We start from the raw sequence: 57,671 nt of genomic DNA on the forward strand, positions 1-57,671 counted from the left end.
GATCCATTGTTGCAACAATTCAGATTCATAATACATTTCACAATCAGGCTTGCAACGTAAATATACTTTCGTCCCTGGGGATAATTCTGTCTCTAGTTCACGAATATGATAAGTACCATCTGGATTACCACGCCACTCTAGCGCTTTGCCACCTTTGGCAGATTGAGTCACCATAACGATCTCATCACTCACCATAAAGCAAGATAACAGTCCAATCCCGAATCGTCCGATAAAGGAAGTCTCTTGTGTAAACGCATCTGCTCCACTACGCTTAGACGACTGACCGATCATCGCCAAAAATTCATGTACATCTTCTCTTGTTAAGCCAATGCCATCGTCTTCGATCATCAATGTCGAACCAGCCCCTGAACCTGTTAACTCAAGATGGATACTTCCTTGATAAGTAGCATCTTGTTGCGAACGCGCGGTTACAGCATCGACAGCATTTTGTAAAACTTCACGTAAAAATACTTTAGGATTACTGTATAAATGATTGGATAAAATATTAATCATTCCACTAAGATTGACCTGAAACCGATATGTATCTGACTCACTCATAGAACACAACTCCTTCAATAATTTTAATGATTGTCCATTCTAGCTAACACGTCATCGTATTCCAAAAAAGCATCGTACTCATAATAATAATTAATCGCAATCACCATCATTTCAGGTGTGGGCGTTTTGCCTGTATTGTGCAAAATATCAATAATATCTTCGAACGTAGCTAATTCTAACCACGTTTGTATATGTTGATCATCCACCCAATCAGGAAAAATATCTTTACGAGCGTTGGTAATGGTTCCTCCTTGATACTCCAATTCATTCAGCCAATCTTCATTAAAATAATAAATAGGGGTAGTAAGCGGATTGCTTTCCCACTTTTTCACATTAAGATAGAGCCATTGATTTTCTATCTTATTCATCACAGGCAACAGTTCTACAAAATGATCAAACTTGGCGTGTTGTAATTCTCCTTTTTCATATAAATCAACGATTTGCTGTTGATTTGGATTCATATTATTTCCCTCCTCTTTGGGCAAATACAATTAGACTATACTATGACTATGTTCATACTTATGCTGTACCTTTTGTAATGCTTTGACGATCCCATCTCTATTTTTGGCATCTTTCATATACTTCGGTAAACGATAGGACGCATGACGCTTAATATACAAAGAAGGCTTCATCCGCAGATCAGCCGAAATATAATCAATAAGATAATTCAAATGTTCATGATTCATTGCCCAGATCAATTTGCCTCGATAATGGGTGAGCAAATATAGATTTAATTGAAAAAAAGGGTCTTTCCCATCTTTAATCACAAATCCAGAAGAACATCCATGAGATGTTTTTTTGTTGAGAGGTACTTGATTACTGGTATGGCAGTATGGGCAACGAATATGTACATTTTTATGTTGCTGTTGACCTTTGTCTGTCACTTGCACGTTAAACCAACGCTCGCAAGATGTACACACCCCGCTTGCTCTATAATCATAGTCCATTGGATACTTTTGCATATAAAAACAATGGGAACATCGCATTTCTATTGATTCATTGTCGGTGATAGAAGCAGGGCCAGCACATTTAGGGCATTCTACCAGTACCGGTTTGCCATGATGCAATAAATACCAGATACTATAAGGCTCACCTAATTCATCGAAAAAACGTTTCATGGTGCATCTCTCCTTTGTGTAGTATATCGTATTGTATGGATAAGTATTTCCTTCTATACAATAAGAATAATATCAGTTAGAAGTAGGTGTAATAACGTATAACTACTTAGACAAGCCATACAATCATAGCCACATTTATTCTGTATTACCTTACTTTTAAGTATACATTTCTCCAAAGTACAGAACAAGCGTTTGACCTGAATGCAAAAAAAACTTGCGTAGGGTTATATCTTTTTCCCTACTACAAGTCTTAATGTATTCTTATTCATTTAGATTTCGCCATTCCATTCTTTGTAAAAGCGGTCTACATATTCTTGCATATATTGATGACGTTCTTCCGCGATGATACGTGCAGAAGGCGTATTGATCATATCTTTTAATTTGAGCAATTTTTCATGGAAATGATTAATAGCTGTACTCTTCTCATTGCGATATTGTTCAGAAGTCATTGAAGTACGGACTGGAATATCAGGATCATGAATAGGACGACCGGTATGCCCTGAATAAACAAATACGCGAGCAATAGAGATAGCTCCAATCGCATCCAGACGATCAGCGTCTTGTACAATCTGTCCTTCAAGTGTACGTACAGGAGGATTGTTCCCGCCATTGTAAGACATAGTCGCGATAATCTCTATTATATGTTCCACATCGGCTGGAGGGATCGATTGTGTATCTAACCAATCGGTTACTTTACGCATACCTGCTTCTTTGGAGACATTGAGCTTTTCGTCTGCTACATCATGAAGCAAAGCCGCCATCACTGCAACAAATCGATTGCCTCCTTCAGTCGCTGTAATACGTTCGGTCATTTGTACAACACGGTGAATGTGCCACCAATCATGCCCACTCGTATCCTCAGAAAGAACCGATTTCACAAATTGGGCTGTATCTTGAATCACTTGTTCTTGTATCTGCTCTGTACTATTCGGTGTGGTTGTCATTGTGGTATCGTCCTTTCACTCTAAAGATTATCAAGATTACGTGGTCGGACAAAAAGTATACATGATTTTGGATATACTGTACATCTATCGCTGTATTTTTATCGAAGTTTGTATCAATACATCCATATATATGTAAATTTATAATCGAATATATGGCTCTAACCCTAATTAAACGCTTGAAAATGGTCGATATTATAATCAATATAAACGTGAGACTTCTATCTAAAAATAATCCTTACTTAAATGATCTTACTCGTTTTGAAAAAAAAGAATAGCTGAATTGGATGATTTTATTTGTGAGAGGAAGTTACTTGTGCAGAACTATAATCAACAATCAATGGATGCTTTAGTAGTCAAAGCTTTGGAGAATAACCTTGCTATTATTCGATTTGATACTCATCGACGTGTAGCTTATGTAAACGATATCTTTGCTCGTACTATGGGTTATACACGTGAAGAAATGCAAGGAATGGATCATCGGTCTTTTTGTTTTCCTGAGTTTGTGAACAGTCCTCAATATGAACTATTTTGGAAAAGTCTTTTATCTGGAGAAAGCTTTCAAAATAAAATCGAACGTATGGATGCTAACGGCAACTCAATCTGGTTAGAAGCCACGTATATGCCTATTTTCGAAGACGACAATCATCAAGTTATTGGTATCTCCAAAATCGCAACCAATATTACACAGCGCCAAAACCATATGACTACTGTCGTCACCGAGCTACAAAATATGGCAGATCATATGAGTGAACGTGCCAATAAAGGGATTAACCGCAGTCAAGAATTATTGCAAAGTATAAACAAAATTGCAGATGTCTCTGCTGAAAACAAACATACTTTGATGAACCTTCAGCAACAGGCATTATCGATTCAAGGAGTAGTGCAGACAATTCGGGATATTTCTTCTCAGACGCATTTGCTTGCTTTAAATGCAGCGATAGAAGCCGCTCATGCCGGTGAATTTGGACGTGGATTCGATATCGTTGCCAAAGAAGTACGCAAGCTATCGAAAATGGTAGAACAATCTATTATTGAAGTACGTGATAGTGTAGATGCGATTACACGTGAAATTGAGAAAATCGCTAAAGGCACCAACGAAGCTCAATCCACCGTAGAACAAAGCCAGCAACAGATTCAAGTAGCGATGAGTGATTTCACCCAAATCTCTTCGGCAGCTCAAGAATTAGATATTCAAGCACGCGAAGTATCGGTAATCCTTTAATTTAATAAATAGACGCAAAAAGACCGTTCTATAATAGCAACGGTCTTTTTGTTATAACATAACAGCTAGCACTCCACTTCCCAAAAACACCACACCTAGAAATGCTACAAACCAAACTTTACTCCATCCTCCACTAATCCCATCTGCAATCACAGCAGATTGTGGATCAGCCGGATCGTATAAGATGTTGATCCTTGTTCCTCTAAGATTAAGACTATATTTGGTTCGAGATGGATGCCAGAACGAAACAATATGTCCTGTTGTGGTATAGAACTCTACTTTAAAGCTACGTCTTATATTCACATAATGCCGATCATCATCGTCTCGATCATCAAAATATAGATCGGTATCAATGTCTATATCCGTATGACGATCTATGATTACGCCTACAGTGCGTGTCCAATGACGTAGTCGGTACAAGTGAGTCTTCAGCAAGCGCCAGCTTACATACAATAAAAACAAACCTATGATAAATAAAAGTGGGGTAAACAAACGACCTGTCCAGTGACCCATATGAAAATGAAAATGAATCGAAATAATATTCCTCTCCTCTTATGTAGATAAAGGTATATACGTTCGATTTAATATTTTGTATTCAAAATATTACTAATAAGTATTTTTTATTTTTTTCCTTTAGTGTTGAGAATGATTTGGGTTGGTTACTTCCTCTACGTCTTCTAATGGTTCATCTTTATTTGCACTATTCAGATAACGTTTCTGCTCCGCTTCTGCGTGATATAGATATAGAATCCCTGCGGCTAATGATATCCAACTCAAATATAAAGGTGCTTGACCTACACTATTTGAAAAAGTATCAAACAGTTCACTGTTCCATGTAGTTGTTCCTGATCCCCATATTGCAGCACTCATGTATTTCACACTATACAAAAAGGCGGCTATCGCGATCAGACTGATTCCTGCGGCTCGTTTGTTCATCATGATCTCCATTCTGATTTGCGTATTGGTATGACTTAGAATCTCAAATTGAAGGCATATCAGATGGCATCTGTGGTGCTTGATGATTGGTATATTGCCAGCTCATGATCGTTGCGCTATCTTTGCCCTGTTGAGTATGAATGTGTTGTAAGATGGACTCTATATTTGACGTAAGATCGTGATCATTCACCAATGTTTGATATAGATGTGTAGGACGTTCAAAATAATGATCAGGCGTATCGACTACACCATCTGTCATTAAGACGATAATATTATTCCCTGCTCGTAACTGCCTTTTGCCAATCGTGTAACAAGGAACTTCCAGATCGAACGTATTCACCTGTCCTATCCATTCATAAAACTGTCGCTGATTCAGTCCATATTGACCCCAGTCTGCTAGATCAGAATGAAGTAAATATGCCATACAATCACCTACAGAAAACCACCATAGATAAGCTTCTTTTTGCAAAACGATCAGACAAGACGTTTCTCCGGTTACCTGCTGACACGCTTGACGAAAAGATACACTGGAAAACAAGTCTACAATATACTTTTCAAATACATCGAATAGATCAGGTTGTTCTAACATCGCTTGAAGTCTAGATTCATCTTGTTGTAACGTATCAATAATCAATGCTGCACTGGTCGCTGTCTGATGAGCATCCAAAAGAACAGCTAGCCTGGCAGAACCATCTGCACTTTGCATCACCAATAAGCCATCTTCATTTTTATAAGCGCCTGCTCCTGTATGTCCACCGTACCATCCTATATGTATCCCATGTTGCTCTGTTATCGTTGGCGTATCTAAAAAAGGTTGCTCACTTCCGATCCATCTATAACTGCTAGCACTCATAAGTACCTCCTTTATTTATGTCCCAAAAACCTGATCCATCTTTTCCAAATCATACGGTAAAAGCCAATCATAATATTGCTCATACAAGCGTTGTAATGAACCTTTTTGCATACCTACAATATCGAGTCCACGATCATCGTACATATGGAAGATGATTTGTTGCTTGGGTTCTATAAGATACACGCTTTCAGATAAAGAAACTCCTCGCTCTGGAAAATCTGTATAACTAATCGCTTTGAAAATCCCTGCATAATCAAGATCATGGATCGTACACCATACATATTGGCTTTGAATATATCCGTTTAATTCTGCTGTATCTTCATCATAATCAGGTTGTTGCGAATGGAGCTTAACCTGTGAAAGACATTCTGGTTGTAGATACGTTGATAATACCTGAACTTCATTTCGCTCAATACGTTCAATATCAGATAATACAGCCTGATAAGTACAAGTCATTACACATACTTGTTCACTTTCAGCAAATACAGCTTCAAATAAAGATACAGCACGTTGTTGAAGTTGTTCAAAATAAGTCGGATCATCAATACCACGATAAGGTACTCCTAATTCAAACCGCAATCCTAAAGGAAAGTTATAAAACAAAGGCACTTCTAACTTCATTTGTGGAAAAGTCTGCTCTAACCAATCATTAAAATCATTATTCATAACTGTAGTCACTCTTTACCTCGGTTGGACTGTAATTCTTCCCATTCATGCAAATAGATCATCTGTTCCTGATCGGATGTATCTAATTCAAGCGGACAAATAAATTCTAACAAGTTACCATCAGGATCATCAAAATAAATAGCCGCATGCGCCTGAGGTCTATTTGGTAATACAATCGGGGCAATCGGTTGAAAGCCAAACACTTCGCGGACATCGATTCCTTTTGCTTTTAGCCACTCTTTAGCTTGCTGGATATCTTCATAATCGACGCGAAATGCAATATGACGCAAAGAAGGATGATATGGAGTATTGACCTGTTCCCCTTCCCATAACCCTAGCCAACTGATTCCTTTTTCGATCCACACAAAACTCAGACTTTCTCCGCGGTGGGCAATCTCAAGTCCCAATTTTTCATAAAAAGCGAGTGATCTATTCATATCTTTGACAGGTAGCAATGCTTCGTACAATCCTTTAATCATCATAATCCTCCATTCGTAGATGTAAAATTCAATGTTTCTTTACTATTCTACCTCAATATTAAAACTTGTCTAATTGCACAAAATAGGGTTATATACACATATATCCGTTTACAATCAGGGGGCGTTTTGATGAAATCCAATTCACATACAACTGTACCTTATGGCTATGAACCTGTAATTGAAAAAAGCAAAGGAACGCTTATTTATTACGATTCGTTCGAACACACAACAGATGATGATCTGAACTTGGCGCTACGAACGATGGATCATATGCAATTTACACGCTTGGTGCTCTATCCACTGCATGAGCAGACAGTAAAGCGCATGTCCAAAGAGCCCGTATCTGCTTATTACAAGCGTGAAGACCGTCTACATGCCTGGAAACGAGAAACCGAACGCAAAAGTATCACCGTAGAAGGCTGGGATGGCAAACGCAAAAAATACACACCGATCGAAGCCGCATTACGCCATCTGGTAGATCAATACCAATCTCCTTATTTTCTACTGATGACTCCTGATATGGCGAACTTATTCGCGTCATTTTCTTCTTTTGAAGAATGGATCAGTAAGCTCAAAATCGTTTTGACAGAAGAACCTACTTCTCTTCATCCACGGATGCAAAAGTATAGCAAACGTTGGGTAGTGGCAGGAGTCGAAAAAGAGTAATTCGTCTATGTTTCTGCCTTTTCAAAAATACGTAATTAAGTTATAATGATACAATAAAATATTTATTTACGTGCTATGTATAGGGCTGAAAGGTGTGGAATAGATGGAACATATGCTTCAACAGATTTTGCAGGAGATCAAGTTAGTCCAAACAGATGTGCTATCGCTTCACCAAGATAATCAATCTCTAAAAGATGGCATACAAGAACTTAATCAGAATCAAATTCTTTTAGCAGAAAGACAGTCACAACTAGAAAAAAACCAACTTCAATTTGAACAAAATCAAACGGATTTACAAAAAAATCAATTACGTATGGAAGAAAACCAGGTTCGTCTGGCTCAAAATCAGATCCAACTAACAGAAAGTCAATCCCGCTTGGAGCAAAGTCAATCACGACTAGAAGAAAACCAAGTTCGCTTAGAGCAAAATCAAGTGCAAACTAATATTAAAATCAGTGATATTCATACTGCTGTCGTTCGTCTTGAAAATGATCAACCCAAAGATATTGTCGCTCTGTTAGAAACGTTTGATGATTATTTTTGTGAAAAAGATTCGGAATTAGCTATACTGAATCATCGTATATTTCGAGTAGAATCTAGATTGGAACGTATGAGTATGCGTGCTTAAGCCATCCTGAAGGATGGCTTTTTTTATTATCTATTTATTGTCTGCTTCTTTTTGATCAGGTTGGTACTCAATCAAGTCAGACAATTGACACTGAAATGTATCACATAATTTAAATAATGTTTCTAGCTTAGTGGTTTCTACATTTTCTTCTCGATAAAGCTTATTAATCGAATTGCGACTAAGCCCCGACAATTTCATTAATTCTGTAATATCATCGATTCGATGTTCAGCCATTAATATTCTTAAATTACATTTAAGCACTTCATTCACCCCTTATAGCTATTATCTTATCTTTCACTTTTCTTTTATTCAATATACAACGTATTAATTAACTCTATAAAGTTAAAATTCTACTTCACATTAATATTACAGAGTTATATAATAACCTTATAGAGTTAATTGAAAGAGAGATGATTATATGCTTAATACAGAAAAATCTTTAGAAATAATGCTTGAACCTCTAATACGTAAACGATTAGAAGTATTGTATTCTGATCTACAAGAGGCTGAATCTACATATGTTTCTCTTCGCGATGAATGCGACAAACAATTTTCAGTTATGAGAAATTCTTTACCAGACCATTTGCAACATAATGCATTTATGTATGAAGATGTTCAACTTGAATTACAAGCTATTGTGGAAAGTCGAATTTATTTGCAAGGATTTAAGGATGCTATTGAACTGTTTAGTGAATTGAATATTTATAAATAAAAAAGAGCCTAATGGCTCTTTTTTTATTTATGATCCCTTACTAATTTCTTCATCTAACAGTTTATAGATTTCAATTATATCTTCTTTATAACTATCCTTATATCTTTTGAAATATAAAGAACTATGATCCTTTTCATAATTTCTAGATTTAATTTCTTGATTGTTTTTATCCCAATATTCAATGATTTTTTCTTTGCTTAAAACAGACGTAAAATCTTCTAACTTTAATTGCTGATTTAATATAATACGAGAAGTTTTATTCCCATTTTTTATAAGCAATAGATAATTTAAAAAATACTTGTAATTATCTTTGAGTTCATTTAGACCAAAACATATATCAAATAAATAATCATTCACTAAAATATTAATCTCATGATTATCTTGATTACCTTCTGTATCATAATAACCACAACCAATTGTACCACTCGATTCAATATTGCCAAGATAAAAGATAATAGACCATATAATACTATCTTTTGTGTATTCTGTTTTATTTTCCAATTCTAATTTAGCTATTTCCTTATTATTGATTAAATCTTTAAAATTTTGAGAATTATCTCCTAAAATTTCTTTAGAAGTTAAATCATATACATCTTCAAAAATATTTTTCCTATGATCTATATATTTAATCTTAAAAATTTTGAATACTTTTTGAGATAGCTCTCGCATTTCTTCAATAACCAAATCAAGTACTACACCAGAAAGAATTGCTACAGAATTAGAATGTAAAGAGAGTGCCCTAGCTAAGTTAAACATATTAGAATTTGGACCTGCGATACAATTTGAACGAAAAGATAACAAATCATGTATTCCAAGAATATCATTAGTATTATTAATAAGTGTATCTAAAATCCCTATATTCTCATACTCTTTTTCTCCATATATCCAATAAGAAATCAATAACACATTCTCATCAACATTATTTTGGCGTCTAATACCACCATCTTCCCATCCAATTTCATCTAATAATTTTACAAGAAAATATATCATTACCTCTCTAGTACTAAAATCGTTTTCTAATGTTTTTATAAGTGAATATCTTGATAAGTTACTTGCAATATAGCTAATAATTTCTCTAGCTTTTTCTTTACTAATATTATGGTATGAATTGTTTAATATGACCTTGAAAAATTCTAACTGATTAAAAATATTATTTTTAAAATCCGATTGTAATAAAATTTCATTTATATTTAATCCCTGTTCACTTGTAAATTTGTATAACTCATTATTATAAAAGTTATATTGTTCAGTTTTTATAGGCTGAGCCATTTTTACAATAAGATCTAAATAACGAATAAGATTTTTATTAAAACAAGCATAAGTATGATTTTTCAATATTTCTTTTGATGATTCTCTAATACCTGTATTTAACCTGTATTTTGCTTCAAATACTTTATTTAAAATAAATCTTTGATCATTAGATAACTTTTGAAGATAATCGTTGTAATAGATAGAGTTTTTATAATTATTTCCATTAGAACTTTGGAATTCCGAATCTTTCTCTTTTGGATACCCCTTATCATGTGGAAGCACTAGAGAAAAAAAACCGCTCTTCCCATACATTTCAGTACTATAAATCTTTTTAAAAATTATTGGATAATTTATATAAATTAATAATAAGTGAATAAGATCTTGTCTATCGAAGTCATAATTATAAAAATCTGTTTCCTCTACTTTTAATAAAAGAATAGTATTGACTAATCTTTTTATTTTTCTTGCATCTCCAATAAATGAAAAATAATGATGGAAATCGGTTCCATCAAAAATTTCTCTTAATCCTTCAACTGACTTCAATATAAATTTATTATTATTTAACAAATCGCTAGATAAAGATTGTTCTTCAACTTGTAAAAAATAGTTTTTCATAAATAATTGTTCTACGAAAATACTAATTTTTATATTTATAAATTTTTCTAAAAATTCAGATAGTTTTTCTTCATTAACTTTTTGTTGCTCCAAAGCAGAAATATTTTCTGTATCATAGCAAAGCACATACGATATATTAGGAAAAGTAAAAGCTTTTTTTATAACAAAAAGAATTTCTTTAATGCTAGAAAAATTAAGTCGATCCAAATCATCAATAATAATAATAATTTTATAATCTATTCTTTTAAGAATATCTTTAAGGCGATCTACTATTTTATCAATAGACTCTTCTTCTATAGGTGAACCAAATCTGAAAGGACCTAAAGAAATAGTGGCTTTTGAGTCTGTTAGAATTTTTGCATATTTTGAAATTAAAGATTCCAATTCTGGTGCGAACATATTATTTTTAATTTCTTTTATCAAACCATCGACAAACTTATTAAATAAATTCTTTTCATCTTCATATCTAAGAACATCGAAATTATACACAATGATTTTTTCTTTATATTTTTCTTCCCAGTACTCTTTGCAAAAATTTACAAATGTAGATTTACCTGAACCCCAAGGAGCATCAATTCCAAATACCAAACTTTCTTTGGAACCATTATTGTATACATTTTCTGCAAAGTTATTTGCCTGATTAGTTAAATCAAATTTATCATTTTCTCTTTTTTCTTCTGCCAAATCACTCATGAAATTTGATGATTTATCTTTCTCATCTTTCTTTTTTCTTAGTTCTGCTTTTTTGTTAATATAAATCTGTAAATATGTAATTCCAATAATAACAATCGGTGAAACTATTAAACCTGAGATTTGCATCGCTGAAAGATCATCAATCCATTTTTGGATAAAAAATATTCCAAATCCCTCATATACGAATGTTAAAATAATACCTGTTGAAACAAGTATAAGTAAATCAAATCTTTTACTTTTAAAAATTAAATACCACTTTTTTCTCGATTCCTTATTTAGAAATCCTATATAAATTAAACCAACATAAATCAAGCCGATTATCCAATCGCTTTTTGGATCTAAAACTCCTGTAATATAAAACAAAAATCTAGCTACAAACATATTAATAATTATATAAATTTCCGTTACTAACATTCCCAAAAAAATATAACTCAATATTAAAGAGAAATTGAACTTAATTTCATTCTTATTTTCTTTAGGATTATCCATTTTTTCACTCCTTTAAATTAAATAAAGTAAATTAAATAAAAACACCAGCTATATCATTACAATATAACTGGTGCTTCTTGGTCTTACATTGCTGCCCCTTCAGGCGATAAAGCAGTAGTGAAAAATATAGGTTTTTGCTGTTCATTCTGCTGATACGCTACTAGTAACAGACTGCGTCCTTCGCTAGCCGTTAAGGGTTCGCCGACAAGGATTTTATCCAGACGGAATGGCAGTTCTTCCATCACTGTATGCTTATGAAGCTCTTTATCATTTAATTTCAAATCAACAAACTCGGTTGAAAAGTCTTCCGGTTGTTGAATCGCATGTCTAATATGGCTGGACATCTGGTCTTTGTTCATCGTGAAGTCCCACCAGATTTTACGTGGTTTGTACTTATGGTTGAGGAAGTAGTCTAACTTCATCAATCCCAGTACCACATCCATACGAGGTGTCTGGCGATCCATTAAGAAGGCTTGTAAATGGGTAAATAAATCTTCCAATTGGTGACCGATCTTTTGCCAGCCTTGGGCTTCCCAGTAATTCCCGAACTCCTGGAAAAAGTCAAATGGCGACTGGAACTCATTGTATAACAAGTAATTCAGCGTATAATCCATCCGATGCGCATTCCAGTATTTCTCCAATACATCTTCCAGACGCTTCAAGCGTACAATATCTTCAAAAGACAGCTTATCGCTACTTAGAATCTCATACGGCGCATGATCCATATAGGTATACTGATACTTGTCTGCATCGATTCGAAGCCCTGTTCCGCGTAACATTTTGAGGAATCCTAATTGTAATTCTTCCGGCCCTAAAGCAAATACATCGTTAAATGTTTTGCGGAATGTATCATAATCTTCAAGTGGCAATCCTGCGATCAAGTCCAAATGCTGATCGATATTACCAGATTCTTTGATCTTCGTTACTGTCCGACTAAGCTTGGTAAAGTTCTGACGACGCTTCACCAGTTCATTGGTCGGATCATTAGTGGATTGCACACCAATCTCAAAGCGGAATACACCCGGTGGTGCATGTTCTGCTAGATAATCTAACACTTCCGGACGCATAATATCTGCTGTAATCTCAAATTGGAATGTACATCCATTATGATTCGCTATTAAAAACTCGAACATTTCCATCGCATAATCACGCTTAATATTAAACGTACGATCAACGAACTTGATTAATTTGGCACCTTGATCGATCAAGTACAGAATATCGCTTTTGGTACGTTCGATATCAAAGTAGCGCACACCGACTTCAATACTGGATAAGCAAAATTGACAGCTAAACGGACAACCACGACTCGTTTCAAAATATACAACCCGCTTGGCAAGTTCCGGTACATCTTCGACGAATCGGTATGGAGAAGGTAATTCATTGAGATCAAGCTTCGGACGACCCGGCATCATAATCAGTTCTTCGCCTTTGCGGTATGCTACCCCGTAGACAAAATGATATTTGCCTGCTCCTTCGATCTCTTGTAGTAAATGATGGAACGTTTCTTCGCCTTCACCAATCACGATAAAGTCGATATTGCTGACACGCTTCATCCAGTATTCGGTATCATAAGATACTTCAGGGCCACCGAGTACAATTTTCACTTCTGGCATGACTTTTTTGAGAATATCGACCACTTTAATCGTTTCTTCAATATTCCAGATATAACAAGAGAATCCGATCACATCAGGCTTACGTTGAAATAAATCAGATACAATATTCATCACTGGATCTTTGATTGTAAATTCGGCAAGTTCAATATCAAAGTCTTTTTCACTAAAAGCTTTTAGGCAACGAATCGCAAGTGATGTATGAATATACTTGGCGTTCAATGTAGATAATACGACTTTCATAGCGATATGCTCCTCTCATGCTGTAACAAAATCATTCGGATATCGGCAAGCACCTGTTCTGCGCAAGTATTAATAAAGAAATGTCCACCATGATAAGATTTGAATGTCGTTGGAAGTGATGAATACTCACTCCATGCCTCGATATCTATCGTTGTCATTTGATCCTGTTCTCCGGTTAAGACAGTGATCGGGAACGGAAATACTTCATACTGCTTGTTATAACGATATTGCTCTACAAGCCTAAAATCGGCACGCAATACAGGAATAATCATCTCCAACAATTCCTTATGTTCCAGTATAACATCCGGTATTCCGCCGAGGGTAATGACTTTTTCTATAAAGGCTTGATCTGAAAGTTGGCTCCATTCTTTGCGACTGGCAATATGAGGAGCTACTCGTCCTGAGAATAGGCTTGTTACCGGATAACGACCTGTTTCCGTATACACTTTATGTATCATTTCAAATGCAAGAAGACTGCCCATACTATGCCCGAAAAAAGCAAACGGACGATGGTCTTGAAAATACGGGCGGATCTGTTGCCATAGATCGTTAACAACTACTGCCACATCGCTAACTAATGGCTCTGCAATTCGGTGTCCATGACCGGGAAGCTCAATCGGAATCAATTCAATCTGTGGCTGTAATGATTTTTTCCATGAATTATAAATATAAGCATTACCACCTGCATACGCTAACGTAAATAATCGAATCTTATTATTCATCTGTATTCCTCCATATGATTGTTGGGATAGCGCTATGCAGTAAATATACTGATTCGGCATGATAGCAAGTCTGTTACAAGCATCCCAATACCCATCCTTCTAACAGACTCAATTGATATTCTGCTCTACTTAATGTAGGCAAAGACAGATAAGGTGCTAACGTTTCTTCTTGATCGCGCTCTTGCATCCATGCTGCAATATAATACGCATCACGTTCATGTTCACTATAGGTCGAGATATTGGATAGATGAGGTTCGGTGATCATTCTTCTTTTGTACAATGAAGGATACGCTTCGACAATCACATGATGGTCTTTTGGTATTATTTTACCATCAAATGGCCAGAAGTGGATGTTCATTCCATGTCTTTTTTGCCAGTATCGTAGACGATAAATCCATGCTAATCCGGTATGGGTCGAATAAGAGACTGCCCCTTGCATCCCGGAGACACGATCCAGATCGACTACACTTTTGGTTGAAGGTACAAATTCACGTTCCACTAATCGCTTAGCGATAGAGTTGGTGTAATGGGCTTGTTCTTTACTTTGCTTCATGGTAAGTCTGGTCGTCTGCCATGTCTGATAACTCCATTTGAGAAAATCATCCCACTGATCCAATTCCAATTGTTGCAACACTGACAAAGGATACGACAGCCCATGATCGATACCGATAATCATTCGTTCTTGACTGGATAATAACTGATCCCGTAACCAGAGATACACTTCTTCTCTTGACCAGAGATGATCTTTGTCAGATGATGTTCTAGAAGTAAGCGAACTCACAGTAGAGGGATAGACTAGAGAAGCAGGTGAATACATACTTCCCTGCACAACAGCCAGACCTTTAATTTTGGAGCGTGGCTTATCTGCTCCCGAGTAATCTATTCCGATATATCTTTCAAATAAAGGCATATTTATCTTCCTCCGCATGTTCTTATCCTGCTGTGACCTCATTGCCAAACATTACAAAAAACCGATACTTCTTACCGATAAGCTCTTTTCAATATAGATTGTGAAAAGAAACTTGATCGAAGTATCGGTTGTTGGTTGGTTTCTTTTAAAATTCTTCCATATCGTAACGTCCTTGATCCATATCCATACTTTCTTTCTGGAAAAAGGCTAAAAATGGTTCGCCATATTTACGGAATTTCACTTCGCCGACCCCTTTGATCTCCAGCATTTCGCCTTCGCTTTGCGGTTCGACAACACTCATTTCACGCAATGTTGCATCATTGAAAATAATATAAGAGGGTACACCTTCACGTGATGCCAGTTCACGACGAATCAGACGCAATTGCTCGAAGATTGTCTCGTTAACTGCTGAAGCATCGTTATTACGGCTAGTGCTACGACTACGGCTAGAACCTGAACTACTCGACGCTGAAGTCGCTATTGGACGTGGTGCACGTTGCATGACTTTACGCTGTCCTTTGAGCACTTCGGCTGCGATCGGTTGCAATTTCACCACCGGATATTGCCCTTCTGTTAGCAACAGATATCCTTCGGCTGCCAGTACATTGATCCGCTCAGAGATTTCTTTTTCTGATAAATGAGACATTAACCCATGAGTAGGCAATTGATCGAACTGATATTGCAGTACTTTTTTGTTACGTGAACCTTTGAGTACTTGCGCTACCACCGAGACGCCGAATCGTTCACGTAGACGATGAATACAGGAGAAGATTTTCTGCGCATCGATCGTCATATCGACTAACTCGCGAGCATCCCGGCAAGAGCTACATTGTCCGCAGGGTTCACCGGAATGTTCTTCATGAAAATAATCGAGCATCGCATTACGTAGACATTTGGTCGTATAACAGTAATCGACCATTTGTTGCATTTTGCGATAATCGTTATGTTTGCGATCACCTTCATGCATATTTTGTTCCAGTAAAAATTTCTGGGTCATAATATCTTGCGGGCTAAATAATAAGATACATTCACTAGGATCGCCATCACGACCTGCACGACCTGCTTCTTGAATATAAGCTTCCATATTTTTAGGCATATTATAATGAATAACATAGCGAACGTTAGACTTATCAATACCCATTCCGAATGCATTCGTAGCCACAATTACGCGAATATCATCATAAATAAAAGCTTCCTGACTCTGATCCCGTTCATCATCACTCATTCCGGCATGATAACGTCCAGCCGCTACCCCACTACTAAGCAGACGACTATACAGATCATCTACATCTTTACGGGTAGCCGCATAGATAATACCGGATTCATTATCATGAGACTTGGCATAATCGATCACAAAGTCACGTCTCTGCGTACCACGCATGACCGCCATCGCTAGATTATCCCGACCCAGTCCTGTAATAAATACCTGTGGATCATCTAATTTTAAAAGACGCAAAATATCGTCACGCACTTCCGGTGTTGCGGTTGCTGTAAAAGCGGCAACGATCGGACGCTGTGGCAATTGATTTACAAATGGTGAAATCTCAAGATAGCTGGTACGGAAATCATGACCCCACTGCGATACACAGTGTGCTTCATCGACAGCGATACACGTAATATTCACACCGTTCATTTCTTCGCGGAACCAATCCAGTTCTAAGCGCTCGGGTGCAACATATAATAACTTCAGGTCGCCACGACGTGAAGCTCGAATCCGTTCATTCACTTCTTTACCTGTTAACGTGCTATTAATATAAGCCGCTGGAATCCCTGCCGCTGTAAGTGCATCGACCTGATCTTTCATCAGTGAGATCAGCGGTGAAATCACTAGCGTCACTCCGTCATTAACCATCGCTGGAATCTGATAACAGATCGACTTACCGCCACCTGTAGGCATAATTCCGAGCGTATCCTGACGTTGTAATAGACTATTTACAATCTTCCGTTGACCTTCTCTAAAATCTTCATATCCAAAATACTTCTGTAACAAAGTCTGTGCTTCCTGCATCACAGGCGCTTGCACGCTCATTGCCAAAACTCCTTATCCTGATTCTGTAGTGATAGTGTTGCTTTCTTCTGCTTCAAATCTATACTCCTATTTTAACAGAGAACGAACGATAATTCTCAGCAACTTATCAATTCTGATATAATATATGTGATAATGATTATCATTTTCATATGTAAAGGAGAATCAATATTGAACTTTCCACAGATGGCATCGATAACTACCCAAGCAACTGTTCAAGCACATCCTTATGTATTACAACTGCATCATGCAGATATTCAACATATACAACCTCAGACTTCATTGTTATTAACACAGATTATGGCGACTCATATGACTATTCTTGTACTGATCGAAGGCGAATGTATATTAAAGCGTGAAAATGATCCCTACCCTATGAGAACAGATACAGTCTATCTATGTCACTCCGGTAGTACATTTGCTTTGTCTTCCGAACATATGGATACACAGGTAGCAATGCTTCATCTGGAACTGTATCTGCCACATCCAGACGATCTTAGACAATTGCAGTCTGCTACCGATTCTCAACACTTATATTTTCCGGCTGAAGCTACACTTCCGTATGCCAGTGCAAAGTGTCAGCAGATTTGCTCTGCTTTTCGTTCAACTCATGTATTACATCGCTGGCGTGCTCAGATTGATGCTATTGAATTGTTGTTTGAAGTGGCTACAGCCAAAGAAAAATGTACACTCCAGCAAGAAGATGGTCTGGTGCGTGCTCGAAATTATATTGCTGATCATCCTCAGCAAGCACATACGCTAGAACAATTAAGTCAGATTGCTGGACTTAGTGCCAAGCATTTCTCTGATGTATTTAAAAAAACCTATGGTCAAAGCCCTCATGAATATATGACTGAAACTCGTCTTACGCAGGCCAAACAGTTGATGCTTCGTTCAGGCTACAAACTCAAAGATATCGCACATGAAGTCGGTTACCGGGATGAATTTTATTTTAGTCGTGTATTCAAAAAAGAAACAGGTGTATCACCTTCGACATATATACACAAACGCAAGCAAAAAGTAGCCGCTTATGCTAGTGTCTCTACGCTTGGTTATCTGCTACCGCTTGATATTGTACCTTATGCCGCTCCACTACATCCCAAATGGTCAGGATATTATCTAGAACGTTACGGTGCAGATATTCCTTATCATTTGGAATATGGAAATTCAGATCAGCAGACTCATACCGCTATACGACAGCTAGAAGAACTCAAGCCTGATTGGATCGTATGCTCACACGATATTCAAGCCGAAGAATATATACAGTTAAGTCAATCTGCTCAAATGATTACATTGCCAGCTCCACAACGTGGTTCATGGCGAACAGGCTTATATCAACTGGCAGAACAACTTCAGATGAATGAAGAAGCGAAGCAATGGATCAATACATTTGATCAACATACCGCACGTGTTAGAACATTACTTACCCGCTCAGATGGTTCCAGACCTACTGTGTTATTTGTGCGTATGCTTCATGATCAATTATACAGTCTCGGTTCAGCCGGATTATTAGATTACGTCTATAGCGAACTGGGAATACAGCGACCTCACGATACACCGGCTGACGATAATGAAGAAGATATAGTGACATGGGATCAATTACAAGCAAGTGATGTAGAACATATTGGTATCTTAATTCGTCAAGATTCGGAGACATTAGAACACTGGCATCGATTACGGCAATCTTCTCGCTGGCTTGATCTTCCAGTAATCCGTCAACAACAATTGCATATTCTAAGTTCAAGTCCATGGCGCGAATACTCTCCTACTGCTTTGACCAGAGTACGTGAAGAGCTAATACACTATTTATCCGCCAAAAGTCCATGTGCTATCCGTTGATTGTCTATGGCAAAGCACAAATATAACCTCTATGATAGCTATTGAGAATCTTTCTCACTGATATTGAGGGGAGTTATATAATGATTATGAAAAAAACAGTTATGTCTATATGTATGATTGCCACATTTGTAATATTGGCTGCATGTGGTAAGCCTATAGCGACAGAAGGAACTAGCTCTTCAGCAACTACACCTGTAGCTTCGACGGATTCAGCTTCTACAGCTACGCGAACGATTACGTATCTGGACAAGTCTTATACGATTCCAGCCAAAGCCGAACGAATCGTGATTACAGGTTCTTTGGAAGCAATGGAGGATTCTATTTTACTTGATATTCATCCTGTTGGCGCAATCTCTGTATCTGGTAAATTTCCTCCTTTGTTCGCTTCGATCACTGATCAAGCAGAATCAATAGGAGAAAAAATCGATCCTAACTTTGAAAAGATTTTGTCTCTCAAACCGGATGTTATTCTCGGCACAACCAAATTCGATCCGGCTATACTGGAAAAATTACAACAGATTGCCCCCACTATTCCTTATTCGCATGTTGCTACAAACTGGGAAGAAAATTTGACCCTGTTAGGTGAAATTAGTGGCAAGCAAAAACAAGCAGCACAAGAAATCACTGCTTACAAAGCTAATTTAGAAAAAGCGAAAACGACTTTACAAAGTACATTAAAAGATAAACAAGTATTGCTGGTTCGTATGCGTGAAGGAGCTGTCTGTCTATACGGGCCTGACTTATACTTTAATCCTGTATTATACAGCGATCTGGGATTAGCTATTCCAGCAGAAGTTGCCGCTGCCAAATCACAAGAAGCGATCTCGATTGAACAATTTGCTCAAATGAATCCAGATGTGTTATTTATCCAGTTTTCAGAAGATGAGAATCCAGATGCTACAGGCGCTCTGGAAGATTTGCAAAACAATCCAATTTTCCAAAGTATTCAAGCTGTTAAAGATGGCAACGTCTTTGTCAATGTAGTTGATCCGCTCGCTCAAGGTGGAACAGCGTATAGTAAAATTCAATTTCTTCAAGCTTTTGTTGATACGTTACAATCCAAATAAGAAGGTAATGAATCTAATATGTACAACATTTATAGACTACCGGCAGTGATCTTTTGGACTGCGCCGGTAGTCATTATTTTCATCATTGTGATATCTGTTCTATATGGAGCCAAAAACATCTCATCTCTTGATGTCTGGAACGCTATCGTTCATTTTGATGCTGGTAATGTCGATCATCAGATTATACGTCATTCAAGGTTACCGCGCGCGATCGGTGCTTTGTTGATCGGTGCGTTTCTCGCGATGTCTGGCGCAGTCATGCAAGGGATTACTCGTAACGATCTAGCTTCCCCTTCACTACTTGGTGTATTGGATGGTTCTGTATTTGCGATTACATTATGTATGATCTTTGCACCGTCTATACATGGAAGCAGTCTGATTGTGGTATCTATGTTAGGTTCGGCTTTTGGCATGTTATTGGTATTTGGAATGTCTTATCTGATTCCAGGAGCACAGTCACCGATTGTTCTAGCTATTCTAGGCACATTAACCGGTATGTTTTTGAATGGATTAGCTGATGCGATTGCGATGTATTTTCATGTATCTCAGCGGATTAGTTATTGGTATAACGCTCGCTTATATCAGATTGATCCTGAATTGATTCAATTATCGCTTCCATTTGCTATTGTCGGCTTTGTGATTATGTTGATTATTGCGCGCTCTATTTCTGCGTTATCTCTAGGCGAAGAAATATCTACAGGTCTAGGTCAACGGGTCAAACTTATCAAATTGGCGGCTTTTATAGCAGTTGCTTTGTTATCCGGTATTTCTGTGGCTCTAGCGGGAAAAATTGCTTTTATCGGCTTGATTGTTCCTCATATTGCCAAAATGATCGGCGGAACCGATTATCGCCGTATTATTCCGTTATCCGGTGTACTTGGAGGGATGTTTCTAGCTTGTTGCGATATTTTATCTCGGTTTGTAAATTATCCATTTGAGACTCCTATCGGTGTGATTACTGCTTTATTCGGTGTTCCTTTTTTCCTTTACCTGATTCGTCGTAAAGGAGGCTCACGACATGGATAAAGATTCTCAAGCACGCTATATATCGATCATGAGTATTGGAATAGTGTTGATTTTGCTTATAGTGGGGATCGGTCTTACGTATGGTGAACTCAGACTGTCATGGATCGAGATGATGTCTACACTGCTTCATAGATCGAGTGATGCTTCTCATTATATTGTCATTTTTCAATTTCGCTTGCCTCGTATTGTATTGGGTCTAGTGATAGGAGCAACCCTCGGGATTGCAGGAACTGTCGTACAAAGTCTCACTCGCAACCCATTAGCTGATCCGGGGATTCTAGGGATTAATGCAGGCGCAGGTATGTTTATTGTGCTGTTTATGTTTTTGATTCGTGATCAGATCGATATGACAGGAAATATAGCGATTATGATGATGCCTTTATTCGGCATAGTGGGCGGTTTGTTAGCTGCTTTACTGATTTTTCTACTAGCCAAAGATCAACACGGGCTTAATCCACAACGATTGATTCTGGTAGGGATCGCTATCACTACAGGATTCTCGGCAGTTACGTTATATGCATCGCTCAAAATGAACCCGCAAGATTTTGAAAAAGCATCAGCCTGGTTATCTGGAAACTTTAATTCTGCGAACTGGTTATTTGTTTTATCGATGCTTCCATGGATAGTAGTATTGCTTCCGTGGTTGCTTTGTCAGACACGTCTGCTAGATGTTATGCGCTTAGGTGATCATACATTGCTTAGTCTAGGAATACCTTTACGGCAAAAGCGTAGTCAATTGATGTTTATTAGTGTAGGGCTTGTAGCGGCTGGTGTGGCTGTATCCGGTAGTATTGGCTTTGTAGGATTAATAGCTCCTCATATAGCGACACGACTTGTCGGACTTGCTCATCGGCGTGCTCTTCCACTTAGCGGTGTAATCGGTGCTTTGCTAGTGCTTATCGCTGACTTTATCGGACGAACTTTATTTTCGCCAGCTCAATTGCCTGTAGGGATCGTTCTTTCGATTATAGGAGCACCTTATTTTGTCTGGTTATTAAGTAGACGTCGCCAAGCATAATGATCGTCTCGCACAGATAAGATGATATAAAATTAGCTACCAAAAAGTCTGTAGTTGAAAGGAGATACTTGATGAAACGGACAGATCAATTGGATATATTAGGACGCAAATTAACAGTATACTTACCGCCTTCTTATCACCTTTCAGAATGTGATTATCCTGTCGTCTATGTACAAGATGGAGGTCAATTAATAACTCACTGTCAAAATTATATCGAACGATTATTTCGAGAACAGTTGCTACATGAAGTGATTCTAGTAGGCGTACATACCGATCGTCGTACTTATGATTATACCCCCTGGCCAGCTCTGGCTTTGAATCCTCAATTTCCTGCTTTTGGTGGACAAGCACACTCTTATATTGATGAATTAGCCGATCAGGTAAAGCCTCATATCGATCAACGTTATCGGACACTGACAGACGCTATCTCTACAGGGATAGTCGGTGGTTCTTTGGGCGGGTTGGTTAGCATGTTTGCTGCGTACTGGCGACCGGATATATTTGGCTGTGTGGGTATGCTTTCTCCTTCTTGCTGGTATGAAGGAGTGATGAATTATATCGAAGAACATCCGGCTCCTTCCGCTGATCTCAAGCTATATGTGTCGATAGGCAATTGTGAAGGATTATACAAACAGAACAGTCAACAGCATATGTTCCAAAATGTACTATCTGCATGTAACTTGTGGCAAGCAAAAGGCTTTCCTGCACACCAGCTTCTGCTTGAGATTGAAGATGGCGGTACTCATGATCTGATGTTTATGACGCAATATTTTATCAAATCATTACAATTTCTGTTTGGTGCTTCTGATACAGCCTATTCTGGCACAACCTCTTACAGTTAATGGTCTTCTGATACAGCTCCTAAAAGATTATGACTCAGACAACACAAAGCAGACCTCTTACCATTACAGTAGAAGGTCTGCTTTGTTTACTTTTTCAATATAATTATCTATGCGATATTGAATAACTGCTTTGAAGATCTATCGGTTAACAATAAATCATTGTTGCTACATCATGTAACGATTGTCTGGCTGCGATACTGATGCCTGCCAGTTGGAAAAAGCCATGATTCACACCTAGATAACGACGACAATGCACATCTACATCAGCTAGTAATAACTTGCGATACAAAGCTTCATTTTCGAATAATAACGGATCAAATTCAGCAGTTAACATATACGTTTCTGGAAGCCCTGCAAAATTTTCTGCATATAACGGACTGACTTCTGGATGATTTAACGGTAAATCACCAAAATAAGCTTCATATCCACTGATCAATACATCTCTAGTTATAATATAATCGTTGCCATACTGTGCATATGTTGTACTTGTACCGCTAGCATCAAGCATCGGATAAATAAGAATCTGACGCTGTGGCAACCAGTCACCTTGCTCTTTCAACCGCAGACATGTCACCAGCGCCAGATGTCCTCCTGCACTATCTCCTGCAATCGTTATTCGGTTACGATCTCCGCCCCATGCAGTCACATGCTCACGAACAATCTGTACTGCGCGTACAGCGTCATCATGTGCAGTTGGATATGTATACTCTGGTGCTAATCGGTATTGCACAGCAATAACCAGAGCTTTACCTTCATAAGCCAACTGACGCATCTGTTGATCATGAGTCTCCAAGTCTCCACTGACAAAGCATCCCCCATGATAATAGATCAATACAGGTAAGTCTGTCTGATCTACCGGTTGGTAAAGGCGTAATGTAATATCATCAATATTCACATCTTGAATAGAATAAAGCTCTACTTTGTCTCCTGCCAATGGGACTGTACCCAAATATCCTGCACGACGTTCTTCAATACTTTGATGAAGTACAGACGGACGACCCGCTTCTACAAACTGTTCTACCAGTTGACGTATTCCTTTTTCCAAATGATCTAAATGTTCTACTTTATGCATTGTATATGTTCTCTCCTGTCATTCGATATAATCTATATTTACACAGTATTGATCAAAGGAGCATCTTGCCATTCTGTAGCATGACGATGCACGATTTTTAGAAAAGCATCCAAAGCAGGTGATTGCCACTTTTTCAAATGATAACTCAGTTGTGTATACACTTGTTGTTCACGATCATCCCAATCTAATCGTGCTAATTTGTGTTCTTGTAGTTCACGTTCTACTGCTACAAGCGGTAAAAAAGAAATGCCCAATCCTGCCATCACACATTGCTTGATTGCTTCTATACTCCAAAATTCCAGACTGGGATCAGGGAAAATGCCATGACTATTTAGATATTGTTCAAATAGTGTGCGATACGTACAACCCGATTCAGTATGCAAAATCGTTTCGGTACGCAAATCTTCTGGAACAATATGAGCTCGACCGACTAATGGATGATCAATAGGTGCAATCATCGCCATCTTTTCATACACAAGTGTCTCCATATGCAGTTCACGATCTTCCAGTTCTGGTTGTAACAGAAACGCTATATCCAACGCTCCACTACGAATCATTTCTAACAGTTCTGAACACGCACCCGGTTTGAGAATGATTTTGACAGCGGGATGATGTTTGCGATATTCACGAATAATATTAGGTAACCGAAAAGCAGCTAGCGATTCTGGAGCCCCTATAGTTAATGTACCCGACATTTCTGCATCCGAACGAATCGCATCTTTGGCTAATGCATGCATTTTGGATATTTCTTGTGCATACGGAAGTAAACGACGCCCTGCATCGGTAAGCAAAATCTTTTTGTTCATTCGATCAAACAACGGTGTACCCAGCTCTGCTTCAAGCGCTTGAATCTGTGCAGTAATGCTAGATTGCGCATAATCTAAACGCTGAGCTGCACGTGTAAAGCTTCCCACTTCTACTACGACTAGAAACGTAAATAAATGTCTGGATTCCATATTTATCTCTCCCATCGGTTTTTTAGATGGATTGCATTTGAAATTTCCGTTTTTCCGATACCACTATTATCTGCTACGCTGTAGCAAATGACAAGGAAAGCAGGGAAATTAAAATGAACACTTCACATTCATCTCATCTAAAACGGACGATCGGTTTACCACAAGCTGTCGCTCTCTATATTGGAGCTGTTCTTGGATCAGGTGTATTACTTGTTCCCGGACTGGCGGCTCAAATGGCAGGCCCTGCTTCACTGATTGCATGGGGATTTATGACGTTGTTGATTTTGCCAATGGCTTTGTCGATGGGATTATTGTCTGCCAAGTTCCCGAATGCTGGCGGAGTCTCTCATTTTGTGAGTATGGCTTTTGGGCCGCGTGCAGGTGCATTGGTCGGTTGGTTTTTCTTATTATCTGTTCCGATCGGTGCACCTGTAGCCGCTCTTACTGGTGCAGGTTATATGACAGCTGCGATGGGCTGGGATGAATCGGTTCGAATCGGGATAGCGATCTTAATGTTACTGGTTGGATTAATCACCAATTGGTTCGGAATGCAAGTAGCTGGCAAAATCCAAATTGCAGTCGTTATTTCTATTATAGCTGTGCTTACATTTGCGATTATCGCTGCTGTGCCTGAGATTCAAGCCGTTCATTTCACTCTATTTATGCCGCATGGTTGGACAAGTATCGGACAAGCGGCTGCGATATTGTTCTGGTGCTTTATTGGCTGGGAAGCCGTATCTCATATGTCCGAAGAATTCAAAGATCCACGTAAAGCAGCGATTCGTGGTGTTGTGATTGCTGCGATTATAGTAGGTATTTTGTATTTTCTAACTGCACTGGCGACTGTAGGTACACAAAGTTACCTGATAGGTGGATCAGATGCTTCACTAGTGTGGATAATCAGCCGACTGCTTGGTTCATGGGGTGCTGTATTGGCTGGGGTTACCGGTATCTTTATCTGTACAGCTACTATTATTGCGTATGTCGGGGCTTCTTCTCGTGTTGCTTTTGCATTATCCAGACAACAATATGCTCCTAAATGGATGAGTCTATTATCTGCTAGATACAGTACACCTGTAGGCGGTATTCTTTTTCTAAGTGTATGCTTCGGGTTGATTACTGGTTTGTACGCAAGTCATATCATTTCGTTGACCACTTTAATTCAATTGCCTAATGCGACTTTTATTTTGACCTATCTTGGTGGATGTGCCGCAGGGATTCGCTTATTACGTGAAAGTCGCTTTGGATGGATCATCAGCTGGATTTCTTTTGTAGCTACAGCTATTATTTTTCCATTTACAGGTTGGGCTATTTTGTATCCGGTAGCGATCACTATAGTATTCGGAGGCACTCTTCTTATCCAGTCCAAATATCGAGTGAACAAAATACCACTTTGGGATCAAAAGTGAAAATAAGTGATACGATAACAAAAGCTGTTCTGTAAGCATCTCGCCTACAAAACAGCTTTTTGTTTGACAATTATCTTACTCTAGCAAAAATTCACCTCATGATTATGCCTATTGCTGTATCTAATGAATGCTATACGTATCTGTACTTACTGTTGGATCTGTAATATCACTATACGTATCAGTTAGCACCGTACTATGAGGGTTGGCACTATAAAACAATAATAATTCTTGAAATGTCACCCATGTGGTGGTCGTCTCCGTCAATATCATAATGCCTTCATATTTGCCTGCTGGCACAGGAATAGGTGCTAATACGCCACCAAAAGGATTAAAGTATGCTTGAATTTTGCCATCATATAATAGATTCCAATCATTGCCCTGTAGACCATAGATAGTGAATGCCTGCTTACCCGGAACATTCAACATACTGACTAATTGAATCGCATCCAATGCAACAGGCTTGGGAAAATGATAATTAATCGTTCCACTCTTATGATTGCCTGTATTTGGTATCCAATAGGTAGATAGATCGCCATCAATCGTATATTCTGGTCGTTGGTTATCATAATAACCGACACTGGTTACAGTAGTTCCTTTGGGAACAGGATCACCGGTCGCATAACTCATCGGTGTAGCATGTACAATATTGGAATAGTTTTGATTTTGCCCGTTAACAACAGCATTAACAACAAAGTAATACGGAACACTGTTGTTATCTAGCCCTGATACTGTGTAATTCTGGTACGTATCTGCATTCACAGTAATCGTCTGCCCTAGCAAAATATCTGGATATTGCTTCATATAAGTGATGCGATATTGATCGGCTGCTGGAACTGTATCCCAAGTTAAATGTACTTGTCCATTTTGCGGTGTAGCCTGTAGACCGGTTATATAAGAAATATCGCTTTTATATAATAGTTCATTTACTACGACTGGAGCGGCTGTAGAGCTAATTTCTATTTTGAGTAATTGGTACCAATCTGGCTCAATAGGGATACTGTCGATCGCTATCGGAGACGTAGAACCTTGTACATGTACTGTTTTTTGCCCGATCAACGTATTGCTGTGTTCCCCTTCTTCGTATATTTTATACGTAATATCACTTTCCACTGGCGCTGTTATCACAAATTGCAGTTCATTTATATATAATGGATATCCGACAAGATAGCTTAGTGTTGCATTTTTACTGTTGTTTTGAGTTTTCCATGTGGATGCTATATCTCTATCCATTGTATTTTCTACAGGATTACGATAAAACTCACTACTTGCACTTTTACCTGTATTGACCGGGAAATTATATCCGGGTACTGGCATGCTTAGTACTTCTGTGGCGTAATTCGTCCGTACTCCATTGCGTACTCCGGCTACTGTAAAATAATAAGCTGTGCCTGTTGTCAGATCAGGAATCTGTACATCTGTATACGTATCTGCTGATACAGTGATTGTCTCTGTATAATACCCTGAAGTCGTACCATAACGTATTTGATAATGATCTACATTGGCAAGTGGTTGCCATTGAAGGGATACTTCTTCATTGTTATTGGTCGCTTTGAGCTGTGTTGGAGCAATGCTAGTCGTTGTAGGAACTAGATTCACTTCACTCATTAGCAACCAATTACGCGTAGAACTCACTGAAATATCAATTCCTTCATACCAGCCTATTTGTACAGCTATTGGTGTAAGAGCTTGATATTCACTGGCAGTCACATGAAATGTACGTGTTGCAATCGTACGCCAGTATCCATTTTGCAGACCGCGAATTGTATATGTCTCATACCGATCTCCCGTGCCTCCTGTAGAGACTTGTACACCTTTCAGATTCACAGCTTCTGGAAAGTTCATTTGAATACGTCCTGTATTACTAGATACTTTCCATATACTATACCAATCACCATCTCCGATATTTTGCGGTACAAATGTTGGATCATACGTAGTCGAAGTATACGTTGTACCTACAGGTATACGACTCCCGACCATCCCTTCACTTCCATCTGTTACCGCCGAAGCCGCTTCGATCATCTTCGCCTGTGGAATAAAAACAACCAGCATACTAAAGATACACAAATACAGCCACCCTTTACTTAATTGAGATTGGCTTTTCATAATTGACCCCCTTTTATCATTTCATACACTTTTCACACATCTATTCCATTATTCTCACATAACCTCTTGATAAGATGAATTTACATTCTAAGAAGAGGTGATTCCAATGAAAAAATGGACAAAAAATGCGGCAGTATTATTAACAACAATCAGTGTATTAGGAGGAGCAACAAGCGCTTTTGCAGCTACACCGACAACAGCTACTCCAACCACACAAAAAACGACTACACCTGTAACAGCAACGCATAAAACAACAGCCACTCCAGCTAAAAAAGTAACAATGCCAGCAAAATCAACTGCAAAAACAGCAAAAACGGTTACAGCTAAACACAGAGCAACCAAAGCGAAACATAAAGCTACTAAAGCCGCTCATAAAGTAAAACACAAAGCAACCAAAGCAAAACATAGAGCTACCAAAGCCGCTCATAAAAAAGCGACAACTCACAAAACAGCAGGTACTACACATAAAGTCGTTACTACAACTCCAAAACACAAAGCAGCTCGTCATGTCGCTAAATCAGTAGCTACTAAACACCATGCTAAAAAAACGACTCACAAAAAAGCGACTGCTCATAAAAAAGCAGCTACTACACACAAAGTAGTGACTAAAGCTCCAAAACACAAAGCAGCTCGTCATATCACTAAACCAGTCGTTGCCAAACACAACACTAAAAAAGCTACTGCTACAAAAGCTACAGCCCACAAAAAAGCAGCTACTACACACAAAGTAGTAACTAAAGCTCCAAAACACAAAGCAGCTCGTCATGTGAGTAAACCAGTTGTTGCCAAACACAATGCTAAAAAAGTTACTTACAAAAAAGTAGCTCATAAAAAAGCAGTTGCTCACAAAGCAACAACGAAAACAACTGCTACAAAAGCACCTGTAACTAAAGCAACAACACCTGCTAAAACAACAACACACAAATAAAAGGATCGCTTAGATACATCAAGTTCCTTTTAGCTACAAACGTAAGCTTGCTAAGTTATGACTAAAACTCACTCTTAAAGACGGGACTGCCTAGCAGGTTCCTGTCTTTTTGCTTTAGGCAAACTTTGATATTGGTGACCCTGCTCTGCTACATTAAGATTAGAACGTTTATATCTCTGGAAAGATAAGGAGTTACCGCTATGACCAAACTATTTGTAGTTGATGATGATCCGTCTATTTTGCAATTAATTTCTGAGTATTTACGCAAAGAACAGTATGAAGTATTTTCCTTTGCTCATGGACAACAACTGGTTGAACAGGTACAACATGAACATCCGGATTGTTTGATTTTGGATATTATGATGCCTGGTATTGATGGGCTTACTTTATTAACCGAACTTCGTACATTTACAGGTATTCCTATTATTATGATCTCGGCGAGGGGCGAAGAAGTGGATCGGATCAACGGTTTGGAATTAGGTTGTAATGACTTTTTGAGTAAACCTTTCAATCCTCGTGAATTGGTTGCACGTGTAAAAGCAATGCTTCGCTTAATTGACACCGGCAAGCGTGCAAGCAACCCGGTCAGTGTGTCTGCTGTTACAGATACGGCTACACCCTCTGTGCCTGAAGCTTCTACCTCTTATGTTTATGCAGGTAATTTATCGATCTCGGAAGAATTTCGGCAAGTGCTTATCCAGAATAACGAATTGTATTTTACTTCACGTGAATTTGAATTGTTGTTATTTTTGGCGACCCATTTACAGCGTCCATTCAGTAGAGAACAATTGATTCAGCAAGTATGGAATTATGACTTTTTTGGAGAATTACGAGTTGTAGATGATCTGGTCAAACGGATTCGCAAAAAATTAGTTCAGTACCAATCGACACTGACGATAGACACCGTATGGGGATTCGGCTACAAAGCCGCTATACATGAATAATGAAAACGATTCGTGGCAAAATGTTGCTGTCACTTTGTGTAGGTATGCTGATGACGGTAGCGATTACCGTCTTTTTCTTTGTACAATTAATGGATGACATTTTACTCAATCAAGTCAAACAACAATTATCTGCTCAGACGATCAAAGCAGCCCACATTTTGAAAGACCAAGATATTGATGGACTGGATAGTACAGACTTCCGCTTTTTTATTAAAGATATTTTATTTTATGCTGATTATTTTGTACTCGATAAAAACAATAAAATTATCACTTCCAGCAATACGCAAAACAATGGTAAAATCCTCAAAAACTTTTCCAGTAATCATCAAGGATATATGCAGTTGAACGGCAGTAAAGTGTTATACAGTGAAGCTCAACTCAATCATCAGCCATTTCGTGTGATTCTGTACTCTCCGTTATCATCAGTACGTGCCCTATATATTCCTTTGTTACGAACGACTTTATTATCTATCGGTGCTAGCTTTATCGTTATTTTATTTATTGCTTTATTTGCTGTCTGGCGCATGGTACAACCGCTCAATCGGTTAAAAGAAGCAGTCAGTCGGTATGAACCTCATTTACAACCTAATGAACATTTTTTACAAGCAGATCATACCGAAATAGGGGAATTGATCAGTACGTTTCAATTGATGGCCAACCGATTACAGCGACAACATCAATACCAGATTGAATTTTTGCAAAATGTATCCCATGAACTGAAAACACCACTGATGTCGATTCAAGGGTATGTCTTTGCGATTCAAGATCAGGTCGTCACAACCGATCAAGGATTAGAGATTATTACTACTCAATCGAAGCGCTTGATTCATATGGTCGAGAAATTACTGCAATTATCAAGACTTGAAAGTGTAGATGAAGTCTGGCAACAGACCACGATTGATCTCAAAACGATGGCAGAAGAAGCGATTCATTTACTACAGCCAGCAGCGCAAGAGCGCAATATCCAATTACAAGTCATCGGCCCTTCACTGATTATCGCGATTGCGGCTGAACAAGTTTTTCAAATTTTACTGAATCTGCTTCAAAATGCTGTTCGTCATACTGCAACACAGGTACAGTTGATCATCGAACCGACTTCAGATCAGCAATCATGGTGTATTCATATCGACGATGATGGAGAAGGATTATCAGAGGAAGAACGACAGCAGATTTTTCAACGCTTTTATACAGGCAAAAGTGGAGTTACCGGGCTAGGGCTTGCGATCTGTCAACAAATTGCATCTCATTTGCAAGCAGAGCTTCTATGTACTTCTTCCCCGCTTGGAGGGGCTAGATTTACCTTAATCCTACCCAAAACGACAGAATTAACAAATACGGGTGCAAGATCACTATCTCCATGATATAGTGAAGGGGTTAATTACAGGAGGCTTACAGCTTATGCAAAAGAAAAATTCCCGTTCTCATTCATCTTCAAATCGTTCCAAAACAACGAAATCAGGTCATAAAGGTAAACCGACCGCCCACTCATCCAAAGCGAAAAGCAGCTCATCTCGCAATGGTTCCTATCGTGGCAAACCACTTCCACCTACGGTCTATACAGTGAAGGAAACGACAGAACTTCTTCCTTTTTTACTGGATAATCTTACACATATCAGCCGTAATTCGGTGAAATCGATATTGGCGCGTGGTCAGGTCATTATTAATGAAAAAACCGTTACAGCGTACAATCATATGCTTCGTCCCGGTCAAGAAGTAATGGTTCACAAAGAACCACCGGTTGCCGCACCTGCGATGGTCGGTCTATCGATTATGTTTGAAGATGAGCATTTGATTGTGATTCACAAAGATGCTGGACTACTTTCTATCGCATCGGATAAAGAAAAAGATGTCACAGCTTATCGTCAGCTTACCGAGCATGTACGTGCGACTGATCCAGAACAACGTATCTTCGTAGTTCATCGGTTAGATCGAGATACATCCGGTATAATGATGTTCGCCAAATCTCATGAAGTTCAACAACAATTGCAAAATACATGGCGTGAAAGTGTAGAAGAACGTACCTATGTAGCGCTTGTTGAAGGCGAAGTGAAAAAGCCTGAAGGAACGATTTCTTCATGGCTGAAAGAAAGCAAAACACTTAAAATGTTCTCCAATTCACATGATAATGGTGGACAACATGCTATTACTCATTTCAAACGATTACAAAAAACACGCGAATATTCCTTATTAGAAGTTCGCTTAGAAACAGGACGCAAAAATCAGATTCGTGTTCATATGGAAGATCTAGGACATCCTATCGTTGGCGATAAAAAGTACGGCGCTCGTGCTCAAGGTGTAGGTCGTCTTGGTCTACATGCACGCGTACTCTCTTTTATTCATCCTGTTACCGGTGAAACGATGCGCTTTGAAACGGATATTCCTAAAAGCTTCAAACATCCTTTTAAAGATGCGCCTGAATCCACATAAGTGATCATGTATGCTGTTAAGAAAACAGGTGCTGAACTGCACCTGTTTTTTGATGCTTATCTCTTTTTACGTATGTTATAATCACCACTACCCATTATTTATAGGAGGCAATTATGCTTAATTTTGAACAAAAGCTTGAACTGCTACAATCGTATCCACAACTACAACGTAAAGATGTTTCTCTAGGTCGTGTGAATTTCCATTATGAAGACAGTGCCTATGAGAAAAAAATTGTTGCTTTCCATATTCATCCGAACGGTAACGGTTATATTTATGCTGGATTATTGCATAACTACGAAACCGATGATAAAGGATTTGTAAATATCCGCGATTATTCGGAAGAACAATTACGTACTCTACTTGATGAGACGATCCAAGCGATGTCGTACAACCACAAAACGGTTGAGTTGAAAGAAAAAGAAGAAGCAAAAGCTTCTTTCAAATTAGCAACGACGACTTCTACAGGCGGTACATGGATCGATGAAGATGGACATATTCTAACACTAAAATACGAAGATGAGATGTGGTGTGTCTATTCCGGTCTGAATTTAGATATGGCTTTTGAATCCCGCAGTGAAGCTGGCGACTATCTCAAAGACGAAGGATTCAAGCCACAGACTCAAGCTTGATTTTTATGGTAAAATAAGAAAAAGCTATTGAATATCTCATTTCATGACTTTTAATGATCGTTCAATAGCTTTATTTTATTCTTTGAGGAGTGAATTGATATGCTAGGTATTAATGTAATCAAAGATGATGATCAGATTATTGTGACATGGCAATTAGCAAAAATAGAAATTCCAATCAAAGATATTACAGCGGTAGAGTTAGATGATTCTTACGGCGGAACAGAACCGTCAGCTATTCGCATAGGTACTCCCTACGGTACAACTGATCGAGTGATCATTAGCACCAAATCTAATACATATATTTTATTTACTACGAATTATACAGCGATCCAAAATAAAATTAATCGGTATCGTGAAGAATATGCTCAATCGTTACATCAGTAATAAAATCAAAAAGGTCATCTACTCTCAACCTACAGAGCAGACGACCTTTTTTTTGTGGAATAATATCTATATTAATCGCGCAACTTGAATTTACTTAGATCTTCTTGCAGTTGGGTAGACATATCACTTAATGATTCTGCAGAAGCATTAATTTCTTCCATCGAAGCTAATTGTTGCTCTGTTGCCGCCGCCATCGTCTCTGCTTCGTCCGATGTACGCATTGACACTTCAGACACTTCTACAATAGAAGCTGTTACTTCTTCCATCCCTGCTGATATTTCTTCAGAGGTAGCTGATACTTCCTGAATCTGGGCACTCACTAACTGGGTAGCATTCAAAATTTCATTTAACGTCTGATGAGCATTCTGAATAGCTTCAATACCGCTCTCTGTTTCTGTCTGTGTCTGTTCCATCGATTGAACGGCTTGTTGAACCAATTGTTCGATATCAGCCACCAGACGGGAGATTAAGCCTACAGATGATTTGGTCTGCTCTGCTAACTTACCTACTTCTCCAGCTACCACAGCAAATCCACGTCCATGCTCTCCTGCACGAGCCGCTTCGATATTCGCATTTAATGATAACAATTGAGTCTGTGCGGCAATATTCATAATCACAGTGACAATCTGTCCAATTTCTTGCGAATGCTCTGCTAACACTTTGACGGTATCGCCGGATTGATGAACCGAATCACGAATACTTTCCATTTGATTGACAGCAGATACCAATTGCTGATCGCCAAATTGAGCACGTCCTGTCGCTTGAATCGAAGATTCAGCAACTTCTGATGCTGATTCAGCAATACGAGCGATACCAACCGACATTTCGTTCATCGCATTAGCCGTTTCTTCGGTTGCTTTTTTCTGCGTATCGGTTCCTGAAGAAACCCCTTGAATCGCTTCTGCAATTTGTTGCATCGCTTGAGTCGATTCATTAGCAACATCTTTAAGTTGTATAGAAGCGGCGGATGATTGGGCGGCAATATCCTGATTACGACGTAATAATACATTCAATGCTTGAGTGGTCTGATTAAAAGCATCTCCGACCTGACGAAGCTCATCTTGAGTAGTGAGATGAATATGCTGAGATAAATCGCCTGATGCCATCGCTGTCGCTCCATCACGCAAACGTTGTACAGCTTCACGAACACTCCGGTAAAAAGCAAGATAAAATAAAGTCACTAATAGTAAAGCGAGTATAGTAATTCCGATAATAATGTTTCTAGATTCGGTTAAGCGATGAATTCGTTGTTGCAACAATTCATTCAGCTCATTAGATATACTAGTTGTAAATGTATGTGTAGCCTCTATAGTCTGAGTTGCGGCATCATAAAATGTTGATGGGGTTGTAGCAAACGTTTTATCTGTGATTAGATCATTATTTACAGTTGTAAGGAATTGATCTAATGTGGCAAGTGTTGTTTTCCCTTGTGCACCCAAAATACTTTCTAATTGACTGTTATTTTTATACGCTGTGTCTAGAGAATCAGCAATTCCGTCACGGAGAGATTGCATTTGACCTTTTTCTAGCAAAATATCAACCAATTCAGCTTCTGTTATCTTTTTCTTTTGTAGAATGTTCTGACCTTCTCCACGAAGTTGAGCATTTTTTTCCATAGTCTGAGTTAGTTGATTCACGAAAACATCCATTAAATAATAAGAATCAATCTCTGTATCTAATGACATGCCTGAATCGTCTGCTGTAATCAGTACAAAATTATTCATTTTATTAATAATAGCGGTATGGCGATCAAAGCTGTCTGCATTATTTAATGAGAATTGTTCTGTTTGTAGAGTTTTCCAATCTGCTTGGATCGATTGCCACTGCTTGCTAGAATCAGCAAATTCATTTTGAGCTACAACTTGATCGATCTTTTGGATTTGTGTATCGATTTCTTTTTCTGTACTTTCGATATCTGGTTTGACGTTTGTTAATCCATTGGTATAACTGCTATATAGTGCGCGGTGTTCTTGAACCGCTAGAAAAAGAGGAATAATACTATTTATAGAAGTGATTCCTTTTTGCTCTTGATGAGTAATATCAATTTTTTCTTGATGTGTGTTAAACCAAATGACAAATAGCATAATAATCGGAATACAGAACAAAAAACTAATCAGCATAAATTTTTGTGCGTAATTCAATCTAGATATTACTTTGGTAAAAGGCAACAGAATCTTAGTTGACATTGACATTTTCCACCTTTGTTCGACATTTTTTTCGTTGAATCCACTATTTTTATCGGACAGTTTACACTGTTAAGTAATAGAAAAAATAAAATGATGTTCTATTTTAGGTATCTCATGTCATTCATTATGATGTAATCTTTACTGCTTACGTGTATCTGTGCTGGTATTAATAAACATATCATTTTGCATTTTACAGTGACGTTAGTAATGATCTATATAACAAAAGATGTAATTCATAAGCTCAATTTGTAATTTCAAAAAAGGCTACCTACTCTGAATGTACAGCACAGATAACCTTTTTTGAGACATACTATCTATATTAATGACGCAATTTGAACTTGCTGAGATCCTCTTGCAGTTGGGTAGACATACCACTTAATGATTCTGCGGAAGTGTTGATTTCTTCCATAGAAGCTAATTGTTGTTCGGTTGCCGCTGCCATCGTCTCTGCTTCACTCGATGTTTTGGCAGATACATCTGCAACTTCAATCATAGAAGCTGTTACTTGCTCCATACCTGCTGATATTTCTTCAGAGGTAGCAGACACTTCTTGAATCTGAGCACTTACCACTTGAGTCGATGCCAAAATATCTTTTAACGTCTGATGTGCTTGTTGAACTGCTTGAATCCCTTGCATCGTTTCGTGATCTGTTAGTTGAATGGAAGCGACCGTTTGCGATACTAATTCAGTAATATCACGGACTAACATAGAAATCATTTCTACGGAAGACTTCGTTTGCTCTGCTAACTTACCTACCTCTTCAGCTACTACGCTAAATCCGCGGCCATGTTCACCAGCGCGTGCGGCTTCGATATTTGCATTTAATGATAGCAATTGAGTCTGTGAAGCGATCCCCATAATGACAGTTACAATCTGTCCGATTTCGTTAGAATGTTCGGATAATGTACGGACTTTGTGACCTGATCCATCTACTGACTGACGAATACTTTCCATTTGTGCTACAGCGTCGACCAATTTTTGATCTCCAACATACACCAGTTCTGTTGCTTGGATAGACGACTCTGCTACGCCTGATGCTGCTTCAGCAATGCGCGTAATACCTATCGACATTTCGTTCATCGCATTCGCTGTTTCATTCATTGATTTCTTCTGTCCTTTGTTACCTTCAGAGACGCTTTGAATCGCATCAGCAATTTGTCCCATCGCTAATGTTGATTCGGTCGATACAATTTTCAAATGAGCAGAAGCTGTTGCAGATTGATCGGATACTTGTTGATTACGATGCAACAGCTCATTTAGAGACAACATCGTTTGGTTAAATGCATCTCCCACTTGTTTCAGTTCATCTCTAGTCTGAAGTACAATCGTTTGCGAGAGATCCCCTTGTGCCATAGCATCTGCACCGTTTTGTAAGCTTCTGACTGATTGCAATACATTGCGGTAAAACGCGATATAAAATAGTGCCACAAGTATAAGGACGAACAAAGTAATTCCCAAAATCAGATTGCGCATATACGTTAATTCTTGTATACGTTTGGCAATGAGAACATCTAATTCATTAGCAATAGATTCTGAAAACTGTTGTAAAGACTGAATCGTTTGCGTACCTGCCACAAAATAATCTTTAGAAGAACCTTTTAAGCTTTCATCATTAATAATTTGATTGGTGACGATATCTACAAATGCATTCATTTGACTGATATTTTCGTTTCCTTTTTCAGCAAATAATTGTTTTAACTGCGGGTTATTCTCATACGCTGTATTTAAAGAATTAGTGATATCTTCAATCGTTAATTTCATTTTGCCTGTATTTTCTGTAATTTTTACAACGGTATCATGATTATTCTGTTTGCTAATCAGTAGTGCTGTTCCTCTACCACGCATTTGTGCTACCATATCTGACGTTTGAGCTAATTGTTTGGTAAAAATACCAGCTAGTGAAGTGGAGTCGATATCGCTATCTAGAGATAATCTCGATTCATTCGCACTTTTTGTAATAAAATTCATCATTTCTTGGATCAATTCACTGTGACGAGTAAAACTATCTTCTGCATTTAAAGAAGATTGTTCTTTTTGTAATGTACTCCAATCTGTTTGAATACCTTGCCAGATTGTAATCGACTGAGGTAGTTGTTGTGATTGGATAATAGGATCAATTTTTTTTATTTCTGCGCTAATCTCTTGTTCAGTCTGACTCAATTGTGATTGAGCATTGGTATCTCCTGATACATAATTGCCATAAAAAGCACGATGATTCTGCATCAGTAAAATAAGTGGGAAAATACTATCAATATTAACTATTCCTTTTCGTTCTGAAGATGACATTTGAATTTTAGCTTGTTGATTCTCAAACCAAATACTGGTTAATAAGAGTAAAGGTAGCGCACATAATACACTAATTAATATAAATTTTTGTGCGTATTTGAGCTTAGATATAACAAACGTAAATGGGGATAGCAATTTCTCTATCACGACAATAACCGCCTTTTTTCGACATTTTATAGTTCTTAATACTTATCGTCACCATTATTATTTTATTTAATAGATAGTGCAAAATTTTTTTGTGGACTATAAAATAGCGAAAAACTTAATAGCTTATCTACTCAAATGACCTAGCTGTAGAAGTTGATGTTTTACATTTATAGCTATGGATATTAGGCAAGGCATCTGTTAACATTGAATCGTATGTAACGACCATATTCAGCATTCGATTCGGCATTTTATCATGCTAATACGTACAGCTTAATAGCTGAATGTTTTTGAATAAGTCAATGGGGTATATGAATAGTATTTGCTATTACTAAGTGCTCGGCACTTTAAATATACAACTGTCCGATCCATACTATGTATTGAAGCAACACAACATGGATATCGATATCGACGACAATAGGGGGAATACAGATGGGATTGACACCGCAACAGCGCATTCAGCTTCATAATTTTAACAACTTAACAAAATCTTTGAGCTTCAATATGTACGATATTTGCTATACACGCACGAAAGAAGAGCGTGAAGCCTATCTTGCTTATATTGATGAACAATACAATGCAGATCGTCTAGGAAAAATCTTAACGAATGTATGTGATATTATTGGAGCTCATGTGCTGAATGTGGCGAAGCAAGATTATATTCCACAAGGAGCAAGTGTAACGATGTTGATCTCTGAAGGTCCGGTAGAGACAGCACCTAATGCTTCTTTTGAAGAATCACCTGGTCCATTGCCAGAGCATGTATTGATGCATCTGGATAAAAGTCATATTACCGTGCATACGTATCCTGAATACCATCCTGATGAAGGTATCAGTACATTCCGCGCGGATGTTGATGTGTCTACTTGTGGCGAAATCTCACCACTAAAAGCATTGAACTTCCTTATTCATTCATTTGATACGGATATTATGACAATGGATTATCGGGTACGTGGATTTACTCGTGATATTCAAGGACACAAGCTATTTATCGATCATGATATTAGCTCGATCCAGAACTATATTCCTTCTGAAATCAAAGACACTTACGATATGATCGATGTGAACGTGTATCAAGAAAATATTTTCCATACAAAATGTAAATTAAAAAAATTCGATCTGGATAATTATCTATTCGGGTATACCAAAGAAACATTGACTGAAGAAGATCAAGATCAGATTACACAACGTCTCAAAATGGAAATGGACGAAATCTATTACGCCAAAAATATGAATACAGATCGTTCGGTCTAGTCACTATGAGTGAAACTATTCTACGAAAAATAGACCGACGCAAAGAAGATTGGGGCGCAGAGTTCTATGCCCCTGTTTTTAATCAATATATGGGTGTCTATGTTGGTGATCCGAACATTTCTACAGAAGCGGTAGAAAAAGTAGTTCAAGCGTTTAATCAGTTGGATCAGGATACCCTTGCTAAATTATTTCAATTTTCATGGGATTACTGTAAAAGCTTCTGCGATTATGTAGGCGACCAAGAGTGTCCGTCTATTCAACAACCCGAAGAAATTTTACAGTATATCGAACCTATTGATATGATGATAGAGATGGATCCAGAACGAACTGAGACGATTATTCGTATAGAGCTAAATTGCGATTGGGAAGTAGAACATGGATTAGAATGGTTGATTCGAGATCAGCAAATTTTGTATGTAGGTAGTTGCGAAGTTCCTGATGCATGGAAAGAACTATCGTACTATGAAAACTACAGTCTTAACTTTGCTTTTGGTAACAATTACGATAATCTTTAGCAAAAAAAGCTCCAAACCTGTTCACTGTGCTTGAGCGTGAATGGTTTGGAGCTTTTTATGTTGTACAATCATTTGAGCTTCTACGCATGATCACTAGCGATACGTTGTCGAACTTGTGTTAGACATTTTTGTTTTAATGTAGTTACTTTTTGCATAAAGCTATCTGCACGCTGTTGATAATAATGATGTTGTTCTTCATCTTGCAGAGTCACCAGATTAATTTCTAACGTTAGCAGTAAAGATTGCGCCGAAGCTTCAAACAAAATAATACTGATGCCGACATCCGACAAAACAGTTCGATTGCATATCTCGATCAACGGTGATGCGCTATACAGACCGTACAGACAACATTCCATTAACTGTAGCGGAATATCAATCGACTGTAATTTCATCGTCTGTAGCGTTTGTTTACGTTCCTGCTTTTCTTTGTCAGTATGATGTGGCAGACGTAAAGCTTCAATATATTGTCCAAATGACTCCATATCTTTATTCATCAAATGCTCACAAGCACTTCTGATCTTATCCATATCTTGTAGCGCTTGATTCACTTCTACTTGCACTTCTTCATATCCTTCGCCTTGCGAAAAGTGGGCGGTCATCGAAGTCATCGCCGCACCGAGAGCTGCAACAATTGCAGACACACTACCTCCACCCGGTGTCGGTTCTGCTTCTCCTAATTGCTTCATTACTTCACGCAAAGATTGATCCCAAGACACTGTATTAACTTCTTTATTCACCTGTACGCCCTCCTGATAAAATCATCTTATGATGTATTTTACCCTGTTTGGCGACGATTCATTTGCCATTCCAAAAAAGCTTTGGTCAATAACGTCAATACCGCTAGAAATACCAGTAACGATGACACTGCAAATGAAGCGGAAAATTGATATTCATTGTACAAAATTTCGATATGCAGTGGTAATGTATTGGTTTCTCCGCGAATATGACCGGATACCACCGATACAGCTCCAAATTCGCCCATAGCGCGTGCATTACACAAAATAATGCCGTACAGTAAGCCCCATTTAATATTAGGCACAGTCACCCGCCAGAAGATTTGCCAGCCTTTCGCTCCAAGACTTGCTGCGGCTTCTTCTTCCTGTACCCCTTGTGCTTGCATAAGTGGAATTAATTCACGCGCTACAAAAGGAACAGTCACAAAAACAGTCGCTAATACAATCCCCGGCAAAGCAAACACAATCTGAATATTATACTCATCTAACCATGGTCCAAGATATCCTTGAGCACCAAATAACAAAATATAGACTAACCCTGCAATAACAGGCGATACAGCAAAAGGTAAATCGATCAAAGTAATCAGCGCATTTTTACCACGAAAACGAAATTTACTAATCGTCCATGCCGCCGCTATACCAAATATCGTATTCAGCGGTACAGCAATCAAAGCGACGACTAATGTTAAGCGTAGTGCTGACAAAGCATCTGAATCTGTTATAGAAGCTTCGTATACACTCCAACCTTTTTTGAAAGCTTCGATAAAGATACAGACTAACGGCAACACCACCATTAATCCTAGAAATAACAGGGCAATACTAATCAATGTCCAGCGTACAATGCCTGATTCATTGATATGCCGGGGACGATCCGCAGATGTGTGCGAAAGGTGTGCAGTAACAGCACCAGCCATATGTCGATCTCCTTTCTTGGCAATCTATCCGCCTTCAATCGTGCGGCGATTTAACCGCCATTGCATAAAATTAATCAGCAATAATAATAAAAACGAAATAATTAACATTACCAATGCAATCGCTGTAGCTCCTGCATAATCATACTGTTCTAACTTGGTCATAATGAGCAGTGGCGCAATCTCTGTTTTGAGTGGCATATTACCAGAAATAAATACAACAGATCCGTATTCGCCTATCCCACGAGCAAATGCTAGTGCAAAGCCTGTCAGTAAAGCAGGCATTAATTGTGGCAATACCACTCGATAAAAAGTTCGCCAGCGATAAGCACCTAACATCACTGCGGCTTCTTCTGTTTCTTGATTCAAGTCTTGCAATACTGGCTGAACCGTACGGACGACAAAAGGAATACCGATAAAGATCAGCGCAATCGTGATACCCAGAGGGGTATAAGCAATTTTCCAACCGAGCGGGGTAAATAACTGCCCTATCCATCCATTCGGTGCATAGATTGTTGTTAATGCGATCCCGGCTACAGCTGTTGGCAAAGCAAACGGCAGATCGATTAAGCTATCGATCACCTTTTTACCTGGAAAACGATAACGCACCAGCACCCATGATAACAGTAGCCCGAATATCAGATTAATAGCTGCCGCGCAAAAAGCAGTGCCAAAACTAATTCGATACGATGCCAATACACGCGGATCAAGAATGGTATGCCAGAACTGTGCCCAACTGAGTTCGGTCGTTTTGATAAAAATACTTGCCAGTGGAATCAAAATAATTAGACTCAAATAAGCAATCGTGAACCCCATCGACAATCCGAACCCCGGCAAAATAGTACGTGCTTTGGATGGACGAAGCTTGGTGGTACGAACAGGTTGAGTACTCATTAAGAACCCGGTGTATAAATCTGATCAAATAATCCACCATCACTGAAATGCTTCTGCTGTGCTTCTCTCCATCCTCCGAAATCTTTATCTATCGTCAATAACTTCATTTCTTTAAATGTATCTTTGTATTTAGCAGCTATCTTTTCATTGATCGGACGGTAGTAATTTTTGGCGGCAATCTCTTGTCCTTCATCCGAATAGAGATACTCCAGATATGCTTTGGCAACATCCTGTGTACCATGTTGCTCGGCTACTTTGTCTACAACAGCAACCGGCGGCTCTGCTAAAATACTGATCGATGGATAGACAATTTCAAATTGATCAGGCCCTAACTCATTAATAGATAGAAAAGCTTCATTTTCCCAGGCTAACAATACATCGCCTAATCCTTTTTCTACAAAAGTAGTCGTAGCTCCTCTGGCTCCAGTATCGAGAACAGGGACATGTTTGAATAATTGGGCAAGATAAGCTTTTGCTTGTTCTTCATCATTGTTGTTTTGTTGTAGTGCATAACCATAAGCGGCAAGATAATTCCAGCGTGCTCCACCGGATGTTTTGGGATTAGGTGTAATGACCTGTACATCGTCTTTGATCAGATCATTCCAGTCTTTAATATTTTTGGGGTTGCCTTTGCGTACAAGAAATACAATCGTGGATGTATACGGAGAACTATTATGTTCAAATTTGGACTGCCAATCTTCAGCAAGCAATCCTTTGTCTGCAATCGCATCAATATCATAACCGAGTGCTAAAGTAACCACATCTGCTTTGAGACCATCAATAACAGAACGTGCTTGCTTACCAGAACCACCATGAGATTGTTTGATCGTAACGTCTTGACCGGACTTCTCTTTCCAATATTTTTGAAAAGCAGTATTGTATTCTTCATACAATTCACGTGTCGGATCATACGATACATTCAGTAGCTCTACCGCATCTTTACTGGAACCTGCATTTCCTTCAGCGTTGTTAGTAGCATTACTATTTCCCCCGCAAGCACTCAACACAAGTACTAAACTTAGCAACACACTAAATACAGACCATAATTTGTAACTTCCCTTTTGATTGTCTCTCAATCTCAACACCCCATCATTTCGATTTTTCTACTTAAATTTAATAATTCCTACCTGTTTACTTTGTTATGTAGAAACTTTATCAAGCTTTGTATCGACAATCAATATAACTTTTTATATTTTTGGGTAAAACTGGATAGAAGTTTGTAGCATTTCGAGCGTTCAGATAAAGAACATCTATATCATCTCCAAAATGAATCTTTTTTCTTTTACAAACATGCTTTGTCATATCAAGGGTGACTCGGGTATAATATTGTATATTGAATACATGTATCCGTACATATTTCGGGGTACCCATATATGACGAATAGAGAGGACGATTCCATGATCCGGTTTGGTATTATAGGCACTAATTTTATAACAGAGCGATTTATTGATGCTGCGCAACGGAATGATGATTTGCAGATTACTTCACTGTACTCACGTACGCTTGAACGTGCACAACAATTTGGTGGCAAACACAATATTCCACATGTGTTTACAGATATTGCAGAAATGCTAGAAAGCGGGCAAGTAGACGCTATCTATATTGCTAGCCCTAACTCTTTTCATGCAGAGCAAGCAATTCTATGTATGAATCATGGTAAGCATGTATTATGTGAAAAACCACTGGCTTCTAACGTAACCGAAGTTCGCGCTATGATCGAAGCCGCTAAGCAAAACAACGTTACTTTGATGGAAGCGATGAAATCAACGATGATGCCGAATCATATTGCGATTCATGATAATTTGTATCGGATCGGACAAGTACGTCGTTATTTTGCAAATTACGGGCAATATTCTTCTCGTTACGATGCTTACAAAGAAGGCAATATCCAAAATGCATTTAAACCTGAATTCTCCAATGGCGCTTTGATGGATCTCGGCGTTTATTGTCTGTATCCGCTTGCAGTAATGTTCGGTCGCCCGAATGAAGTGAAAGCGACAGGGGTAATGTTAGAATCCGGTGTCGATGGTGAAGGTAGTATTATTTTGTCTTATGACGAAATGGATGCTGTCGTAATGTATTCCAAAATCACAGACTCCTCCCTCCCTTCTGAAATTCAAGGTGAGTTAGGCAGTGTACGTATTGACAAAATCAGTGAACCTCAACAGATTACGATTACGTATCGTGGCGGATATGAAGAAGAGATTAATGTGAGTCAATCCGAACCACCGATGTATTACGAGATTCGTGAGTTTTTGAATTTGATTATCGAAGGTAGACAACAATCGTCTATCAATTCATGGGAACATTCTTTGATTACATTTGAAATTATGGATGAAGCCCGCCGTCAATTAGGTCTGGTCTTCCCTGCTGATTCTAACTAATCACAGACTAGCAACAGAATAAGCGCTTACGCTTTTCTGGATAAAAGGAGTGTCTATCACCTTTGAGTATTGGTATATATCATGCTACTCATCCTTTGCAGTTGCTTCCTTCTGCACGTATAGAGGCTATGGTGGATGCGGCAGTAGAGCTTCAAGTGCAGATTCTTTTTTTCGATGAAAAAGGGCTTGATCTCAAAAACAAACAGGTTACTGCTTCGGTTCCAGACCCTGATCAACCAGGGCAATGGATTATTCAGACACTTCCTTTACCAGATATCGTTATCAACGAAATGGGCAAGCTACCTAAAGAGCGATCTTCGGTAGAACAAAAGTTAAATCGGATGGTCACGTTCACATCACATCCGATTCACGGCAAATTGCGTATTCAACAATATTTGAGTCAATCGGAATCTTTAGCTCAACTGGTTATTCCTACACAACCCTGTCGTAATATCCACAGTCTACAAGATTACTTATCACATTATCGTCATGTGATTGTTAAGCCAGATCGTGGACGACAAGGTCAAGGGATTGTAAGTATACGTATGACCGGAAAAGAAGAATTTCTATGGCAGACAGTCACAACTGAACAGATTATGACATCTGCTGGATTAGAGAAGTCATTGATGGCGCTGATTGAACATCAAGATTATCTAGTACAACCGTATATTCATTGTCAGACTACAGATCATCGTCCATTCGATTTTCGTATTCATGTGCAACGTAATTATCAAGGAACTTTTCAGATCACGAGAATCTATCCACGGATTGGTGAAGCGCATACTGTTGTAAGTAATTACAGTCAGGGTGGAACTACAGCGTTGTGGACATCATGGTTACAAGCACAATTTCCACAGACCGCAGACTATTGGATCAATACTTTGCCTGAAATTGGATTGCAATTAGCAGAGTATATTGATGCGATGTATGATTATCCTTTGGATGAGTTAGGAATAGATGTAGCGATTGATCATGAAGAAAAGTTATGGTTCTATGAAGCGAATACAGCTCCACAGACACGTGATCATGAGTATGAACGTGCTATGCATACGATCGGTTATGCTCATTATTTAGATCAGCGTTATCATATATTGGAGCAATTGCCTTCGCTACCTGATGATCAGATTATGATTGGACTGTTAGCCGAACATCATGGCAATGATAGTGATGAGAATTTTATCGAAGCTTGCGCTGCTGTTGCTGCTGTTAATGGAGCCAGATTAGTACGCATCTATGCTGATGATATCTTTTTTCGGCAACAACGGCTATTAGGTTATGTATGGGAACAAGGCGGATTTGTTCCTTATGCGTGTCGTTATCCTGATGTAGTATTTGATCGATTGAAAAAAAGAGGAATTGCTGCTTATTCTCGTATGTATGATGCGATGGCTTCGATTCCTGCTACTCATGAATTGAAAAGCGGTTCGATGAGTAAAGTGCATATATATCGTCTACTAGCAGATGCTTCTGAGATCGTATCGGCATCGGTGATTCCTTTTCACGATATGCAACAATCTGATCAAGTGGTGGAATTTATGGAGCAGTATGAAAATACCGTTCTCAAACCTGATACTGGCTCACACGGGCAAAATATATTTAATATTCAGCAGCGGGAGTCAGATTATGAAGTTTATGATCAATCGTATCTGCATTACTTAGATGCTGATCAACTGGATCATTTTGTCCGTATGTCATTAGGTAAAGGTTATATTTTTCAACAGTTTGTAGATAGTTCTACTACAGAAGGTCATCCTTTTCATCTACGCACCCATGTGATGAAAGTTGGTGAAGGACAATGGAAAGTTGCTTTTGTACAACCTTTTGTTGCCGTATCCACGTATCGTAAAGTGACTAATCATGCTCAAACGTTACGTTTATCTACCAAATGGGACTGGTTTTTAAATATGGAATACGGCGAAGCGCCAGGACAACAAATGGATCGTCGTGTTCGTCAATTAGCGATCGAGACAGCAACTCATCTTGAGAAACGTCTGGGACGTAACTTCCCTGAAGTGGCGATTGATCTGGGAGTCGATAAGCAGCGTAATATTTGGATATTTGAAGCGAATTTTAACCGAATTGGCAATTCATTTCATGCTTTTGAAGCTGCTAAATATGCAGTTCCTTATGCAATCTCTTTGTATAAGCCCTTATCTTAATCAGAAAGTAATCTGTTATGCTTATATACAAAAATAAAACCGGAATATCCTGCTGGTATAGATCAGCAGTGAATATTCCGGTTTTTTGTTGCTTTCTATGCGGTTACGATCATTAATTAAGAAGCCCTGAATCTTGTAGCCATTTCACCAGCATAGTTGCTCCTTCAGACTGGGTCGTAGTTGGAGAAGCTGTTAATGCGGATCCTTTAGCAGATTCTACACCTGTATTATTCCCTGAAGAGATCGCTTGATCTAATTCTGCTTTTGCCCATTGGCTGGATGAATTGTTACTAGCATTTGCCATATTGTTAGCGTTACTGCTTTGATCCAATCCATAAGCAGAAGCGGCTCGTGTTAAAATAACAGCCAGTTGCTCTTTGCTAATCGTACGGTTCGGAGCAAATTGAGTAGCTGATATTCCGCGTAATACACCCGCATGATAAAGTGCTTGAATTGCTTTGGCTTCCGATGATGATGGATCAATATCAGTGAATGTTGAAGCTGGAGCACTATTCACATTTATACCGAGTGCATTGACTAGATAGGAAGCCAATTGTCCGCGTGTTAACAATCCATCATTAGCCACTGTAGCTTGATTGCTAACCGGAATAATTTGTTTATCGACTAATTTTTTCAATTCTGGTGAAGCATTGGTCACATTGTTGGAAGGATTGACTTTGACAATCGTAAATGTCCCATTTTCCAGGCTATGAATACTCGCTTGACCTTGATTATCAAATAAAACAGGAACTACATGCGTACTTCCATCGCTATCGGTAGATAATGCAATATATTGATCATCGCTAGCAGCATTTTCAGGAGCAGCTACACTTAATTGTACATAACGATTGTTGTAATTATTAAGTGTATTGACTGTACCATCATTATCGATTTGAACACTGACTTGATATGTTCCACCTGCTGTAGTGACCGGATTGCCTGCCCAGTTACTGAACGACGCAGGTGATACTTTTTCAGCTTTGATCGTCCAATTCGCTGTAGTGTTATTACTCAGATTGAGATTGCGATTAACATTGGTAAATGCAGATGCTGGCACATAGATGCGAACATCCCCTGTTTGAATCGCTAATCCATTTTGCTTGGCCACTAATGATTGCACCACATTACCTGCAAAATTAAATTGATATTGTTGCTTACCTGTAATTGCATTAGCAGCAATCGTAATCGTTTCTTTCGGCGCGGCGACTTCGGTAGCTGCATGAACACGATCGTAGATCAGATCAAGTACAGCACTATTATCGTCCGACTTGGATAAGGTTGCTGCACCTTTGGTGCGTTCACTATTACTACCTGTTGCTGTTCCATTGGTATCTTTTGTTGAATGTACTGCATCAATAGTTACCGGTTGTGCCGCCACAGGTGTAGGTGTAGAAGGCGTAGTTGGTGCTGGTGTTGTCGGTGTACTTGATGAAGGATCTTTATCTTCTTTGTCTTTTTTCACTTCGATTGTTACTGTAGCGACTTCTGATTGATTGTTTTGTGGATCAGTAACGTTATACGTAAAAGTGTATGTTCCGACAACTGTTCCAGAATATTCAAATGTACCTGTAGATGTATTGGTTAATACGACTTTCCCTTGTTGTGGTTGAGTCAGTAAATGATATGTTAGATTGTCGTTAGTTTCTTCATCTGTAGCTTGTAACTGACTGCTAAATACTGTTGATTTTTTGATGATAAAGCTTAAACTTTTCGCGATTGGAGCTGCTCCACTTTCTCCATGTGTCAAAGAAGAAGAGCTACCAAAGAAATTTTGCTCAAAATAAAGCATTGAATTACCATTGTATACGGTAGGTTGGTCTGAAGAAGTCTGATATGAACTGGAAGAAGTAGAAGGCGATGATAGACTTTGTGCTCCTGTTACAGTTGGTGCTGCGACTAATCCAGTCGCCAGAATAGAAGTACCTGCGATTTGCATGACCTTTTTGACTGTAGAATTCTCTTTGTTTGTATTTTTCATACTTAATGATCCGCCTTCTCCCTAATGAATATAACGTAACGGTTTAAAATACTTAACTTATTAATATATTGTATTTTTATCGGGATTTTATACGTTTTTTTGAATAGAATTTTAGCGAATATTGTTAAAATATAAAGAAAAAGCAAAGACATAGATAGTGTCTTTGCTTTTTCTTTATATTTTCTTATTCTAAATTGTAATAATATGATATTAAGATAGTTGTGTAGCGATCATCGCTAGTAGCTGAGCGCGAATCTCTGTATAGTTGACAGCTTCTGTATCTGGCTGATGATCCGATTCACGAATCGCATGACGAGCATTGAACCAGATCATATGCCAGTGAGCACTAACGGCCCCCACTACATCATTACGCCAGGAATCACCGATAAAGTAGCTATATTCCGGCACTGTATCTGTCTGTCGATTGACATAAGCAAATATAGCAGGATCAGGTTTTTCCAAACCAATCTCCCCTGAAATAAATATTCGATCACGCGCAAATACTTGATCCATATGTAATGCGCAAATCTTTTTCCATTGATGTTCAGCAGGCCCATTGGTTAATAAGCCCACCGTGTAGCCTTGATCCATCAATTCATGAATCAATTCGACTACCCCATCATACGGACGAATATCGTACTGGCATCCTAAATAAATCTCCTGCATCTGCTTAGCTTGTTGCTCATTGATCTCAATCTCAAATTCCTTCAAAGTCAAAATGAAGCGCTGGTAACGCATTTCTTCTAACGAAAGAGCATGAGGATTCTGAGGCGATACTAACACTTCACTATAATAACGAAAACGTTGATACACATCGCTATACGATAATGACTCCTGTTGGTCTGGAATCACTGTTTGCAATGCTTCAAAGAGCGGTTGCAAATGATCGTATAACGTGTCATCAACGTCAAAAAAGATACCTATTTGTTGTGGATTCAATGGGTCGGATTCTCCTCGGTCATTAATTCATCCAGCGCTTTACCATATTTACTGATACGTTCCATATCTTTGTCTGTTGAGCTCAAAATACGTGACGGGTCCATATTATCTTCAATATCGGCAATTTTGACTGGACGAGCTAATGAATTTTTTTTAGCACGTTTTACAAATTCATGATAATCTTCATCTTCACTACGACTTAATGCTTGGACAGCTTCTACAATTTCATTAGAAAACCCTTCAGCAGATAAATCATGAGCTGTTACATCGGTGTCTTCCAACACATCATGCAAAACAGCAATAATTCGTTCTTCTTCAGTCGTCATTTTTAACATCACGCGCAATGGATGTAAAATGTAAGGTAAGCCTGATTTGTCTGTTTGCCCTGAATGCGCACGGGTCGCTAAAATAATAGCACGATCTAAATTACTCATCTTATTCACATCCTTTGGTTAGAGTGATTATGTTGATACACATGTTATTTATTACACACGTATAGCCGGATGAATCACTTCACCCGGCTGAACGTTATCAATTAATCAGGATATACATTAAAATCAGTTAACAATTGTACACATTGACCATCGCTATCATAACCGATATAACTATGGTAAATACCGTTACCAAAACCGCTAGAAAACAGTGCGATATTATGCCCGTTATCCAGTTCTTGCACCAGCCAGCTTCGTGTATGAAGATAGGACTCTTCTGCTGCTAATTCCCATGCTTCCATTAATTCTTGAGCCACTTCAGGATTTTCTTGTTCTTGTTGAAAAGAAAGCCATGCATATGCTTCGGCATCTAGAAAACTACCTGTGCCAGAATCCACTGCATACCCCCAACGTTCATGTTCATCCATTTGATATAAGCTAGCATCTGGCTGAACTTCACGCTCTGCACCTACCCATCTAGCAACAGGAGCTTGACTAAACGTAATGCGTGCAAAAGCAATCCGTTCATCTACATGATCTTTATGCCGATCTGTTGGATCGGTAATACGAGCAATAGATAATTCTATTGGAAAAGAACCTGTGGGGAAAGTCTGTACAAAAGGTGTAGATTCGATCAAGCTGTATGGATCATCGGCTACAATTTTGCCGGTTATCACACGCAGTTCCCCGATAGACTTGGTATAAAAAGCAAGATTACGTCTCTGGCCTCTCCATAATTTAACTTGTTCTAAGGCAAATCCGTCTTTAAAAACTTCTTCCAGCACCTTACTTTCTTTAAGAACCTCGCCCATCTTCTTTTCCTCCAATCAGATGTAGATTATTTCCCATTATACTCCTATTTAAAGAATACGGTACATGTTATGATCAAAAAGTTTTGAATTTTCACTTAAAATTTTTGGATATTGAGTGCAATATCTGCATTACTCGCATAAACCTCACATTTACCATTGAATGATAGCGTAGAATCAAGCATAATATGATACGATGCTGTAACAAGAGTTCATTCAGAAAATATTGCTTTGTCGCGTTTGGATTGCCAAGCGCTGGATGTAAGATATTTTGCTTTGCAAAAATCATTTTTTTATTTGAATAGAAAAACTCGCGCTTATGGTGCCAAGCGCTAGATGTAAGATATTTTGCTTTGCAAAAATCACTTTTGATTTGAATAGAAGAATTCGCGCTTATAGTTCCAAGCGCTTAGAACGGAGAATAGCTTTGGATCAACCATCAACGATCAGTCGGGCGATTTTTGAAATTATGGATACTTGTCTGCTGGCCGGTAAAATTATGTTGCAAAGTGGTGCAGAGACTTATCGGGTAGAGGATACGATGATTCGTATTGCAGAGACGCTCGGTATTCCCGGGTCCCACAGTTATGTAACCCCTACAGTGATTATGTTTTCTACCAATGGAACAGATCCTGCTAAATTGATACGTATTGCAGAACGGACAACCGATTTACACAAAATTGCTCAAGTGAATCTGGTGTCACGCCGTATCAGTAGCGGGGAATTGAATGTCAATGAAGCGTATGAGTTATTAAAAGTGATTGAAGCTGCACCAAGTGAATACAGTGTTCGTTTGCGAATTATTGCAGCAGCGATTGCTAGTGGATGTTTTAGCATTATGTTTCAAGGAAGTTGGAGCGACTTTTTGCCTGCTATTGTAGCAGGTGGGGTAGGTTATGCGGCTTCACTTTATTTACACCGCTGGGTACAAGTAAAGTTTTTCGCTGAATTGTCTGCGGCATTTCTGATCGGATTATTAGCGGCTATATTTATTAATTTGGGCTGGGGCGATCAACTGGATAAAATTATTATCGGTTCTATTATGCCACTTGTTCCCGGGTTACTTATCACCAATGCGATTCGTGATCTGATGGCAGGTCATTTGGTATCCGGTATTTCCAAAGGAGCCGATGCGCTTTTAACCGCTTTTGCGACCGGATCAGGAGTAGCGATTGTGTTAACATTTATCTATTGAATTTAGAATGAGAGAAGGTTATATGCATTATGCTGGCGCAATTAATTACCAGCTTTATTGCTTCGGCAGGGTTTGGTATTATTTTCAATGCTCCGCGAGCTTCTTTACTACAATGTGGCATCTCAGGAATGTTAGGCTGGATGGTGTATATATTGCTGTATGAAACATTGACTCCTGTCTCCGCTTCTCTAATCGCAACTGTTATTGTTGGTGGAGTCAGTCAGATTTTTGCTCGTATGTACAAAACACCTGTGATTATCTTTAGTGTAGCCGGTATTATTCCACTTGTTCCTGGAGGACTTGCCTACAACGCTATGCGCAAATTTGTTGAAAACAATTATGCTGTAGCTATGGAATTAGCCGCTCAAGCCGCTATGATATCCGGTGCTATCGCTCTTGGTCTAGTGTTATCCGAAGTTCTGAATCAAATGATACGCCGCGTGATCAAATAGATCCCGGCGTATTTTTTATATTTTATCTCGGATGCAATGCTATTAACAGGATATTCTATTTATGATTATACGGGCAACCGTTCTGCGCTATAATCTTCAATTAAGCGATCAATAAACTGATCTTCCACTTCTAATATGGAAGCAGTACAAATCATATCGATATCATCGCTTACATACGCCGCTAGATCCGAATCTCCGCCACCTTGCATCACCTGTGTAAAAGCTAAGCGGCTCCATTCGGTAATCTGTGCTTGCTCTGCTTCGGTAAGACGATCTCGCTCTAATTTCTGATAAGCACCGATCCATTCGGTATCAAAATCAGCACGATCTCGATACTCTAGGTACGATGCACTGTCTAGTTCTTTAAGCAAAGAAGCAGGCAGTAATGATCCTTGTTGCAATTTTATTTTCAAAGCTTCGATCGATTGCTTATCCATGCGCAACCTCCTTGAATTTTATCACTAGACAATCGTACCTTGTTCTAACCGAATCCATAGATTCACATGATCAAATCCAGCAACGACTGCTTTTAACAAATGCCCCGGATATAAGCTTTCGGCAGGAATCCCTTTGACACAGTCGCCTACGTTAATCACACCTAGCGCATCATTCGGTAGACTCAAAATAATGCCTTGCGGATAAATAACTTCAACGATGCCTTTAACATGATCGCCTACTTTAAATGTTTGTTGCGTCTTTTCCCAATCTTTCATATAAGGCTTCATTGCTTCTTGCCATACTTTTTCAAATTCTTCGGCTGAAATATCTTCCCGAATCGCTTGATTCATATCTTGATCAAACTGTTGATCATATAGACAAAAATGTAGCTCTTCATCACGTTGACTGGATACGATCCACCGTTCTTCATCTTCGATCACTTCACGCAATACCGTCTGTTCTTCATTAATTTCAAAATAATAATTCTCATCATTCTCTTCATAGCTCAAACGGTAATATTCCATAACCTTGATCTACTCCTGACTTTGGGAACGACTAGATTCCTGTACTCCTGCATAATAAAGATTACCCGGATTAAGATCGATCACTACTCTACGAGGGGCAATCAATGAAAATTGATGCTCACACGTCCAGCGCTGTTCTTCATCTTGTCCAATCGTTTCTCCATCGGTAATAATATCGCCTTGTTCATATAGATAGTGCGCAATATCCATCAAGAAACCAGCCACTTCATTCGGATTCATATCGTAAAAGTGACACTGCACATCCGGCACACCGAGCGCAGCTAACCCACAGCTATCCATAACCATCTCTTGACGTTGTTGCTCGGATTGAATATTGTACAATCGAATATTTAGCGCGCCATACAGATCTTGTTCTTCTTGTAGAGCAGCTAAAAAAGCTTCCGGTTGAATCATTTTATCACTGCTACGCCAGTAAATTGCATCACATGGAGCAACTTCAAGTATAGCACGCAACACTTGATTAAAAAGTTGTAGACGCTGTTGATGAGGTAGCCCGCGTGCCATCATATCGGTCAACATCAATTCATATTGGCATTGCTCAACGACCGCCGAAGCTTCTTGCCAGTGCCATGATTGCTGTAAAGCAGTCGCATAGGATTCCACTTGAATTGGCGTTTCTGAAGGCATAAGCACCGTTTGTACAGGCAAGTCTCCATCTTCATAATTGATGATATGATTGAGATGGAAAAAATGGTAATAATCTTTCGGGTCTACTTCTGTCTCCACATCATCAGTAGGGTTAGCTTCCCATACAGCCAGTGATTCTTGTTCGGTTCCTTCATCGTCTACAATGGTATGAAGAGGCCCTGTATATTCCTGTACTTTGGCATACAGTATATCTCGATCTATAGTGGGTGGTGTACGATATAGCAATTGTGCAGAGTATATATTAAAAAATCCAAAATCCTCATCAGCTTGTTCATTTTGCTCATTATGATCGTGTTCATTCATACTCATAACATATCTTTCCCCTTTCGCTCAATGGCTCGCTTAAGTAGTATTAACCTTTTTTTATGTAGTCGGCGCATTATTCTATGATTTACTGGTAACAGATGTTCGTCTTTTATCATACAATTCCTATGTGTTAACGTAAACCTATGATTTGGTCAGATTGGATTGTAAAGGGTGAAGTATGTTTAAATAGACTTATAGGCTAACAGCCAAGGAGGTCATGAATATGATTCATCCCAATACAATTAAAGTACGTGAAGATATTTGGAATTTTGCAAATGCTATTGATGAAAATGTAATGAATGAACATAGTCAGCCTAATAAATGGACGATAGCACAGGTGTTAGAACATTTGTATCTGATGGAAACGGCAATTACAGCAAGATTACGAATAAAAGTAGCAGAAAACAATCCAGCTCCTTCTTCTATGCCGTCGACTCCATTTCATCTTACTCTGGATCGCAATCGTCATACGCCTGCACCTGCTGCCCTGGTACCTGCTGATAAGCACTGTACACTGATTGAATTGCAGACAAGACTGATACGTTCACGCGAACTTTTTGTTGAATTGATCGAAAGTATAGATCCAGTGATGCTGGAAAATCGTACGATGGATCACCCTATATTCGGTCCCCTTACTTTGCAAGAATGGACTGAATTTATTGGACTTCACGAACAGCGTCATTTAGAGCAAATGAAAGAAATCGAAGCAGAATTATCACAATATCATTAATAGGCATATCCTTTATCTTAAAGATCACATAGATAATCCTTGATATGAGCAATGATCCAGAAGTAATCCTGCTTTCTAACAAGCCTTCTCTTCTATAAGAGAAGGTTTTTTTAATCTATAATACGTATCAGATCGTTTTATACTATGTACCAGATCGTTAGGATAAATGAGATGATAGAAGTGCTGGATCTTGTACGTATTTGTCCTAACAGCTATTCCACGTTAAAATAGATATAATGTGACAACGTATTCTATAAACGATAAGGGGACTATACACATGGACGACAGAATCGCCAAAATTCGTGGACATATGCAAACAAATGGATTGGACAGCTTACTGATTACCGATCCCAAACATGTATACTATCTTACTGGATTCGCCAGTGATCCACATGAACGCTTTTTAGGGCTTTTTATTCCAGATGGAGACGAAGCCTTTTTACTATTACCTGCACTTGATGAAGACAAAGCTCGGAGCGCTTCTAGCGTCCCACGTATAGAGACACATACGGATACAGACAATCCTTATGTACGGTTGAAACAATGTGTCAAAGGTAGTATTGGCAATCTGGGTATTGAAAAAGAAAATTTATCTGTTGCGAGATATGAACAACTGTCAGAAGTACTCGGGGCAACTTCGTATCAAGATATCGGCAGTATGCTTAATTCAATGAGATCACGCAAATCACCGGACGAAGTGAAGCGGATGAAACATTCTATCCAATTGATCGAAGAAGTATTACGTCGTGGTCTATCCAGTGTACGTGTTGGAGTAACAGAGATAGAATTAGTCGCTGAACTTGAATATCAGATGAAAAAAGTAGGTGCTGAAAAACCTGCTTTTGATACGATGGTTCTATCCGGTCCGAATACTGCTCTTCCTCATGGCGTACCGGGTACTCGTAAAATTGCTGCAAATGAATTATTGATGTTCGATCTTGGTCTATTTGCAGATGGATATGCTTCAGATATCACGCGTACATTTGCTATTGGAGAAATCGATGCTGAACTGAATAAAGTCTATCATACAGTGCTAGCTGCTAATGAAGCTGCTATTCAAGCGACTAAGCCAGGAGTAACTTTTGCCTCTATCGACAAAGCTGCTCGTGATGTGATTACAGAAGCTGGATATGGTTCTCGATTTGTCCATCGTCTTGGTCATGGATTAGGTATGGATACTCATGAATATCCTTCTGTACATGGTCAAAATGAAAACCTATTGCAAGAATGTGTATTGTTCACTGTCGAACCGGGTATCTATATTCCAGGTCATGGTGGCGTACGAATCGAAGATGATGTTATTGTGACTGCGGATGGTGTAGAAGTACTAAGTTCATTCCCTAAAGAGTTAACAATTTTAGGTTAATTTGCACCTCTGCATATACTATTTCTGATTATTATTGTTGGTTTTTGATATTTTTTATAGCTGTACGTTATATGCTGTTAGTTTATTTCATACAAAAAAGACACGCTCCAGATCAGTTAATCTTTTCTGGATTGCGTGTCTTTTTTATATTATGGCTTGGCTACTTCTTGTGTTTCTGCTTCTGCTTCTTTTTCTTTAGCGATCTGGTAGCTAATCATTAACGGTTTGTCTTCTTCTGCTACTTTCATACCTCGTGCAATGTACAAGAACGGTGTACCTGCTGCGGTAAGTACGAATTTAAGAATATACGTTGTTAAAAATATTTCAATCCAAACTTGCCATTCGTATACACCCAAGAAAGCAATACTACAAAATACCAGT

At 38.6% G+C, this 57,671-nt stretch carries 56 protein-coding genes (2 of these 56 only partly in view); 24 read left to right on the forward strand and 32 right to left on the reverse strand.

What is annotated here, in order from left to right; translation table 11 throughout:
* The 4 genes from PQ460_RS17360 to PQ460_RS17375 form a co-directional block, all read right to left on the reverse strand.
* Nucleotides 1–558 carry the beginning of an HSP90 family protein gene (locus tag PQ460_RS17360; protein WP_274170574.1) on the reverse strand. Its footprint begins 1,281 nt before the window's first position, so 558 of the gene's 1,839 nt are visible here — the first part of the coding sequence; it begins with the start codon at nucleotides 556–558; the stop codon falls past the left edge of the window.
* A 23-nt stretch (nucleotides 559–581) separates the two neighbouring features.
* A complete protein-coding gene (locus tag PQ460_RS17365) occupies nucleotides 582–1,019 on the reverse strand; it encodes a DUF7716 domain-containing protein (RefSeq protein WP_274170575.1) in 438 nt (145 codons plus the stop codon).
* A gap of 30 nt (nucleotides 1,020–1,049) precedes the next feature.
* Entirely contained in the window at nucleotides 1,050–1,676 is a 627-nt protein-coding gene (locus PQ460_RS17370; protein ID WP_274170576.1) for a hypothetical protein, read from the reverse strand.
* A 269-nt stretch (nucleotides 1,677–1,945) separates the two neighbouring features.
* Nucleotides 1,946–2,620, reverse strand: coding sequence for an HD domain-containing protein (locus PQ460_RS17375; RefSeq protein WP_274170577.1), 675 nt, complete (start codon nucleotides 2,618–2,620; stop codon nucleotides 1,946–1,948).
* Nucleotides 2,621–2,933: 313 nt separating this feature from the next.
* Here PQ460_RS17375 and PQ460_RS17380 point away from each other — a divergent pair, with 313 nt between their 5' ends.
* On the forward strand, nucleotides 2,934–3,842 hold the full coding sequence (locus PQ460_RS17380) for a methyl-accepting chemotaxis protein (protein ID WP_443147167.1): 909 nt from the start codon (nucleotides 2,934–2,936) through the stop codon (nucleotides 3,840–3,842).
* A 51-nt stretch (nucleotides 3,843–3,893) separates the two neighbouring features.
* On the opposite strand, the gene PQ460_RS17385 is transcribed toward PQ460_RS17380, so the two are convergent.
* The 5 genes from PQ460_RS17385 to PQ460_RS17405 all read right to left on the reverse strand — a co-directional run bounded on the left by PQ460_RS17385 (nucleotide 3,894) and on the right by PQ460_RS17405 (nucleotide 6,776).
* Nucleotides 3,894–4,355, reverse strand: coding sequence for a DUF3592 domain-containing protein (locus PQ460_RS17385; RefSeq protein WP_274170578.1), 462 nt, complete (start codon nucleotides 4,353–4,355; stop codon nucleotides 3,894–3,896).
* 120 nt (nucleotides 4,356–4,475) lie between these two features.
* Nucleotides 4,476–4,778 (reverse strand): hypothetical protein, encoded by a 303-nt coding sequence (locus PQ460_RS17390; protein ID WP_274170579.1) that lies wholly within the window; start codon nucleotides 4,776–4,778, stop codon nucleotides 4,476–4,478.
* Nucleotides 4,779–4,821: 43 nt separating this feature from the next.
* Nucleotides 4,822–5,631: a PP2C family serine/threonine-protein phosphatase gene (locus PQ460_RS17395; RefSeq protein WP_274170580.1), complete on the reverse strand. Its 810-nt coding sequence runs from the start codon at nucleotides 5,629–5,631 to the stop codon at nucleotides 4,822–4,824.
* Between the two features lie 15 nt (nucleotides 5,632–5,646).
* A complete protein-coding gene (locus tag PQ460_RS17400) occupies nucleotides 5,647–6,297 on the reverse strand; it encodes a DUF3885 domain-containing protein (RefSeq protein ID WP_274170581.1) in 651 nt (216 codons plus the stop codon).
* An 8-nt stretch (nucleotides 6,298–6,305) separates the two neighbouring features.
* Nucleotides 6,306–6,776 carry a VOC family protein gene (locus PQ460_RS17405; protein WP_274170582.1) on the reverse strand — a complete coding sequence of 157 codons (471 nt, stop codon included), beginning with the start codon at nucleotides 6,774–6,776 and terminating at the stop codon, nucleotides 6,306–6,308.
* Between the two features lie 129 nt (nucleotides 6,777–6,905).
* Here PQ460_RS17405 and PQ460_RS17410 point away from each other — a divergent pair, with 129 nt between their 5' ends.
* Together PQ460_RS17410 and PQ460_RS17415 are read left to right on the forward strand one after the other, a co-directional pair.
* On the forward strand, nucleotides 6,906–7,442 hold the full coding sequence (locus PQ460_RS17410; RefSeq protein ID WP_273615380.1) for a hypothetical protein: 537 nt from the start codon (nucleotides 6,906–6,908) through the stop codon (nucleotides 7,440–7,442).
* Between the two features lie 103 nt (nucleotides 7,443–7,545).
* Nucleotides 7,546–8,070: a hypothetical protein gene (locus PQ460_RS17415; RefSeq protein WP_274170583.1), complete on the forward strand. Its 525-nt coding sequence runs from the start codon at nucleotides 7,546–7,548 to the stop codon at nucleotides 8,068–8,070.
* Nucleotides 8,071–8,100: 30 nt separating this feature from the next.
* Here PQ460_RS17415 and PQ460_RS17420 read toward each other — a convergent pair whose 3' ends face one another.
* The gene (locus PQ460_RS17420) at nucleotides 8,101–8,304 is read right to left on the reverse strand and encodes a helix-turn-helix domain-containing protein (protein WP_274170584.1); all 204 of its coding nucleotides are present in this window, start codon (nucleotides 8,302–8,304) and stop codon (nucleotides 8,101–8,103) included.
* A gap of 184 nt (nucleotides 8,305–8,488) precedes the next feature.
* Here PQ460_RS17420 and PQ460_RS17425 point away from each other — a divergent pair, with 184 nt between their 5' ends.
* Nucleotides 8,489–8,782: a hypothetical protein gene (locus PQ460_RS17425; protein WP_274170585.1), complete on the forward strand. Its 294-nt coding sequence runs from the start codon at nucleotides 8,489–8,491 to the stop codon at nucleotides 8,780–8,782.
* Between the two features lie 27 nt (nucleotides 8,783–8,809).
* On the opposite strand, the gene PQ460_RS17430 is transcribed toward PQ460_RS17425, so the two are convergent.
* The 5 genes from PQ460_RS17430 to recQ form a co-directional block, all read right to left on the reverse strand.
* Nucleotides 8,810–11,830, reverse strand: a complete 3,021-nt coding sequence (locus tag PQ460_RS17430) for a P-loop NTPase fold protein (RefSeq protein ID WP_274170586.1) — start codon at nucleotides 11,828–11,830, stop codon at nucleotides 8,810–8,812.
* A gap of 83 nt (nucleotides 11,831–11,913) precedes the next feature.
* Complete coding sequence (locus tag PQ460_RS17435) at nucleotides 11,914–13,683, reverse strand: B12-binding domain-containing radical SAM protein (RefSeq protein ID WP_274170587.1); 1,770 nt, start codon at nucleotides 13,681–13,683, stop codon at nucleotides 11,914–11,916.
* Nucleotides 13,680–14,405 carry a thioesterase II family protein gene (locus tag PQ460_RS17440; RefSeq protein WP_273615377.1) on the reverse strand — a complete coding sequence of 242 codons (726 nt, stop codon included), beginning with the start codon at nucleotides 14,403–14,405 and terminating at the stop codon, nucleotides 13,680–13,682. The genes PQ460_RS17435 and PQ460_RS17440 overlap by 4 nt, the downstream gene beginning before the upstream one ends.
* Nucleotides 14,406–14,478: 73 nt before the next feature.
* Nucleotides 14,479–15,315 carry a hypothetical protein gene (locus PQ460_RS17445; RefSeq protein ID WP_274170588.1) on the reverse strand — a complete coding sequence of 279 codons (837 nt, stop codon included), beginning with the start codon at nucleotides 15,313–15,315 and terminating at the stop codon, nucleotides 14,479–14,481.
* 145 nt (nucleotides 15,316–15,460) lie between these two features.
* Nucleotides 15,461–17,344, reverse strand: a complete 1,884-nt coding sequence (recQ, locus tag PQ460_RS17450) for a DNA helicase RecQ (RefSeq protein ID WP_274170589.1) — start codon at nucleotides 17,342–17,344, stop codon at nucleotides 15,461–15,463.
* 168 nt (nucleotides 17,345–17,512) lie between these two features.
* On the opposite strand from recQ, the gene PQ460_RS17455 reads away from it, so the two are divergent.
* The 5 genes from PQ460_RS17455 (at nucleotide 17,513) to PQ460_RS17475 (ending at nucleotide 23,133) form a co-directional block, all read left to right on the forward strand.
* Nucleotides 17,513–19,180 (forward strand): AraC family transcriptional regulator, encoded by a 1,668-nt coding sequence (locus PQ460_RS17455; RefSeq protein WP_274170590.1) that lies wholly within the window; start codon nucleotides 17,513–17,515, stop codon nucleotides 19,178–19,180.
* 86 nt (nucleotides 19,181–19,266) lie between these two features.
* Nucleotides 19,267–20,247 carry an ABC transporter substrate-binding protein gene (locus PQ460_RS17460; protein ID WP_274172957.1) on the forward strand — a complete coding sequence of 327 codons (981 nt, stop codon included), beginning with the start codon at nucleotides 19,267–19,269 and terminating at the stop codon, nucleotides 20,245–20,247.
* Between the two features lie 18 nt (nucleotides 20,248–20,265).
* Nucleotides 20,266–21,273 (forward strand): FecCD family ABC transporter permease, encoded by a 1,008-nt coding sequence (locus tag PQ460_RS17465; RefSeq protein ID WP_274170591.1) that lies wholly within the window; start codon nucleotides 20,266–20,268, stop codon nucleotides 21,271–21,273.
* On the forward strand, nucleotides 21,266–22,291 hold the full coding sequence (locus PQ460_RS17470) for a FecCD family ABC transporter permease (protein ID WP_274170592.1): 1,026 nt from the start codon (nucleotides 21,266–21,268) through the stop codon (nucleotides 22,289–22,291). The genes PQ460_RS17465 and PQ460_RS17470 overlap by 8 nt, the downstream gene beginning before the upstream one ends.
* Before the next feature lie 71 nt (nucleotides 22,292–22,362).
* A complete protein-coding gene (locus PQ460_RS17475; protein WP_274170593.1) occupies nucleotides 22,363–23,133 on the forward strand; it encodes an alpha/beta hydrolase in 771 nt (256 codons plus the stop codon).
* Between the two features lie 145 nt (nucleotides 23,134–23,278).
* On the opposite strand, the gene PQ460_RS17480 is transcribed toward PQ460_RS17475, so the two are convergent.
* Both PQ460_RS17480 and PQ460_RS17485 read right to left on the reverse strand, forming a co-directional pair.
* Nucleotides 23,279–24,205 carry an alpha/beta hydrolase gene (locus PQ460_RS17480; protein ID WP_274170594.1) on the reverse strand — a complete coding sequence of 309 codons (927 nt, stop codon included), beginning with the start codon at nucleotides 24,203–24,205 and terminating at the stop codon, nucleotides 23,279–23,281.
* A gap of 38 nt (nucleotides 24,206–24,243) precedes the next feature.
* Complete coding sequence (locus tag PQ460_RS17485; protein ID WP_273615369.1) at nucleotides 24,244–25,161, reverse strand: LysR family transcriptional regulator; 918 nt, start codon at nucleotides 25,159–25,161, stop codon at nucleotides 24,244–24,246.
* A gap of 113 nt (nucleotides 25,162–25,274) precedes the next feature.
* Between PQ460_RS17485 and PQ460_RS17490 the strand changes: the two genes are divergently transcribed.
* The gene (locus PQ460_RS17490; protein ID WP_274170595.1) at nucleotides 25,275–26,570 is read left to right on the forward strand and encodes an APC family permease; all 1,296 of its coding nucleotides are present in this window, start codon (nucleotides 25,275–25,277) and stop codon (nucleotides 26,568–26,570) included.
* A 120-nt stretch (nucleotides 26,571–26,690) separates the two neighbouring features.
* Here the strand turns inward: PQ460_RS17490 and PQ460_RS17495 are convergent, their stop codons facing one another.
* A complete protein-coding gene (locus PQ460_RS17495) occupies nucleotides 26,691–28,673 on the reverse strand; it encodes a fibronectin type III domain-containing protein (RefSeq protein WP_274170596.1) in 1,983 nt (660 codons plus the stop codon).
* A 106-nt stretch (nucleotides 28,674–28,779) separates the two neighbouring features.
* Between PQ460_RS17495 and PQ460_RS17500 the strand changes: the two genes are divergently transcribed.
* The 6 genes from PQ460_RS17500 to PQ460_RS17525 all read left to right on the forward strand — a co-directional run bounded on the left by PQ460_RS17500 (nucleotide 28,780) and on the right by PQ460_RS17525 (nucleotide 33,985).
* Nucleotides 28,780–29,601 (forward strand): hypothetical protein, encoded by an 822-nt coding sequence (locus PQ460_RS17500; RefSeq protein ID WP_274170597.1) that lies wholly within the window; start codon nucleotides 28,780–28,782, stop codon nucleotides 29,599–29,601.
* Nucleotides 29,602–29,801: 200 nt separating this feature from the next.
* Complete coding sequence (locus tag PQ460_RS17505; RefSeq protein ID WP_274170598.1) at nucleotides 29,802–30,545, forward strand: response regulator transcription factor; 744 nt, start codon at nucleotides 29,802–29,804, stop codon at nucleotides 30,543–30,545.
* Nucleotides 30,545–31,906, forward strand: a complete 1,362-nt coding sequence (locus PQ460_RS17510; RefSeq protein ID WP_273615364.1) for a sensor histidine kinase — start codon at nucleotides 30,545–30,547, stop codon at nucleotides 31,904–31,906. Before PQ460_RS17505 ends, PQ460_RS17510 begins: the two co-directional genes overlap by 1 nt.
* A 37-nt stretch (nucleotides 31,907–31,943) precedes the next feature.
* Nucleotides 31,944–32,972, forward strand: coding sequence for an RluA family pseudouridine synthase (locus PQ460_RS17515; RefSeq protein WP_274170599.1), 1,029 nt, complete (start codon nucleotides 31,944–31,946; stop codon nucleotides 32,970–32,972).
* Between the two features lie 113 nt (nucleotides 32,973–33,085).
* Entirely contained in the window at nucleotides 33,086–33,601 is a 516-nt protein-coding gene (locus tag PQ460_RS17520; protein ID WP_274170600.1) for a hypothetical protein, read from the forward strand.
* Between the two features lie 99 nt (nucleotides 33,602–33,700).
* Nucleotides 33,701–33,985 (forward strand): SunI/YnzG family protein, encoded by a 285-nt coding sequence (locus tag PQ460_RS17525; RefSeq protein WP_274170601.1) that lies wholly within the window; start codon nucleotides 33,701–33,703, stop codon nucleotides 33,983–33,985.
* A gap of 71 nt (nucleotides 33,986–34,056) precedes the next feature.
* On the opposite strand, the gene PQ460_RS17530 is transcribed toward PQ460_RS17525, so the two are convergent.
* Together PQ460_RS17530 and PQ460_RS17535 are read right to left on the reverse strand one after the other, a co-directional pair.
* On the reverse strand, nucleotides 34,057–36,171 hold the full coding sequence (locus tag PQ460_RS17530) for a methyl-accepting chemotaxis protein (RefSeq protein ID WP_274170602.1): 2,115 nt from the start codon (nucleotides 36,169–36,171) through the stop codon (nucleotides 34,057–34,059).
* A 319-nt stretch (nucleotides 36,172–36,490) separates the two neighbouring features.
* On the reverse strand, nucleotides 36,491–38,605 hold the full coding sequence (locus PQ460_RS17535; RefSeq protein WP_274170603.1) for a methyl-accepting chemotaxis protein: 2,115 nt from the start codon (nucleotides 38,603–38,605) through the stop codon (nucleotides 36,491–36,493).
* A gap of 429 nt (nucleotides 38,606–39,034) precedes the next feature.
* Here PQ460_RS17535 and speD point away from each other — a divergent pair, with 429 nt between their 5' ends.
* Both speD and PQ460_RS17545 read left to right on the forward strand, forming a co-directional pair.
* Complete coding sequence (gene speD / locus PQ460_RS17540; RefSeq protein WP_273615359.1) at nucleotides 39,035–39,856, forward strand: adenosylmethionine decarboxylase; 822 nt, start codon at nucleotides 39,035–39,037, stop codon at nucleotides 39,854–39,856.
* A 5-nt stretch (nucleotides 39,857–39,861) separates the two neighbouring features.
* Complete coding sequence (locus PQ460_RS17545; protein ID WP_274170604.1) at nucleotides 39,862–40,371, forward strand: DUF6985 domain-containing protein; 510 nt, start codon at nucleotides 39,862–39,864, stop codon at nucleotides 40,369–40,371.
* Nucleotides 40,372–40,451: 80 nt separating this feature from the next.
* On the opposite strand, the gene PQ460_RS17550 is transcribed toward PQ460_RS17545, so the two are convergent.
* The 4 genes from PQ460_RS17550 to PQ460_RS17565 are packed head-to-tail and all read right to left on the reverse strand — an operon-like array spanning nucleotide 40,452 to nucleotide 43,986.
* The gene (locus PQ460_RS17550; protein WP_274170605.1) at nucleotides 40,452–41,108 is read right to left on the reverse strand and encodes a cyclodeaminase/cyclohydrolase family protein; all 657 of its coding nucleotides are present in this window, start codon (nucleotides 41,106–41,108) and stop codon (nucleotides 40,452–40,454) included.
* Between the two features lie 38 nt (nucleotides 41,109–41,146).
* A complete protein-coding gene (gene cysW / locus PQ460_RS17555; protein ID WP_274170606.1) occupies nucleotides 41,147–42,019 on the reverse strand; it encodes a sulfate ABC transporter permease subunit CysW in 873 nt (290 codons plus the stop codon).
* 24 nt (nucleotides 42,020–42,043) lie between these two features.
* Nucleotides 42,044–42,910 carry a sulfate ABC transporter permease subunit CysT gene (gene cysT / locus PQ460_RS17560; protein ID WP_274170607.1) on the reverse strand — a complete coding sequence of 289 codons (867 nt, stop codon included), beginning with the start codon at nucleotides 42,908–42,910 and terminating at the stop codon, nucleotides 42,044–42,046.
* Entirely contained in the window at nucleotides 42,910–43,986 is a 1,077-nt protein-coding gene (locus PQ460_RS17565; protein ID WP_274170608.1) for a sulfate ABC transporter substrate-binding protein, read from the reverse strand. The genes cysT and PQ460_RS17565 overlap by 1 nt, the downstream gene beginning before the upstream one ends.
* A gap of 321 nt (nucleotides 43,987–44,307) precedes the next feature.
* Between PQ460_RS17565 and PQ460_RS17570 the strand changes: the two genes are divergently transcribed.
* Together PQ460_RS17570 and PQ460_RS17575 are read left to right on the forward strand one after the other, a co-directional pair.
* On the forward strand, nucleotides 44,308–45,294 hold the full coding sequence (locus PQ460_RS17570; protein ID WP_274172958.1) for a Gfo/Idh/MocA family protein: 987 nt from the start codon (nucleotides 44,308–44,310) through the stop codon (nucleotides 45,292–45,294).
* A gap of 62 nt (nucleotides 45,295–45,356) precedes the next feature.
* Nucleotides 45,357–47,453 (forward strand): YheC/YheD family protein, encoded by a 2,097-nt coding sequence (locus tag PQ460_RS17575; protein ID WP_274170609.1) that lies wholly within the window; start codon nucleotides 45,357–45,359, stop codon nucleotides 47,451–47,453.
* Between the two features lie 112 nt (nucleotides 47,454–47,565).
* Here PQ460_RS17575 and PQ460_RS17580 read toward each other — a convergent pair whose 3' ends face one another.
* The 4 genes from PQ460_RS17580 to PQ460_RS17595 form a co-directional block, all read right to left on the reverse strand.
* Nucleotides 47,566–49,431 carry an S-layer homology domain-containing protein gene (locus tag PQ460_RS17580; protein ID WP_274170610.1) on the reverse strand — a complete coding sequence of 622 codons (1,866 nt, stop codon included), beginning with the start codon at nucleotides 49,429–49,431 and terminating at the stop codon, nucleotides 47,566–47,568.
* 210 nt (nucleotides 49,432–49,641) lie between these two features.
* Nucleotides 49,642–50,370 (reverse strand): HAD family hydrolase, encoded by a 729-nt coding sequence (locus PQ460_RS17585; protein ID WP_274170611.1) that lies wholly within the window; start codon nucleotides 50,368–50,370, stop codon nucleotides 49,642–49,644.
* Nucleotides 50,367–50,804, reverse strand: a complete 438-nt coding sequence (locus PQ460_RS17590; protein ID WP_273615350.1) for an HD domain-containing protein — start codon at nucleotides 50,802–50,804, stop codon at nucleotides 50,367–50,369. The genes PQ460_RS17585 and PQ460_RS17590 overlap by 4 nt, the downstream gene beginning before the upstream one ends.
* Before the next feature lie 101 nt (nucleotides 50,805–50,905).
* Complete coding sequence (locus PQ460_RS17595; protein ID WP_273615349.1) at nucleotides 50,906–51,613, reverse strand: DUF4241 domain-containing protein; 708 nt, start codon at nucleotides 51,611–51,613, stop codon at nucleotides 50,906–50,908.
* A gap of 466 nt (nucleotides 51,614–52,079) precedes the next feature.
* Here PQ460_RS17595 and PQ460_RS17600 point away from each other — a divergent pair, with 466 nt between their 5' ends.
* Both PQ460_RS17600 and PQ460_RS17605 read left to right on the forward strand, forming a co-directional pair.
* Nucleotides 52,080–52,805 (forward strand): threonine/serine exporter family protein, encoded by a 726-nt coding sequence (locus PQ460_RS17600; RefSeq protein WP_273616257.1) that lies wholly within the window; start codon nucleotides 52,080–52,082, stop codon nucleotides 52,803–52,805.
* 29 nt (nucleotides 52,806–52,834) lie between these two features.
* The gene (locus tag PQ460_RS17605) at nucleotides 52,835–53,257 is read left to right on the forward strand and encodes a threonine/serine exporter family protein (RefSeq protein ID WP_273615348.1); all 423 of its coding nucleotides are present in this window, start codon (nucleotides 52,835–52,837) and stop codon (nucleotides 53,255–53,257) included.
* Between the two features lie 65 nt (nucleotides 53,258–53,322).
* Here the strand turns inward: PQ460_RS17605 and PQ460_RS17610 are convergent, their stop codons facing one another.
* The 3 genes from PQ460_RS17610 to PQ460_RS17620 are packed head-to-tail and all read right to left on the reverse strand — an operon-like array spanning nucleotide 53,323 to nucleotide 55,197.
* Complete coding sequence (locus tag PQ460_RS17610) at nucleotides 53,323–53,694, reverse strand: hypothetical protein (RefSeq protein WP_274170612.1); 372 nt, start codon at nucleotides 53,692–53,694, stop codon at nucleotides 53,323–53,325.
* Nucleotides 53,695–53,718: 24 nt separating this feature from the next.
* Complete coding sequence (locus tag PQ460_RS17615; protein ID WP_273615346.1) at nucleotides 53,719–54,219, reverse strand: hypothetical protein; 501 nt, start codon at nucleotides 54,217–54,219, stop codon at nucleotides 53,719–53,721.
* A gap of 9 nt (nucleotides 54,220–54,228) precedes the next feature.
* The gene (locus PQ460_RS17620) at nucleotides 54,229–55,197 is read right to left on the reverse strand and encodes a DUF4261 domain-containing protein (RefSeq protein WP_273615345.1); all 969 of its coding nucleotides are present in this window, start codon (nucleotides 55,195–55,197) and stop codon (nucleotides 54,229–54,231) included.
* Between the two features lie 220 nt (nucleotides 55,198–55,417).
* Between PQ460_RS17620 and PQ460_RS17625 the strand changes: the two genes are divergently transcribed.
* Both PQ460_RS17625 and PQ460_RS17630 read left to right on the forward strand, forming a co-directional pair.
* Nucleotides 55,418–55,924, forward strand: a complete 507-nt coding sequence (locus PQ460_RS17625) for a DinB family protein (protein WP_274170613.1) — start codon at nucleotides 55,418–55,420, stop codon at nucleotides 55,922–55,924.
* A gap of 277 nt (nucleotides 55,925–56,201) precedes the next feature.
* On the forward strand, nucleotides 56,202–57,290 hold the full coding sequence (locus tag PQ460_RS17630) for a M24 family metallopeptidase (protein WP_274170614.1): 1,089 nt from the start codon (nucleotides 56,202–56,204) through the stop codon (nucleotides 57,288–57,290).
* 149 nt (nucleotides 57,291–57,439) lie between these two features.
* Here PQ460_RS17630 and PQ460_RS17635 read toward each other — a convergent pair whose 3' ends face one another.
* Nucleotides 57,440–57,671, reverse strand: partial view of a queuosine precursor transporter gene (locus PQ460_RS17635; RefSeq protein WP_274170615.1) — the final stretch only. The gene runs 536 nt beyond the window's last position; 232 of the gene's 768 nt are visible here — the last part of the coding sequence; the start codon falls outside the window, past its right edge; the stop codon is at nucleotides 57,440–57,442.

This window comes from Paenibacillus sp. KACC 21273, from assembly GCF_028736095.1.
In the GTDB taxonomy this organism is placed as follows: domain Bacteria; phylum Bacillota; class Bacilli; order Paenibacillales; family Paenibacillaceae; genus Saccharibacillus; species Saccharibacillus kyungheensis.

Excerpts from the sequence above, each read along its gene's own strand:
- PQ460_RS17460 (WP_274172957.1), top strand. The coding sequence starts at position 19,267 with ATGAAAAAAACAGTTATGTCTATATGTATGATTGCCACATTTGTAATA.
- speD (WP_273615359.1), top strand. The coding sequence starts at position 39,035 with ATGGGATTGACACCGCAACAGCGCATTCAGCTTCATAATTTTAACAAC.
- PQ460_RS17595 (WP_273615349.1), bottom strand. The coding sequence starts at position 51,613 with ATGGGCGAGGTTCTTAAAGAAAGTAAGGTGCTGGAAGAAGTTTTTAAA.
- PQ460_RS17445 (WP_274170588.1), bottom strand. The coding sequence starts at position 15,315 with ATGCCTTTATTTGAAAGATATATCGGAATAGATTACTCGGGAGCAGAT.
- PQ460_RS17500 (WP_274170597.1), top strand. The coding sequence starts at position 28,780 with ATGAAAAAATGGACAAAAAATGCGGCAGTATTATTAACAACAATCAGT.
- PQ460_RS17405 (WP_274170582.1), bottom strand. The coding sequence starts at position 6,776 with ATGATTAAAGGATTGTACGAAGCATTGCTACCTGTCAAAGATATGAAT.
- PQ460_RS17525 (WP_274170601.1), top strand. The coding sequence starts at position 33,701 with ATGCTAGGTATTAATGTAATCAAAGATGATGATCAGATTATTGTGACA.
- PQ460_RS17385 (WP_274170578.1), bottom strand. The coding sequence starts at position 4,355 with ATGGGTCACTGGACAGGTCGTTTGTTTACCCCACTTTTATTTATCATA.
- PQ460_RS17615 (WP_273615346.1), bottom strand. The coding sequence starts at position 54,219 with ATGGAATATTACCGTTTGAGCTATGAAGAGAATGATGAGAATTATTAT.
- PQ460_RS17605 (WP_273615348.1), top strand. The coding sequence starts at position 52,835 with ATGCTGGCGCAATTAATTACCAGCTTTATTGCTTCGGCAGGGTTTGGT.
- PQ460_RS17375 (WP_274170577.1), bottom strand. The coding sequence starts at position 2,620 with ATGACAACCACACCGAATAGTACAGAGCAGATACAAGAACAAGTGATT.
- recQ (WP_274170589.1), bottom strand. The coding sequence starts at position 17,344 with ATGAGCGTGCAAGCGCCTGTGATGCAGGAAGCACAGACTTTGTTACAG.
- PQ460_RS17620 (WP_273615345.1), bottom strand. The coding sequence starts at position 55,197 with ATGAGTATGAATGAACACGATCATAATGAGCAAAATGAACAAGCTGAT.
- PQ460_RS17465 (WP_274170591.1), top strand. The coding sequence starts at position 20,266 with ATGTACAACATTTATAGACTACCGGCAGTGATCTTTTGGACTGCGCCG.
- PQ460_RS17610 (WP_274170612.1), bottom strand. The coding sequence starts at position 53,694 with ATGGATAAGCAATCGATCGAAGCTTTGAAAATAAAATTGCAACAAGGA.
- PQ460_RS17485 (WP_273615369.1), bottom strand. The coding sequence starts at position 25,161 with ATGGAATCCAGACATTTATTTACGTTTCTAGTCGTAGTAGAAGTGGGA.
- PQ460_RS17390 (WP_274170579.1), bottom strand. The coding sequence starts at position 4,778 with ATGAACAAACGAGCCGCAGGAATCAGTCTGATCGCGATAGCCGCCTTT.
- PQ460_RS17435 (WP_274170587.1), bottom strand. The coding sequence starts at position 13,683 with ATGAAAGTCGTATTATCTACATTGAACGCCAAGTATATTCATACATCA.
- PQ460_RS17505 (WP_274170598.1), top strand. The coding sequence starts at position 29,802 with ATGACCAAACTATTTGTAGTTGATGATGATCCGTCTATTTTGCAATTA.
- cysW (WP_274170606.1), bottom strand. The coding sequence starts at position 42,019 with ATGGCTGGTGCTGTTACTGCACACCTTTCGCACACATCTGCGGATCGT.
- PQ460_RS17495 (WP_274170596.1), bottom strand. The coding sequence starts at position 28,673 with ATGAAAAGCCAATCTCAATTAAGTAAAGGGTGGCTGTATTTGTGTATC.
- PQ460_RS17600 (WP_273616257.1), top strand. The coding sequence starts at position 52,080 with ATGGATACTTGTCTGCTGGCCGGTAAAATTATGTTGCAAAGTGGTGCA.
- PQ460_RS17545 (WP_274170604.1), top strand. The coding sequence starts at position 39,862 with ATGAGTGAAACTATTCTACGAAAAATAGACCGACGCAAAGAAGATTGG.
- PQ460_RS17510 (WP_273615364.1), top strand. The coding sequence starts at position 30,545 with ATGAAAACGATTCGTGGCAAAATGTTGCTGTCACTTTGTGTAGGTATG.
- cysT (WP_274170607.1), bottom strand. The coding sequence starts at position 42,910 with ATGAGTACTCAACCTGTTCGTACCACCAAGCTTCGTCCATCCAAAGCA.
- PQ460_RS17630 (WP_274170614.1), top strand. The coding sequence starts at position 56,202 with ATGGACGACAGAATCGCCAAAATTCGTGGACATATGCAAACAAATGGA.
- PQ460_RS17475 (WP_274170593.1), top strand. The coding sequence starts at position 22,363 with ATGAAACGGACAGATCAATTGGATATATTAGGACGCAAATTAACAGTA.
- PQ460_RS17410 (WP_273615380.1), top strand. The coding sequence starts at position 6,906 with ATGAAATCCAATTCACATACAACTGTACCTTATGGCTATGAACCTGTA.
- PQ460_RS17530 (WP_274170602.1), bottom strand. The coding sequence starts at position 36,171 with ATGTCAACTAAGATTCTGTTGCCTTTTACCAAAGTAATATCTAGATTG.
- PQ460_RS17625 (WP_274170613.1), top strand. The coding sequence starts at position 55,418 with ATGATTCATCCCAATACAATTAAAGTACGTGAAGATATTTGGAATTTT.
- PQ460_RS17480 (WP_274170594.1), bottom strand. The coding sequence starts at position 24,205 with ATGCATAAAGTAGAACATTTAGATCATTTGGAAAAAGGAATACGTCAA.
- PQ460_RS17400 (WP_274170581.1), bottom strand. The coding sequence starts at position 6,297 with ATGAATAATGATTTTAATGATTGGTTAGAGCAGACTTTTCCACAAATG.
- PQ460_RS17370 (WP_274170576.1), bottom strand. The coding sequence starts at position 1,676 with ATGAAACGTTTTTTCGATGAATTAGGTGAGCCTTATAGTATCTGGTAT.
- PQ460_RS17470 (WP_274170592.1), top strand. The coding sequence starts at position 21,266 with ATGGATAAAGATTCTCAAGCACGCTATATATCGATCATGAGTATTGGA.
- PQ460_RS17515 (WP_274170599.1), top strand. The coding sequence starts at position 31,944 with ATGCAAAAGAAAAATTCCCGTTCTCATTCATCTTCAAATCGTTCCAAA.
- PQ460_RS17365 (WP_274170575.1), bottom strand. The coding sequence starts at position 1,019 with ATGAATCCAAATCAACAGCAAATCGTTGATTTATATGAAAAAGGAGAA.
- PQ460_RS17580 (WP_274170610.1), bottom strand. The coding sequence starts at position 49,431 with ATGAAAAATACAAACAAAGAGAATTCTACAGTCAAAAAGGTCATGCAA.
- PQ460_RS17415 (WP_274170583.1), top strand. The coding sequence starts at position 7,546 with ATGGAACATATGCTTCAACAGATTTTGCAGGAGATCAAGTTAGTCCAA.
- PQ460_RS17395 (WP_274170580.1), bottom strand. The coding sequence starts at position 5,631 with ATGAGTGCTAGCAGTTATAGATGGATCGGAAGTGAGCAACCTTTTTTA.
- PQ460_RS17430 (WP_274170586.1), bottom strand. The coding sequence starts at position 11,830 with ATGGATAATCCTAAAGAAAATAAGAATGAAATTAAGTTCAATTTCTCT.
- PQ460_RS17520 (WP_274170600.1), top strand. The coding sequence starts at position 33,086 with ATGCTTAATTTTGAACAAAAGCTTGAACTGCTACAATCGTATCCACAA.
- PQ460_RS17440 (WP_273615377.1), bottom strand. The coding sequence starts at position 14,405 with ATGAATAATAAGATTCGATTATTTACGTTAGCGTATGCAGGTGGTAAT.
- PQ460_RS17420 (WP_274170584.1), bottom strand. The coding sequence starts at position 8,304 with ATGGCTGAACATCGAATCGATGATATTACAGAATTAATGAAATTGTCG.
- PQ460_RS17570 (WP_274172958.1), top strand. The coding sequence starts at position 44,308 with ATGATCCGGTTTGGTATTATAGGCACTAATTTTATAACAGAGCGATTT.
- PQ460_RS17425 (WP_274170585.1), top strand. The coding sequence starts at position 8,489 with ATGCTTAATACAGAAAAATCTTTAGAAATAATGCTTGAACCTCTAATA.
- PQ460_RS17590 (WP_273615350.1), bottom strand. The coding sequence starts at position 50,804 with ATGAGTAATTTAGATCGTGCTATTATTTTAGCGACCCGTGCGCATTCA.
- PQ460_RS17490 (WP_274170595.1), top strand. The coding sequence starts at position 25,275 with ATGAACACTTCACATTCATCTCATCTAAAACGGACGATCGGTTTACCA.